56 protein-coding genes and 2 pseudogenes (1 of these 58 only partly in view) are annotated in these 55,794 nt (G+C 54.7%); 23 read left to right on the top strand and 35 right to left on the bottom strand.

Features of this window, described 5'->3' with window-relative positions:
• The 3 genes in view from AC2FNV_RS12100 to AC2FNV_RS12090 are tightly spaced (at most 35 nt apart) and all read right to left on the bottom strand, a layout consistent with a single transcriptional unit that may run on beyond the window.
• Positions 1-173: the 5' portion of an alpha/beta hydrolase fold domain-containing protein gene (locus tag AC2FNV_RS12100; RefSeq protein WP_170603609.1), read on the bottom strand. It extends 67 nt beyond the left edge of the window; 173 of the gene's 240 nt are visible here — the first part of the coding sequence; the start codon lies at positions 171-173; its stop codon lies off the left edge, out of view.
• Positions 170-358: a LacI family DNA-binding transcriptional regulator gene (locus tag AC2FNV_RS12095; protein ID WP_367648140.1), complete on the bottom strand. Its 189-nt coding sequence runs from the start codon at positions 356-358 to the stop codon at positions 170-172. Before AC2FNV_RS12095 ends, AC2FNV_RS12100 begins: the two co-directional genes overlap by 4 nt.
• A 35-nt stretch (positions 359-393) precedes the next feature.
• Positions 394-2,022 carry a dihydroxyacetone kinase subunit DhaK gene (locus AC2FNV_RS12090; protein WP_170603611.1) on the bottom strand — a complete coding sequence of 543 codons (1,629 nt, stop codon included), beginning with the start codon at positions 2,020-2,022 and terminating at the stop codon, positions 394-396.
• Positions 2,023-2,279: 257 nt separating this feature from the next.
• On the opposite strand from AC2FNV_RS12090, the gene AC2FNV_RS12085 reads away from it, so the two are divergent.
• Together AC2FNV_RS12085 and AC2FNV_RS12080 are read left to right on the top strand one after the other, a co-directional pair.
• The gene (locus tag AC2FNV_RS12085; protein ID WP_496773405.1) at positions 2,280-3,302 is read left to right on the top strand and encodes an aldo/keto reductase; all 1,023 of its coding nucleotides are present in this window, start codon (positions 2,280-2,282) and stop codon (positions 3,300-3,302) included.
• An 8-nt stretch (positions 3,303-3,310) separates the two neighbouring features.
• Complete coding sequence (locus AC2FNV_RS12080) at positions 3,311-4,153, top strand: amidohydrolase family protein (protein WP_496773403.1); 843 nt, start codon at positions 3,311-3,313, stop codon at positions 4,151-4,153.
• Positions 4,154-4,166: 13 nt separating this feature from the next.
• On the opposite strand, the gene AC2FNV_RS12075 is transcribed toward AC2FNV_RS12080, so the two are convergent.
• On the bottom strand, positions 4,167-4,907 hold the full coding sequence (locus tag AC2FNV_RS12075; RefSeq protein ID WP_170603615.1) for an SDR family NAD(P)-dependent oxidoreductase: 741 nt from the start codon (positions 4,905-4,907) through the stop codon (positions 4,167-4,169).
• Positions 4,904-5,752 (bottom strand): sugar phosphate isomerase/epimerase family protein, encoded by an 849-nt coding sequence (locus AC2FNV_RS12070; protein WP_170603617.1) that lies wholly within the window; start codon positions 5,750-5,752, stop codon positions 4,904-4,906. The genes AC2FNV_RS12075 and AC2FNV_RS12070 overlap by 4 nt, the downstream gene beginning before the upstream one ends.
• Positions 5,753-5,883: 131 nt before the next feature.
• Between AC2FNV_RS12070 and AC2FNV_RS12065 the strand changes: the two genes are divergently transcribed.
• Entirely contained in the window at positions 5,884-6,945 is a 1,062-nt protein-coding gene (locus tag AC2FNV_RS12065) for a TIM barrel protein (RefSeq protein ID WP_496773400.1), read from the top strand.
• A gap of 1 nt (position 6,946) precedes the next feature.
• On the top strand, positions 6,947-8,080 hold the full coding sequence (locus AC2FNV_RS12060; protein WP_170603619.1) for a Gfo/Idh/MocA family protein: 1,134 nt from the start codon (positions 6,947-6,949) through the stop codon (positions 8,078-8,080).
• Positions 8,081-8,096: 16 nt separating this feature from the next.
• Here the strand turns inward: AC2FNV_RS12060 and AC2FNV_RS12055 are convergent, their stop codons facing one another.
• The 11 genes from AC2FNV_RS12055 to AC2FNV_RS12005 all read right to left on the bottom strand — a co-directional run bounded on the left by AC2FNV_RS12055 (position 8,097) and on the right by AC2FNV_RS12005 (position 18,377).
• On the bottom strand, positions 8,097-8,495 hold the full coding sequence (locus AC2FNV_RS12055) for a cupin domain-containing protein (RefSeq protein ID WP_170481658.1): 399 nt from the start codon (positions 8,493-8,495) through the stop codon (positions 8,097-8,099).
• On the bottom strand, positions 8,492-9,325 hold the full coding sequence (locus AC2FNV_RS12050; protein WP_170481661.1) for a phosphoenolpyruvate hydrolase family protein: 834 nt from the start codon (positions 9,323-9,325) through the stop codon (positions 8,492-8,494). The genes AC2FNV_RS12055 and AC2FNV_RS12050 overlap by 4 nt, the downstream gene beginning before the upstream one ends.
• A complete protein-coding gene (locus AC2FNV_RS12045) occupies positions 9,325-10,509 on the bottom strand; it encodes a Tm-1-like ATP-binding domain-containing protein (protein ID WP_170481664.1) in 1,185 nt (394 codons plus the stop codon). Before AC2FNV_RS12045 ends, AC2FNV_RS12050 begins: the two co-directional genes overlap by 1 nt.
• On the bottom strand, positions 10,506-11,444 hold the full coding sequence (locus AC2FNV_RS12040) for a carbohydrate kinase family protein (RefSeq protein WP_170603621.1): 939 nt from the start codon (positions 11,442-11,444) through the stop codon (positions 10,506-10,508). The genes AC2FNV_RS12045 and AC2FNV_RS12040 overlap by 4 nt, the downstream gene beginning before the upstream one ends.
• Positions 11,441-11,728, bottom strand: coding sequence for a hypothetical protein (locus AC2FNV_RS12035; protein WP_170481670.1), 288 nt, complete (start codon positions 11,726-11,728; stop codon positions 11,441-11,443). The genes AC2FNV_RS12040 and AC2FNV_RS12035 overlap by 4 nt, the downstream gene beginning before the upstream one ends.
• A complete protein-coding gene (locus tag AC2FNV_RS12030) occupies positions 11,725-12,822 on the bottom strand; it encodes an ABC transporter ATP-binding protein (protein WP_170603623.1) in 1,098 nt (365 codons plus the stop codon). The genes AC2FNV_RS12035 and AC2FNV_RS12030 overlap by 4 nt, the downstream gene beginning before the upstream one ends.
• Positions 12,822-13,691 (bottom strand): carbohydrate ABC transporter permease, encoded by an 870-nt coding sequence (locus AC2FNV_RS12025; RefSeq protein WP_170603625.1) that lies wholly within the window; start codon positions 13,689-13,691, stop codon positions 12,822-12,824. Before AC2FNV_RS12025 ends, AC2FNV_RS12030 begins: the two co-directional genes overlap by 1 nt.
• The gene (locus AC2FNV_RS12020) at positions 13,691-14,608 is read right to left on the bottom strand and encodes a carbohydrate ABC transporter permease (RefSeq protein WP_170481679.1); all 918 of its coding nucleotides are present in this window, start codon (positions 14,606-14,608) and stop codon (positions 13,691-13,693) included. Before AC2FNV_RS12020 ends, AC2FNV_RS12025 begins: the two co-directional genes overlap by 1 nt.
• Positions 14,609-14,685: 77 nt before the next feature.
• A complete protein-coding gene (locus AC2FNV_RS12015) occupies positions 14,686-16,152 on the bottom strand; it encodes an ABC transporter substrate-binding protein (RefSeq protein WP_254442545.1) in 1,467 nt (488 codons plus the stop codon).
• Between the two features lie 59 nt (positions 16,153-16,211).
• Complete coding sequence (locus AC2FNV_RS12010) at positions 16,212-17,291, bottom strand: ABC transporter ATP-binding protein (protein ID WP_170603627.1); 1,080 nt, start codon at positions 17,289-17,291, stop codon at positions 16,212-16,214.
• 63 nt (positions 17,292-17,354) lie between these two features.
• The gene (locus AC2FNV_RS12005) at positions 17,355-18,377 is read right to left on the bottom strand and encodes a LacI family DNA-binding transcriptional regulator (protein ID WP_496773393.1); all 1,023 of its coding nucleotides are present in this window, start codon (positions 18,375-18,377) and stop codon (positions 17,355-17,357) included.
• Positions 18,378-18,467: 90 nt separating this feature from the next.
• On the opposite strand from AC2FNV_RS12005, the gene AC2FNV_RS12000 reads away from it, so the two are divergent.
• The 8 genes and pseudogenes from AC2FNV_RS12000 to terL all read left to right on the top strand — a co-directional run bounded on the left by AC2FNV_RS12000 (position 18,468) and on the right by terL (position 23,611).
• Positions 18,468-18,902: an RbsD/FucU family protein gene (locus AC2FNV_RS12000; RefSeq protein ID WP_170603631.1), complete on the top strand. Its 435-nt coding sequence runs from the start codon at positions 18,468-18,470 to the stop codon at positions 18,900-18,902.
• An 87-nt stretch (positions 18,903-18,989) separates the two neighbouring features.
• Positions 18,990-19,997: a dihydroxyacetone kinase subunit DhaK gene (locus AC2FNV_RS11995; RefSeq protein ID WP_170603633.1), complete on the top strand. Its 1,008-nt coding sequence runs from the start codon at positions 18,990-18,992 to the stop codon at positions 19,995-19,997.
• 3 nt (positions 19,998-20,000) lie between these two features.
• Complete coding sequence (gene dhaL / locus AC2FNV_RS11990) at positions 20,001-20,624, top strand: dihydroxyacetone kinase subunit DhaL (protein WP_496773390.1); 624 nt, start codon at positions 20,001-20,003, stop codon at positions 20,622-20,624.
• A 139-nt stretch (positions 20,625-20,763) separates the two neighbouring features.
• Positions 20,764-21,066 (top strand): hypothetical protein, encoded by a 303-nt coding sequence (locus AC2FNV_RS11985; protein WP_170603637.1) that lies wholly within the window; start codon positions 20,764-20,766, stop codon positions 21,064-21,066.
• A gap of 24 nt (positions 21,067-21,090) precedes the next feature.
• A complete protein-coding gene (locus AC2FNV_RS11980) occupies positions 21,091-21,858 on the top strand; it encodes a triose-phosphate isomerase (RefSeq protein WP_496773389.1) in 768 nt (255 codons plus the stop codon).
• Positions 21,859-21,877: 19 nt separating this feature from the next.
• Positions 21,878-22,339 carry a D-erythrulose-4-phosphate isomerase gene (gene derI, locus AC2FNV_RS11975; RefSeq protein WP_170603641.1) on the top strand — a complete coding sequence of 154 codons (462 nt, stop codon included), beginning with the start codon at positions 21,878-21,880 and terminating at the stop codon, positions 22,337-22,339.
• 178 nt (positions 22,340-22,517) lie between these two features.
• A pseudogene (locus AC2FNV_RS11970) lies at positions 22,518-23,032 on the top strand (IS6 family transposase); the annotation flags it as partial.
• Between the two features lie 126 nt (positions 23,033-23,158).
• Positions 23,159-23,611, top strand: a complete 453-nt coding sequence (terL, locus tag AC2FNV_RS11965; RefSeq protein ID WP_496773422.1) for a phage terminase large subunit — start codon at positions 23,159-23,161, stop codon at positions 23,609-23,611.
• Between the two features lie 70 nt (positions 23,612-23,681).
• Here the strand turns inward: terL and AC2FNV_RS11960 are convergent, their stop codons facing one another.
• The 3 genes from AC2FNV_RS11960 to AC2FNV_RS11950 form a co-directional block, all read right to left on the bottom strand.
• Complete coding sequence (locus AC2FNV_RS11960) at positions 23,682-24,617, bottom strand: FUSC family protein (protein ID WP_170611060.1); 936 nt, start codon at positions 24,615-24,617, stop codon at positions 23,682-23,684.
• Positions 24,618-24,934: 317 nt separating this feature from the next.
• Positions 24,935-25,957: a DUF1214 domain-containing protein gene (locus AC2FNV_RS11955; RefSeq protein ID WP_217362354.1), complete on the bottom strand. Its 1,023-nt coding sequence runs from the start codon at positions 25,955-25,957 to the stop codon at positions 24,935-24,937.
• A 212-nt stretch (positions 25,958-26,169) separates the two neighbouring features.
• On the bottom strand, positions 26,170-26,634 hold the full coding sequence (locus AC2FNV_RS11950; RefSeq protein WP_170603657.1) for an MAPEG family protein: 465 nt from the start codon (positions 26,632-26,634) through the stop codon (positions 26,170-26,172).
• 78 nt (positions 26,635-26,712) lie between these two features.
• Between AC2FNV_RS11950 and AC2FNV_RS11945 the strand changes: the two genes are divergently transcribed.
• Positions 26,713-27,294, top strand: coding sequence for a TetR/AcrR family transcriptional regulator (locus AC2FNV_RS11945; protein ID WP_170603659.1), 582 nt, complete (start codon positions 26,713-26,715; stop codon positions 27,292-27,294).
• Positions 27,295-28,172: 878 nt separating this feature from the next.
• Here the strand turns inward: AC2FNV_RS11945 and AC2FNV_RS11940 are convergent.
• Positions 28,173-28,427 (bottom strand): annotated as a pseudogene (locus AC2FNV_RS11940) (IS6 family transposase); the annotation flags it as partial.
• Positions 28,428-29,132: 705 nt separating this feature from the next.
• Between AC2FNV_RS11940 and AC2FNV_RS11935 the strand changes: the two are divergent.
• Complete coding sequence (locus tag AC2FNV_RS11935) at positions 29,133-29,303, top strand: Flp family type IVb pilin (RefSeq protein ID WP_217362408.1); 171 nt, start codon at positions 29,133-29,135, stop codon at positions 29,301-29,303.
• 458 nt (positions 29,304-29,761) lie between these two features.
• On the opposite strand, the gene AC2FNV_RS11930 is transcribed toward AC2FNV_RS11935, so the two are convergent.
• Positions 29,762-30,931, bottom strand: coding sequence for a 4Fe-4S double cluster binding domain-containing protein (locus tag AC2FNV_RS11930; RefSeq protein WP_170608721.1), 1,170 nt, complete (start codon positions 30,929-30,931; stop codon positions 29,762-29,764).
• Positions 30,932-31,210: 279 nt separating this feature from the next.
• Complete coding sequence (locus AC2FNV_RS11925) at positions 31,211-31,774, bottom strand: thermonuclease family protein (RefSeq protein ID WP_217362407.1); 564 nt, start codon at positions 31,772-31,774, stop codon at positions 31,211-31,213.
• Positions 31,775-32,839: 1,065 nt separating this feature from the next.
• Between AC2FNV_RS11925 and AC2FNV_RS11920 the strand changes: the two genes are divergently transcribed.
• Both AC2FNV_RS11920 and AC2FNV_RS11915 read left to right on the top strand, forming a co-directional pair.
• A complete protein-coding gene (locus tag AC2FNV_RS11920) occupies positions 32,840-33,109 on the top strand; it encodes an HlyU family transcriptional regulator (RefSeq protein WP_170608719.1) in 270 nt (89 codons plus the stop codon).
• 130 nt (positions 33,110-33,239) lie between these two features.
• Positions 33,240-33,986, top strand: a complete 747-nt coding sequence (locus AC2FNV_RS11915) for a hypothetical protein (protein ID WP_170608718.1) — start codon at positions 33,240-33,242, stop codon at positions 33,984-33,986.
• A gap of 329 nt (positions 33,987-34,315) precedes the next feature.
• On the opposite strand, the gene htpG is transcribed toward AC2FNV_RS11915, so the two are convergent.
• Positions 34,316-36,181: a molecular chaperone HtpG gene (htpG, locus tag AC2FNV_RS11910; protein WP_496773384.1), complete on the bottom strand. Its 1,866-nt coding sequence runs from the start codon at positions 36,179-36,181 to the stop codon at positions 34,316-34,318.
• A gap of 134 nt (positions 36,182-36,315) precedes the next feature.
• Between htpG and AC2FNV_RS11905 the strand changes: the two genes are divergently transcribed.
• Together AC2FNV_RS11905 and AC2FNV_RS11900 are read left to right on the top strand one after the other, a co-directional pair.
• Complete coding sequence (locus AC2FNV_RS11905) at positions 36,316-36,765, top strand: methyltransferase domain-containing protein (RefSeq protein ID WP_170608716.1); 450 nt, start codon at positions 36,316-36,318, stop codon at positions 36,763-36,765.
• A gap of 204 nt (positions 36,766-36,969) precedes the next feature.
• On the top strand, positions 36,970-37,791 hold the full coding sequence (locus tag AC2FNV_RS11900; RefSeq protein WP_170608715.1) for a methyltransferase domain-containing protein: 822 nt from the start codon (positions 36,970-36,972) through the stop codon (positions 37,789-37,791).
• Between the two features lie 324 nt (positions 37,792-38,115).
• On the opposite strand, the gene AC2FNV_RS11895 is transcribed toward AC2FNV_RS11900, so the two are convergent.
• A complete protein-coding gene (locus AC2FNV_RS11895) occupies positions 38,116-38,403 on the bottom strand; it encodes a hypothetical protein (protein ID WP_170482477.1) in 288 nt (95 codons plus the stop codon).
• Positions 38,404-38,810: 407 nt separating this feature from the next.
• On the opposite strand from AC2FNV_RS11895, the gene AC2FNV_RS11890 reads away from it, so the two are divergent.
• Entirely contained in the window at positions 38,811-39,170 is a 360-nt protein-coding gene (locus tag AC2FNV_RS11890) for a hypothetical protein (protein WP_170608595.1), read from the top strand.
• 205 nt (positions 39,171-39,375) lie between these two features.
• Here the strand turns inward: AC2FNV_RS11890 and AC2FNV_RS11885 are convergent, their stop codons facing one another.
• From AC2FNV_RS11885 to AC2FNV_RS11865, 5 genes are all read right to left on the bottom strand, one after another.
• The gene (locus AC2FNV_RS11885) at positions 39,376-39,915 is read right to left on the bottom strand and encodes a vWA domain-containing protein (protein ID WP_496773420.1); all 540 of its coding nucleotides are present in this window, start codon (positions 39,913-39,915) and stop codon (positions 39,376-39,378) included.
• Positions 39,916-40,245: 330 nt separating this feature from the next.
• Entirely contained in the window at positions 40,246-41,610 is a 1,365-nt protein-coding gene (locus AC2FNV_RS11880) for an alpha/beta fold hydrolase (protein WP_170608999.1), read from the bottom strand.
• A gap of 255 nt (positions 41,611-41,865) precedes the next feature.
• Positions 41,866-42,090: a hypothetical protein gene (locus tag AC2FNV_RS11875; RefSeq protein ID WP_170481604.1), complete on the bottom strand. Its 225-nt coding sequence runs from the start codon at positions 42,088-42,090 to the stop codon at positions 41,866-41,868.
• 352 nt (positions 42,091-42,442) lie between these two features.
• On the bottom strand, positions 42,443-42,757 hold the full coding sequence (locus tag AC2FNV_RS11870; RefSeq protein ID WP_496773380.1) for a hypothetical protein: 315 nt from the start codon (positions 42,755-42,757) through the stop codon (positions 42,443-42,445).
• Between the two features lie 247 nt (positions 42,758-43,004).
• A complete protein-coding gene (locus tag AC2FNV_RS11865; RefSeq protein ID WP_170610641.1) occupies positions 43,005-43,766 on the bottom strand; it encodes a helix-turn-helix domain-containing protein in 762 nt (253 codons plus the stop codon).
• Positions 43,767-43,909: 143 nt separating this feature from the next.
• Between AC2FNV_RS11865 and AC2FNV_RS11860 the strand changes: the two genes are divergently transcribed.
• Positions 43,910-44,617, top strand: a complete 708-nt coding sequence (locus AC2FNV_RS11860; protein WP_496773378.1) for an IS6 family transposase — start codon at positions 43,910-43,912, stop codon at positions 44,615-44,617.
• 17 nt (positions 44,618-44,634) lie between these two features.
• Here AC2FNV_RS11860 and AC2FNV_RS11855 read toward each other — a convergent pair whose 3' ends face one another.
• Complete coding sequence (locus AC2FNV_RS11855) at positions 44,635-45,129, bottom strand: Crp/Fnr family transcriptional regulator (RefSeq protein WP_170611204.1); 495 nt, start codon at positions 45,127-45,129, stop codon at positions 44,635-44,637.
• 68 nt (positions 45,130-45,197) lie between these two features.
• Here AC2FNV_RS11855 and AC2FNV_RS11850 point away from each other — a divergent pair, with 68 nt between their 5' ends.
• Entirely contained in the window at positions 45,198-45,779 is a 582-nt protein-coding gene (locus tag AC2FNV_RS11850) for a hypothetical protein (RefSeq protein WP_170611201.1), read from the top strand.
• 181 nt (positions 45,780-45,960) lie between these two features.
• Here AC2FNV_RS11850 and AC2FNV_RS11845 read toward each other — a convergent pair whose 3' ends face one another.
• From AC2FNV_RS11845 to AC2FNV_RS11825, 5 genes are all read right to left on the bottom strand, one after another.
• Positions 45,961-46,731, bottom strand: coding sequence for an SDR family oxidoreductase (locus AC2FNV_RS11845; RefSeq protein ID WP_170611198.1), 771 nt, complete (start codon positions 46,729-46,731; stop codon positions 45,961-45,963).
• 378 nt (positions 46,732-47,109) lie between these two features.
• Positions 47,110-49,773 (bottom strand): adenylate/guanylate cyclase domain-containing protein, encoded by a 2,664-nt coding sequence (locus AC2FNV_RS11840; protein WP_170608995.1) that lies wholly within the window; start codon positions 49,771-49,773, stop codon positions 47,110-47,112.
• A gap of 119 nt (positions 49,774-49,892) precedes the next feature.
• The gene (locus AC2FNV_RS11835) at positions 49,893-51,008 is read right to left on the bottom strand and encodes a TfuA-like protein (protein ID WP_170608993.1); all 1,116 of its coding nucleotides are present in this window, start codon (positions 51,006-51,008) and stop codon (positions 49,893-49,895) included.
• A complete protein-coding gene (locus tag AC2FNV_RS11830; protein ID WP_496773374.1) occupies positions 50,996-52,237 on the bottom strand; it encodes a YcaO-like family protein in 1,242 nt (413 codons plus the stop codon). The genes AC2FNV_RS11835 and AC2FNV_RS11830 overlap by 13 nt, the downstream gene beginning before the upstream one ends.
• Positions 52,238-52,240: 3 nt before the next feature.
• On the bottom strand, positions 52,241-52,453 hold the full coding sequence (locus AC2FNV_RS11825) for a hypothetical protein (protein WP_170608990.1): 213 nt from the start codon (positions 52,451-52,453) through the stop codon (positions 52,241-52,243).
• A gap of 156 nt (positions 52,454-52,609) precedes the next feature.
• Between AC2FNV_RS11825 and AC2FNV_RS11820 the strand changes: the two genes are divergently transcribed.
• Together AC2FNV_RS11820 and AC2FNV_RS11815 are read left to right on the top strand one after the other, a co-directional pair.
• Complete coding sequence (locus AC2FNV_RS11820; protein ID WP_170608988.1) at positions 52,610-53,320, top strand: iron-containing redox enzyme family protein; 711 nt, start codon at positions 52,610-52,612, stop codon at positions 53,318-53,320.
• A 56-nt stretch (positions 53,321-53,376) separates the two neighbouring features.
• Entirely contained in the window at positions 53,377-55,563 is a 2,187-nt protein-coding gene (locus AC2FNV_RS11815; RefSeq protein WP_170608987.1) for a S41 family peptidase, read from the top strand.
• Positions 55,564-55,794 lie beyond the last annotated feature (231 nt).

Here is a 55,794-nt window from a genome sequence, read left to right as displayed (position 1 = left end):
TCATCACCTGACAAACCTTCCTCGGCCAATGCCTTGAAGACTGTAACCACTTCGTCGGTGATCTGTGTCCACTTCACATGTGAAGCTGGCGTGTAGTCGAAGGATATCACTTGGAGACCGGTTATCGCGGCGATGGACATTGGTCCCGGCAACAAAGCCTTTGCGGAGTTCATTGCGTAGCCGCAGCCGTGCGTGTACACGCCAATCTTGTCTTGCGAGGTGTGCCCCTGATATAGCCAAGCTCTGCGATCGCCTTGTTGACTTTCTCGATAGTGAAGCCGCGTACGCCGGGCCTCGCATTCAATACGCGGTCAACGGTCGCAAGCGACGCTCCAGCGACGCGGGCAATGTCATTCACGGTGGGTTTCTGAATAATAGTGAGGCCGTCTTCTATCAGTTTGCGCTCTCCAGCGCTTTAATCAGACCTTCGAACAGAAGCGCAACAGCCTCCGCGCCCGGATCGTTGTTTCCTATGAGGTTCTCGGATGGCACATAAGCTGCGCGTCCGGCCTTGGCCTTGTGGATCGATGCCGTGCTATCTGCACCCGTACGGGCCGCAGCGGCGGCAGCGGCCAAGCCACCCGACATTGCATCAAGCGCCGGGGCCAGCGCGTCGACCATGGTACGATCCCCAATCTGTGCACCACCCACTTCAGAGACTCGTTTCAGCCCTTCTTTGAGGGCTTTCTGGACCGATGCGCCGCGCGCGCAGGCATCACCTGCCGCGTTGAAATAGATCGCGAGGATCACGCCAGAAGAGCCGCCCATGGTCTGGCTGAGCTCATTGCCAAGCGCCGGGAAGAACTGCGTCAGGTCGGCAAGCGGCATCTTGTCGAGATTGCCTTTCAACGCCCGCGCTGCGGTGGCGAGCGTACTGCCAGTGTCGCCGTCACCAGACTTTGCATCGAGCGTGTTTAGGGTCGCTTCCGCGCCGATCAGGAGATCGGCAACTGCCTCGATGACCGCGCGGGTCTTCGGGCTTGCCGAAGGGATTGGCGCGGTCGGGAGGAGTCCGTCGGGTATGGGCGCGACGGCCACAGGTCCGATTTCCGCCAGTCCCGGCCAAGCGGGCATCGGGACAGGGGCGGCGAGTGCGGCCAGATCTTCAGCCGATGCGGGCAGGACCGAGACGGAAAAGCCGTGCATGTCGAGCGAGGTCATCATCGGGGCGGGGCCGATCATGTGGGTGGCCACCCCGGCCTCAGACAGCGCGTGACAGAGCACCGACATCTCGAGCGGCGTAGTCGAGCCGAGGTTGTTCATCAGGGCGACGCAAGGCCCGTCCTTCATGTGAGGGACGAGCTTGTCGAGAATGATCTGCATCGCGTCGGCGGCGCCAGCGAAATCAACCTGCTCAACGCCCGGTTCGCCATGGATGCCGAGGCCAAGCTCGGCCTTGCCGGTCGGGATGCGATCCTCCTTCGGGGAGCCCGGGATGGTGCAGGTATCGAGGCTCTTTCCGATGGAGGCGACATTGGCGATGATGCGTTTTGCGGCGGCGGTGATGTCCGCGAGGGATGCACCGGCCTCGGCCATGGCACCAGTGATCTTGTGGACGAACAGCGTTCCGGCCACGCCGCGAGGTTGCGGCAGGTCAGGGAGGGCCACGTCATCGTCCACGACCACCATCTCGACCTGGTGGCCAAGCGAACGGGCGCGCTCTGCGGCCAGGCCGAAGTTCAGACGATCGCCGGTGTAGTTCTTGACTATTAGCAAACAGCCCGCGTCGCCGGTGACCGCGAGAATGCCCGCCAGCACGGCTTCGACCGAGGGCGAGGCGAAGACCTCGCCACACACCGCAGCGGTTAGCATGCCGGGGCCGACAAAACCGGCGTGGGCCGGTTCATGGCCTGAGCCACCGCCCGAGATCAGGGCCACCTTGGAGCGATCCCAATCGGTGCGGTGAACGACCTTAATATGCGGATAACCATCGAGCCGCGCCAGGGCCCCACCCGAACATGCAAGCAGCCCATCGATGGCTTCCTTGACCATGTCGTCCTTGGCGTTGACGAATTGTGCCATACTGTCCTCCCCCAAGCTGCCGGTGTGCTGGCAGTGCGCAATCTGCCCACCTCTGATAGGATGAATAGCGATTAAGCTTGAGTATATGAGGTACGCACCTCAAGTCCAGATGTTTATGGCTACCCCGCGCCGAGCGGACGCTTGCATAATGTCCAAAGCCCCGCATACTGCGGGATTAACGGAATGTTGGACGTATTGCAGCCCGGTACCAGCCAACGCATCGCAAGGGATCGGTCACTCGGGCAGGGAGGCCAACTTTGAAAACGCGCCATTTCGATCGCATTGGCGACTGCGGTGTCGCCTTGACGGAGATTGGCTTTGGAACAGCACCCATGGCCAATCTCTATCGGCCCGTCGACGTACAGGACGCCCGGAGCATCTTGGAATTGGCCGGGGAGAAAGGTTTTCGCTATTTCGACATTGCGCCGCTTTACTGTCTGAGTCTGACGGAGAACCGCTTGAAAGGCTTTTTCCGCGGCAAGCCGCGCGATGTAATAGTCGTCTCGACCAAGGTGGGGCAACTTCTGGACGAGTGCGGCGTGGAAGACCGGGCCGGAATCCGAAAGTGGTTCGACGGACCCTGCCGCCGCGAGTTCTACGTCTACAGTTATGACGGTGTGATGCGTTCGGTCGAGACCTCGCTTGAGCGGATGGGGCTGGATCGGATTGCCATTCTCTATGGCCACGATATCGACACCTATACCGACGGATTGCAGGATTCCATGGAACAACACCTTCGCGCCGTTCTTGGTGGCGGCCAAAAGGCTCTCGTGGAGTTGAGAGAGCAGTGGGTCACTGCCGGGTTTGGGGCACGGACTGAAGGAATGGTGACCTGCCGAATGGCTGGTCGATCATGGCGACCGGGACATCATCCTTCTTGCCGGGCGTTTCACCCTGCTCGAGCAAGAGGCGTTGACGCCCTTCCTTCCCAAATGTGTAGAACGCGGCGTCGGGATTGTCATCAGCCGCCCCTTCAACTCGGGCATTTGGCGACCGGTCCGCGCGAAGGGGGCGCATTACAATTACGATCCCGAGCCGGCCTAGATCCTCGACCCGGTGCACTGGATCGACCCGGTGTGTCAGCACCATGGTGTGCGCCTCGTCAACGCTGCGTTTCAGTTTCCGGCGTGCCACCCGCCGTTTTTTCGGAGATCCCGGGCAGGAAGGCACTGACCAAGATGACCTCGAACCTTGAACCCGCCAACGCAGTCATGCCGACCGCACTTTGGGCCGACCTGATGTCGGACGGCCTATTGCTGACAAATGCGCCAACCCCGTGAGACCTGCCATGCCCCTTGTCGATGCACACCAACACTACTGGAACCCCGCGCGAGGGGATTACAGTTGGATGCCGCCGGATCACCCGATCCTGACCCGGGTCTACGGCCCCGGGGATTTGCAGCATTCTCGCGAAGCGGTCGGTATTGACCACACCGTGCTCGTCCAGGCCGCAGAAAGCATCGAGGAGACCGAGTACATGCTCGGGATCGCCGACGCGACGCCCAGTGTCGCCGGTGTCGTGGGTTGGATAGATTTCGAGAACAAGGACCACCGGGCGCAGCTTGAGCGGCTTGCACGACACCCCAAGTTCAAGGGCGTGCGGCCGATGATCCAGGACATACCCAATGTCGACTGGATGCTTCGGGACGATGTGCAGTGGGCCTATGATGCGGTGACTGATCTGGACCTTGCCTTCGATGCCTTGGGCTTTCCGCAACACCTCGACAATTTCCTGACGGTCTTTTCCCGCTATCCCAAGATGCGGGTGGTCGTGGACCATTGCATGAAGCCCCAGATCGGCGCGCACACCGAGGCGCGCTTTGCGCATTGGGCTGAGCGGATGACGCGCATCGCCGTGGAGACCGGCGCGTTCTGCAAGCTCTCAGGGATCATTACGGAGGCTAGCGAAGACTGGTCGGCGGATACCTTGCGCCCTTATACAGACCACGTTTTACAAGCCTTTGGGCTCAATCGCGTCATGTGGGGGTCTGACTGGCCAGTCTGTAGGTTGCGCGGTGAATACGATGCGTGGCACACTGCGGCACAGGCCCTCACCGCGCATTTGTCCGTGGCGGATAAAGCGAAGGTGTTCGGTGAAACCGCCGTCGCATTCTATCGCCTGGACATCTGAAACTGCGGATCGATCAATAGGTTGCCCGTCCCCCTGACAGATCGAAAACGCCTGATGTCGTGAACGAGTTCTCTTTCGAGCAGAGCCAGACAATCATCGCAGCGGCTTCATCGACTTCGAGAAAGCGCCCACGGGGGATCTTCGAGAGCATGTAGTCGATGTGTTCCTGTTTCATCTGATCGAAGATGCGGGTGCGGGCGGCGGCGGGTGTGACGCAGTTCACGGCAATGTCCATGTCGGCAAGCTCTTTTCCCAGCGATTTGGTAAAGCCGATCACGGCAGCCTTCGACGCAGAGTAAGCGCTGGCGTTGGGATTGCCTTCCTTGCCGGCCACCGACGCGATATTCACGATCCTTCCATAGTTTTGCGCGCGCATTGTTGGAACCACGGCCTTGTTAACATGGAAAGTGCCCAACATGTTGATCCGCATTATGTCGGCGAAAACGTCGACAGGGTAGTTCTCGACAGTTGCGTTCGGTCCGGCGACGCCCGCAGAATTGACAACAACATCGATTCGCCCAGTTGCCTCCAACGTCCTCGCGCAGGCCGCGCCAACACTGTCCCAATCGCTGATGTCCACGTTGATGGCTAGAGTGTCGCCGCTAAGTTCCCTGGCTTTTTCTTCTGCCAGCGCAATATCCGTGTCCCATATCACGAGGCGTGCGCCACGGCTCCGCAACTCGGTTGCGACCGCCCCTCCGATTCCCTGAGCGCCGCCAGTAACGATTGCCGTATGTCCATCGAAGTTACTCATGCCGCGTCCCATCCGTTTCGAATGCAGTCATATCCGTCGCGATAATAGGCTTCTGGCGATTCCGCAAAATCCCGCCAGACCCGTGTGGCTGCGGCCAACTCGGGCAGTCCCCGTCCAAAGGCCTCAATCGTAAGCCAACGGTCATAGCCACTGGCTTTGATGGCCTTGAATGTCTCAGCCCAAGGAACATGGCCGCGCCCTGGCACGCCGCGATCATTTTCGGAGATGTGGATATGAACAACGTCCCTGGCATTGCGGGCGAAGGCATCCACAGGGTCCTGCTCCTCAAGGTTTGCGTGGAACGTGTCGTACATTGTCTTGATGGCCGGATGATTGAGGCTGCGTGTGTAGGCGCAAAGATCACCCATCGTGTTGGCGAAGTAGGTTTCAAACCGGTTCACCGCTTCAAGAGCGATCACTTGCCCATTGGCTGCCGCGTGATCACCGACAATACGGTGTACTTCCCGTGCGCGCTCGAATTCCGCTTCGCTGGGGCCTTCACCAGAGAAGTGTCCGAGTGTCTGGTGCAAGGGACCTCCGATACCTTCCGCCCCAAGAGCCGCTGCGCAATCGACCAGCCATTTCAGATAATCCTCGCCGCGTTTGCGGTCGGCCTTATCCTCGCTGAGGATATTCATGTCCGGCGTAGGAATGACCGAGATTGCCGTCCGGCCGAGGTCCAGGGCATCCAGCATCGCGCCGGTTCTGGCATAATCATCCGGCGTCCCGGCAAAGATCGGAACCTCGACACCGTCGTAGCCAGTCGCCTTTATATCCTCCAGGAGCCTCTTGTGTTCTTCCCCCAGGGAGGTCGTCCAAAGGAGCATGCAGAATCCGATTTTCATAAGAGTGTCCCCCGTTGCCGATGGAGAGCAGCATAGACCTCGATTTAACATCGTGAAAGCAAGATCTGAGGGGCGTACGTCAAAAAAAGATTGCTTTTGCGGCCTCAACCCGAAAGCATGACGTTGAAATAATGCAACAGCGGGAGGATGCAATGGACGGGAACGCTTTCCCAAAACTACACAATGCGATGTGGCCGGGGCTTGTCGGCAAGGGCGAAGAAGAACCTCCGATTGCGCTCGACAAGATGCTGGATATGACTGCGGCTGCCGAGGTTGACGGCACCAAGTTTGACGGCGTGGATCTGTTTTTGGCTGACCCGCATACATCGATCGATGTCGACGATGACGGGATCAAGGCGCTGGCTGACAATGTGGGCGGTCGCGGGCTCTCGATTGGGTCCGCGGTCGCGCCGGTCTGGCCGCCCGTTGGCGGCGGTTCTGCTATGGACGAGGGTGAGGGGCGCACCGCATTTCTGGCAGCCGTCGAGAAAGCCTGCAAGATCATGGGGCGGCTCCGCGACCTAGGTGTGCGGCAAGGCGGTGTTGTGCGTATCGACACGGCGACCGGTGTCAGCGAATGGGCCGAGGACCCGGCGGGCAATACCGCCAAGATGGCAGAGACGTTCCGCCAGGCCTGCGACATTGCCGCGGATCACGGCGAACGGCTGGCCGCCGAAGGCGAGATATGCTGGGGTGGTATGCATTCCTGGAAGCACATGGTGGAGTTGTTCGAAGCAGTGGATCGACCGGACGTTCTGGGCTTCCAAGCGGACCTGGCCCACACCATGCTTTACGCTATGGGGTACAACGCGCCTGAGCACGCACTGATTTCCGCCGACCAACTTGACGACCAAGCGGCCCTTGACGATGCGCTCGGTACAATAACCGACGCGCTTCGCCCTTGGACCATCGATTTCCACGTCGCGCAAAATGACGGCACGGTTCATGGAAGCGGCAGCCACGACAAGACCGGCCGGCATTGCATGGCAACCGATCCGAACGGGAAGCTCGATGTAGTCAAGCATTCCGGCTTCTGGCTGAACAATGCGGACGGCACGCCCACGAAAGCGATGCGGCATATCTGCTGGGACGGCTGCATGTTCCCCAACGCGGTGCTGGAGGATCAGCAGACCTGGAACGATATCCTCGCCACCATGATCAAGGTGCGAGACGCCCATGGGTGGAGTGAATGAGATGAGCAAGAAAAAGCTAAGGGTCGGCATGGTCGGCTATGGGTTCATGGGGCGCACGCATTCGAACGCATTCACTCAAGCGCCTCGTTTCTTTGATCTCGGCTATGAGCCGGAACTTACGGCGGTCTGCGCGCGCAACAAGGAACGGGCTCAGGCGTTTGCGGATCAGTGGGGCTACGGCAGTGTCGAGACCGATTGGCAAGCGCTGGTTGCGCGAGACGACATCGACCTGATCGATATCGCCGCGCCAAACGACATGCATCACGACATCGCCATCGCTGCGGCTGAAGCGGGCAAGATGGTGATGTGTGAGAAACCGCTTGGGCGGACTGCTGTGGAGTCGGCCGAGATGGTGGCGGCGGTGGAAAAGGCAGGTGTGCCCAATATGGTCTGGTACAATTACCGGCGCATTCCGGCGGTAACTCACGCCAAGAACCTGATTGAATCCGGCAGACTGGGGCGGATCTTCCACTACCGAGCGCAGTTCCTTCAGGACTGGACGATTGCAGACGACTTGCCGCAAGGCGGCGAAGCGCTCTGGCGTCTGGACAAGGCGGTGGCGGGATCGGGGGTCACTGGCGATCTGCTGGCGCATTGCATCGATACTGCGATGTGGCTGAACGGCAGTATCGAAAAGGTTACTGCCATGACAGAGACTTTCATCAAAGAGCGGCGGCACAACCTCACCGGCAAGATTGAGGCGGTCGGCATCGACGACGCAAGTGCCTTCATGGCCCGGTTCGGCAATGGTTCGATGGCGCTCTTCGAGGCGACTCGCTATGCGCGGGGTCACAAGGCCCTTTATACGCTCGAGATCAATGGTGAGAACGGCTCGATCATCTGGGACCTGCATGATCTTCACCGGCTCCAGTATTTCGATCATAGCGACGAAGGCACGGAACGCGGTTGGCGCTCTATACATGTCACGGACGGCGACCACCCCTATATGGGCAATTGGTGGGTGCCGGGGCTTTCAATTGGTTATGCGGAGAGCTTTGTGCATCAGGCGGCGGACTTCATCGCCGGTCTCGACGGCACTCCAGCGGCGCCGACATTTGCCGATGCACACAAAACCGATCTGGTGACGGATGCGGTTCTGAAGTCGGCAGAAACGGGGCAGTGGGAAGCGCCGTAGCTTGAGCCAGAATTGGTTAGCGAAGGTCCTTCCAGGGCGCTTCGCTGGCCACGTCGACCAACTCGTATCCCTGATCGCCGACGCAGGGCCCGAGAATGGCAAGAAGCTTGGCGTCGTTGTAACCGACGTTGAAACTGGCATGGACGACGCCGGCGCCGATGAAAACGCTGTCACCGGGGCCGAGAATCCGCATTTCCTGATCTAGCCATTGTTCGACCTTGCCCGAGATGCAGTAAATGACCTCTTCCTGATCGGGGTGTTTGTGGAAATCGTGCCCATTGCCGGGCGTGATGTTCACTTCGATCACGGTGAGCTGCCCGGCACCCGTGGAGGGCGGGTGCGACATCCACCGGAGCTTGCCCCAGTCGAGCTCTTCAGGCGGGGTGTCGGCAGACATCATGAAAGTTCCTGTCATTTCTTCTCTCCGATTTCGGTGAAGGCGCGCGTTTGTGCGACCAGAGCGGTTTCCGAGGGCAGACGCTCCATCGAGCTGGCACCGTAGAAGCCCTGACAGTCCTTCGCTTTCTCCAGCACATAACTGGCGTCGCCCGGCATCGCGATCGGGCCACCGTGGCAAAGAACGATGACGTCCGGGCTGGCGTCGCGCGCCGCTTCGGCCATCGCGTCGATTTCCCTCACACATTGATCGAGGTTGAGCGCGGTCTCGGCTCCGATATCACCGCCAGTGGTGAGGCCCATATGCGCGACGACAATGTCAGCTCCGGCGGCGGCCATCGCGTGCGCCTCGTTCGGGGTGAATGCGTAGGGCGTTGTCAAAAGGTCTTTTTCCCGCGCGGCGCCGACCAGATCGATTTCCAGGCCGTACCCCATACCGGTTTCTTCGAGATTGGTGCGGAAGGTGCCGTCGATCAGCCCGACGGTGGGGAAGTTCTGGATGCCAGAGAACCCGAGCGCGATCAGATCGTCGAGGAACTTGTCCCGGATCATGAATGGGTCAGTGCCATTGACGCCCGCCAGAACCGGTGTGTTCCTTACGACTGGCAGAACCTCCTTCGCCATGTCCACCACAATATCGTTCGCGTTGCCGAAAGCGAGCAGGCCGGCCAGCGACCCGCGCCCGGCCATCCTGTAGCGTCCGGAGTTGTAGATCACGATCAAGTCGATACCGCCCGCTTCCTCGCATCGTGCGGAAAGGCCCGTACCGGCTCCACCGCCGATGATCGGGCGACCCTCGGCGATCTTGGAGCGAAGGCGCGAGAGGATTTCGGAGCGGGGAATAGGCATCAGATGATCTCTTTCAGGGCGGTCAAAGCGGCGTCGGCGAACGCGGTCGTGTTGAGGTTGTGTGGCACAGATACCAGACGGCGGCTCTCCGTCGGGATCACGTCGGCCTGCAATCGGTGGGTCAGGGCGGCCAGCGCCTCGGGGTCGTGGAACGGCTGCCCCTGTGCGTCAATGGCAGAGACGCCGCCTTCGGGGATCAGGAAGCGCACAGGGCCGGTCATCGCGTTCAACCGCTCTGCGATCCAAGCGGCGAACTTGTCATTCTCTTCCGGTGTCGTACGCATCAGCGTCACTTGCGGATTGTGGACATGGAACGTCCGGTCCGCGAATTTCTCTGGGACGGTCTCGCGCGCGCCGAAATTCACCATATCAAGCGCGCCGACGGAGCCAACGTAAGGGATGCCTGTCCGGATCACTGCGCCGAACCGGTCCTCCGTCGCCGGGAAAACGCCGCCCACCAGCATGTCAGCCACTTCGGTCGTCGTCAGATCGAGCACGGCTCCGATCAGGCCGCTGTCGACGAGCTTTTCCATCGAGCGACCGCCGGTCCCGGTGGCGTGGAACACGAGCGGATCGAAATCGACTGCAAGCGCGTCCGCGACATGGCTGACCGCTGTCGTCGTGACGCCGAACATAGTCAGGCCGATGGCGGGCTTCGCATCAACAGCCGGCACCTCGTTCAGCATCATGCCGACAAGCGCATGGGCTGCGTTGCCCAGGACGCGCGCTGAGATGCGGTTCAGCCCCTGCACGTCGGTGACAGAGTACATCATCGCAATGTCGCTTGGACCGACATAGGAACCGACATTGCCGCTGGCGACCGTCGAGACCAGAACCTTGGGTGTGCCGACGGGCAGGGCGCGCATGGCAGGGGCCAGAAGTGCGGTGCCGCCGGAGCCGCCCGCGCCGATCAGGCCGCCGATCCAGTCGGCTTCGCGCACATAGGTCTCAAAGGCCAAAGCCATTGCGCCGACAGCGACCCCCCGATCCGTTTGGGTTAGCACTGCCTCGGCCCCATCAGGGTGGTAGGCGGCAACGGTCTCGGCCGAGATGGTGGCGCTTCCCTGACCGGTGGTTCCAAGATCGATGGTGCGAACCTCCAACCCGGCCGCGCGGATCAGCTGGGCAATGTATGAGAGCTCCTTGCCCTTGGTGTCGAACGTGCCTGCTACCCCGGCAATCATTGGCGCCAGCGGGCCATCTCGGCTTCGACCTGTGCGCGATCCACGATCCCGGCATCCGAACCCAAACCGCTGGCGACAAGCGATGCTGATGCCGTGCCCAGATGTGCGGCCTCCGTCAAGCTGCGGTCGTCGGCGAGCCCGGCGATGAAGCCTGCCGTAAAGGCATCCCCGCAGCCGGTCGTATCGACAACCTTGATGTCATAGGCGGGGACGTGAATGCGGTCTTCGCCATCCGCGATGATTGAGCCTTCGCTGCCCATGGTCAGAACGGGGCATTTCACGCCGCGCGATTGGAAGAATCTGATGTTTTGTTCCACGCCTGAGATGCCGCTCAGAATCTCCGCTTCTTCGATGGATGGAATGAAGTAGTCGATATGCTGCAGGAGTGGTTCGACGAACTGCCATGTGTCCGGCCCCGCCCCCACGAGGTCCCAAGTGGTCACACAGCCTGCCTCCTGCGCGGCCTTGAGAAGTCGCGCGCTGGGTGCGCCATCGAGCTTAGCCAGAAGGCCGGTGCCGCCAAGGTGGAAGAAGCGGCAGTCGAGAACCTTGCGCAGCATGTCGTCAGACACGTCGAAGTGATCCGAAGCGCCGCGGCAGTGGAGCGCTGGGCGCTCGCCATTCGGGCGGACATTGAGGATTGTGGCCGAGGTCTCGACACCTTCGAGCCGCCGCATGAGGTGGCAGTCGATGCCAAGGCGGGCCATGTGGTCAAGGACGAAATCGGCCTTCTCGTCGTCGCCCACGGCTCCAACCGCCTGACAGTTCAGTCCGAGTTTCGCCAGATCGACAATCGTGCCCCCCGCCGTGCCCGCAACCGTTAGCCGGATCTCGTCGATGAAATCGACATTACCGCCTTCAGGGATCGCCACGACCGGACGCCCCAAAATGTCGAGAATATAGAGCCCTACAACGGACACATCGAAGCCACTCATCTCAGGGTTTCCAGGTATTCAACGTAGAGAAATGCGGTCCCCACGCCGAGCGCGGCGGCGACACCAAGGATAACCAGCACGATGATAACAGCTTTCCGAAGGGCACTGAAAGGCACGCCTTCCCGGCAAAGCGGCACAAGGTTGAAGGCCAGTGCGCCGATCACCACCGTCACGCAGCCAATCGAGAAGAGCTGCAACGAAAACGGCTGGAAGATGAAGATGATCGAGATGACGCAAAGTCCGATGATGCACCGTTCAATCAGTTTCGCCTGTGCTGCGGTCATGGCGCGCTCCTTAAAACCTGTTCGTCTTCCGTGAAGATATGGGTTGTGTCCGGCGGGAACCGTGTGTGCATAAGGTCGCCTTCGGACAATGGCACACGCCAATCTGTCACAAGTCGCAGATCGTGATAGCCGTCATGCATGTGGGCGAGGGTCTCGGCTCCCATCGGTTCGACCATGTCGATCTTTGTCGACAGGCTGTCTTCGGTGGGCTCAACGCTCATCTCGAGGTTTCGTGGCCGAATGCCGAGTGTGACTTTCGCGCCTGGCGAGAGTTTGGATACCGCCGGATCGACCTTGATCTTCAGTGACTGCTCGCCCTCGAACGCGAAATCCGCCAGGCCGTCGCCGTTTGATCCCTTGAGGGTCGCCGGTATCAGGTTCATCTGCGGGGTGCCGATGAAGCCCGCAACGAAGAGGTTGGACGGGGTTTGGAAGACGTTGTGCGGCGTGTCGACCTGTTCGATCCGTCCATCCCGCATGACGGCAATCCGGTCGGCCATCGTCAGCGCCTCCAGTTGGTCGTGGGTCACAATGACGGTGGGGCGGGACAGGTCTTGCAGGACCTCCTTGATCTCGCCACGCATTTCCTCCCGCAGTTGCACATCGAGACGTGAGAGGGGTTCGTCGAAGAGGAAGCACTGCGGGTCTCGGATGATCGAGCGGCCGACGGCAACCCGCTGTTTCTCACCCTCGGCGAGTTGGCTTGGCGTGCGCTTCAGGATGCTCTCGAGTTGCAGGGTCTTCGCGACCTGCGCCACGCGCTTTTCTATCTCGGCGCCCGAAAGCTTCTCGGCATGGAGCGGGTAGGCAAGGTTATCGGCCACCGAAAGCGACGGATAAAGCGCGTAGAACTGAAACGACATGGCCACGTTACGTTGCCGCGGCGCCAGTTCGTTTACCCGTTTACCGCCGAGCATGACGTCGCCTTCCGTGGCCGCTTCAAGCCCCGCGACCATTCGCAGGGTGGTTGTTTTCCCGCAGCCCGACGGACCGAGCAGACAGAGCACTTCGCCGTCGCCCACGTCCAGGTCAATGGCATCGACGGCGGTCAGCGACCCGAAACGTTTGGTGAGTTTATTGAGTTTGATCGTCATTATTTCTTGACCGTTCCGAAAGTGACACCGCGCAGAAGCTGGTTCTGCAGAAGGAATGTGACGAAGAAGATCGGGATAAGGAACAAGGTCACGATCGCCGCCAGCAGGCCGTAATCCACGCCCACTTCTCCACCAAGCGTGCGCGCCATTGCGACGGGCACGGTCCGCGTCTCAACCCCGGTAAGGAGGAGGGCAAAAAGGAACTCGTTCCAAGTCAGGATCAGCCCGAATACGAAGGTGGCCGACAGGCCCGCAAGGACTTGCGGGATGCAGAAGTTAAAGAAAACCCGCCGTTCGGTCGCGCCGTCCATTCGGGCGGCATCCTCAATTTCGGGGTTCAATTCATCAAAGAAGGATTTCACCAACCAAACCGAGAACGGAATGTTGAAGGCGGTGTAGAGCAGGATGATGCCCCAATAGCTGCCCGCCAGACCGCTGAGGCGGAACATCAGAAAGATCGGAATAATCACGACGATCGGGGGCATCATCCGGGTAGTGAGGATGATGAAGAGATAGGTGTCGTTGCCTCTCAGCGGATATCGCGAGAAAGCATAGGCCGCTATTGTGCCGACGATCAGGGCCAGCCCCACCGAAGTGAAGGCGATGAAGATCGAGTTGAAGAAGTATAGGCCCATATCGGTAGCTTGACTGTTGCCCGTGGTGATCGAAGCGCGATAGAAGACGCTGGTGAAATTCTCGAAGGTGGGCGTGAAGAACAGTTTCGGCGGCACGGCCAAAGCGTCCGTTCGGGTCTTGAAGGCAGTCAGGATGATCCAAAGCACAGGGAAGAAGTATATGAGTCCGACAACCGAGGCGACCGCTGTGTAACCCCATCCGGCCTTGCCGATTTCGCGATGTTTTCGAGCCATCAATTCACCTCCTCGGCGCGCCGGTTGACGGAATAAAGATAGAGGTTGGTCAGCACGATCACGATGAAGAGCACGAAATAGGCGAGTGCTGAGGATTGACTGGTTTTGAAGAACTGGAAGGCGGTTCTATAGAGATATACCGCGATCGTTTCGGTCGACGACCCGGGTCCGCCTTCCGTGATGATGTAGACGATATCGAAAAGCTTGAATGTCTCGATGGTACGAAAGAGCACGGCAAGCAACAGGAGGGATTTGATATAAGGAAAGGTTATAGTCCGGAACGTGCGCCACTTGCTTGCGCGGTCGATCTCTGCTGCCTCATAAAGGTATTTCGGAACCGACACGAGCCCGGCCAAAACCAGAAGCATCACAAAGGGCGACCACATCCATGCATCAGCAATCACGATCCCGATAATTGCACCTTGTGGCGAACCGAGCATGACGAACGGCTCCGAGGTGAACATGTTCAACACGTAACTCACGACTCCGAAAGTCGGCTCGTAGAACAGCTTGAAGAACACGCCGACCGAGACGAATGACAACATCATCGGCGTCAGTACCAGCATCAACACGATACGGCGCATGGGAAAGGCCTTTGCAAACAGCAAGGCCAGCAGAAAGCCGACAATCAATTGCAAGAGAACTGAGGAGCTAACGATGATTGCGGTTGTCTGGAACCGTTCCCACACCTTTTCGTCGGTCAAGACGTCGCCGTAATTGTCCAGCCCTTTGAAGCGCGGAACACGTTGACTAGACGCCTTGTAATTAAAGAAGCTCAAGCCAAAAGACCAAAGAAGCGGGAAAATATTCATCACGAAAAGGATCAGTATTGCCGGCGTGACCAGCAGCGCCCCCCGCCGTTTCGGATCGAGTAGCCAAGCGCCAAAACCGCCTTTGGTAGATGCAGTGTCCGCCATATGAAGGGCCGCCCTCGTTAGGAGAAATCTGGGAAATCAGGGTCCGACCGAAGCCGGACCCCGCGTAGAGTAACCGCTTACTCGATGAAACCGATGTCTTCGAGAAGCTCCTGCTGGAACGCTGCGACGTTATCCAAGGCTTCCTTGGCCGATTGCTGGCCGGTGATCGCCTTGTCGAACTCTTCCTGTTGCTGGGTTAGCATTTCGAAGAATTCAGGGATGTGCCACACGTCCTTCTGCCAATCGATCATCTCGACATGTGCGCGGTTCCACGGGCGTAGATCGTTGTATTCCGGCATGGCCATTACGCTCATAAGACCGGACTGACCACCATTCGCCACGGCAGCGAGCTGGGTCTCGGGGTTTAGCCACCACTTCACGACATTGAGAGCCTCGTTCACGACCTCGTCCGAGTTCCAGGTGGTCAGAACGAAGGGCTGTCCGCCGATATTGCCGGTTCGGTCGATCGAACCGTCCGCCTGGCGTGTGCCCGGGGCGGGGCCGAAGGCCGACTTGTCGTGCACGGTCGACGCACTCGGATCGAGCACAGGTTCGCCCAGACCCACCCAGTCGATGATCGCCCCGACCTTGCCCTGCATGTAGAGGTCCTGGATCACGAAGATGTCCATCTGACCGGTCTGCGCGACAGGCGGCATGTACTGGAGATAGCTGAGGTACTCATCAAAGGCCGCAACGGACACATCCGAGTTCACCACGCCTTCGGCTTGAGCCTCGGGAGCTTTCGATTCATCCCAGATGTCGCCGCCTTGCTGCCAGATGAAGGCGTTGACCTGCATGGTCGAGAAGTCATAGCCCTTACCGGCCTGGTAGGCGATGCCGTAGAACGGCTCGGTCAGTTCTTCGCCCGCAAGCATCTCGCCGGCATCACGCTGGAAGAACTCGCCGATCTGCCCCCATTTCGTCCAGTCCGTGTCCTGCCAGTCTTCATAGGTACACGGCAGATTGGTTCCGTACTGCTCCTGGAACGCCGCCATTTCACCTTCGTTGCAGAAGATGTCCTCGCGGTAGAAGGTGACATAGGTGTCCGGGAACTGCGGGAAACCGTAGTAGTTCACACCGGGTGCCGGCACCTCGCCAGCTTCTTCAAGCTGTGCGCGGGTCCGGTGCGGGTATGTCGAATAGGCTGAAACCAGTGCCGGATGCAGGTCCTGCATGATCGCCGTCAGTTCGGGGTCTTGGTTGATCTTGTCGGTCAGGTTCATGTAGTACCCGCCTTCGACAAATGCTCCCAGCCACTGGCTGTCGGTCACAATCATCTGGTATTTCTGTTCGCCCGATGTCAGCGAGGCCGCGACGCGTTCGTAGAAGCTGGGCCACGGGATAAAGTCCATATCAAGCGTCGTGGTGTGACCGTCCGGCGAGGTATATGTCTGGTCGAAATGCTCCTTCATGAAGCGTGTCGGCGGCCAGTCCGGGGCCGCCATTGTGATCGTGACGTCGGCCGACATGGCGGGCGAACCGCTCAGTCCTGCCCCAAGAATTGTAGCACCCATCAGGGTGCTCATAAGATTGATTCTTTTCATAGTCTCCTCCACTAGTTGGCTTTCTTGTTTAGGCTTTTTCTTGCTGCTCTCCCGCAAAGCTATGTGGCGGCGTGCGCGGCACGCGCGCCGGTTGATGGATCGAAGAAATGCAAGTTCCTCGGGTCGAATTTGACGGCGATCTCGTCGCCCACTCTGAACCTGGCCGCGACCTCTTCACGAAGAACCATCTTCATGTCGGTGTCGCGGGTTCGAATATCGATGATCGTGACATCGCCCAGTGGTTCGGTAAGGTGGATCTTGGCCGGGATGCCACCTTCCTCTCCGTTGGCCAGCGCAATGTCATGCGGCCGAAGCCCGACGACCAGCGGCTGCCCGCTGGAGACACCCGGAGCCTCGACGGGCTGATCGAGGAAGGGCAACGCGATCTCACCGTCGCTTGGAGCGGTCGCCGTCACGAAGTTGATAGGCGGCGAGCCGATCATGCCAGCCACATAGGTGTTTGTCGGCGCACCGTAGAGATCGCGTGGTGTTCCGATGGCGACAACCTTGCCTTCCCGGATCACGCCTACCCGGTCGCCCATGGTCAGCGCCTCGATCTGATCCGGCGTTGCATAGAGCATAGTCATACCAAGCTCTCTGTGTAACCTTTTGAATTCAGTTCGCATCTCGTCGCGAAGCTTGGCATCGAGATTAGTCAGAGGCTCGTCCAGCAGTAACAGCTTCGGGCGTCCCACGATGGCGCGCCCGATGGCCACCCGTTGCTGCTCGCCGCCCGAGAGCGTTGTCGGCTTGCGCTTTAGGGTGTGTGTCACCCGCAAAAGCTCGGCCACCTCGCCGACGCGCTTTTTAATGTCCGACGCGCTTTCACCCGAACGGCGCAGGGGATGCGCCAGATTTGCTTCCACTGACAGGTGAGGGTAGAGCGCGAAGGTCTGGAAAATCATCGAGATGCCGCGACCCTGCACCGCGCTTTCGGTGACATCGCGACCTGCGAAGTGTACCGAACCGTGTTCAAGCTCTTCAAGCCCCGATATAGCGCGCAGGGTGGTTGTCTTGCCGGAAGACGAGGGGCCAAGAAGGCAAAAGAACTCGCCATCGGCCACGTCGAACGACATCCCGTCAAGCGCCAGGATCTTGCCGTATGTGCGCCGCAGGTTATTGACCTTCAACTCCGACATATGTTCTCGCCCCTCATACCCATGTCTCTCCCCTACGGTGCTTCATGCACGATTTGTTCAGCCTCAATGCAGATTGTCGCGCACGAAGACTTCGATCCGAATCCGCTCCTGTTTCTCATTCACCGGCGTGCCGTCGGTGAGGTGCTTCAGTACGCGGATGGCGCTGCGAACCTCATGGCTCGGGTCCTGCACCAAGACCGCGTCGACCGTACCGTTGATCAATGCGGCGCGAGTGTGCTCCGAAAGCTCTGTAGTCACCACGCACATGTCCTGCTTCGCAGTTTCGATCGCGTCGATGACGCCCCTTGTTCCGCCCCCTAGACTATAGATCCCAACCACGTTGGGGTTTTCTGACAGCAGATTTGAAAGCTTTTCTTCGACCAGCCCCGCCAGTTCCTCACCCTCGATCCAGGGAAGAACGTTCAGTTCAGGGCATTCGGCGCGCATCACCTGTTCAAAGCCCATGCGGCGCTCCACATGGTCCCGCAGCGTGCCGGAACCTGCGACGACTGCCACATCTCCGGATCGGGGCGAGACAAAGCGTTTCAGCAAACTGGCGGCAACCCGTCCGGCAGCAACGTTATCGATGCCGACAAATCGTTCACGCTCCGAATTCGGGATGTCGGAGATAAACGAGATCACATGCACGCCGCGCTTGCGAAGCGCCGCAATCGCATCACGCACGATTTGGCTTTCTACCGCGACTATTGCGACCCCGTCGCCGATTTCCTCGCCCATGTCGTCAATTGCGTCGACGATCGCACGCGGATCGAGCGGCGGAATGGCGATGGAATTGATCCGGATGCGTTCCTTGGAGGCCTGATGTTTTGCTGTCTCGATCTCAGCGCGGACGTCATTGAAGAAGGCGGTTTCACCTGCAGAAACAATGAAGGTGAACGTATAGGACCGGCCCCTCGCAAGATTGGCGGCCGTCTGGTCGCGCACGAAGTTTAATCGGTCCATCGCATCGACCACACGTTGGATCGTTGCCTCACGCACGCCCTTGCGTTTGTTGAGCACGCGATCCACCGTCGCAAGGCTTACTCCAGCCTCTTTGGCTACGTCCTGCGCAGTCACACGTGTCATTGATCCTCCCTATTGAAAAATCTTGAGGTATGTCGTGATGTACGTCAATCAAATTCGTAGCTGAAGTTGAATGGCGAAGGGAGGGGACAGATGCTGATTGGAATTCCCAACTTGTTGACACCCGATTTGTTAAGACATCTCAAGGCGATGGGTCACGGTGATGAATTGGTAATCGCAGATGCGAATTTTCCGGCAGAAACTTGTGCCGCGCGAATCGAGCGTCTCGCGGGTGCCAGCGCAACTGAGGTTTTGAGGGCAATCCTGACGATTATGCCTCTTGATTCCTACGTCGATCACCCGGCCCGCACGATGCAGGTTGTCGGCGACCCTGACACCGTTCCCGACATCGTAGCCGATTTCCAGAAGATCATCGATGAGACGGCGGATCATCCCGCCAAGATCAGGGGCGTGGAACGGCACGAGTTCTATGTCGAGGCCCGCAAGACCTATTGCATCGTACAAACGGCCGAGACACGTCTCTATGGCAATATCATCCTGCAGAAGGGCGTTGTGCCGCCAAGCTGATCGACGGTGAACGGCTACGGCAATTGGACTTGCAAACTGCGGTGCAAAGCGGGCTAGATGTGGGTTGCGTAAGAGGAGATTCACGCGATGCAAACAAAGAAGATCATCAACGACGGAGACGACGCGGTCGATGAAATGCTCGACGGGATACTTCTGGCGCATGGCGACACATTGCGCACCTCCGCAGACTCGGGCCGGGCGATCATTGCGCGAAACGGGCCACGTGAGGGCAAGGTCGGTTTGGTCATCGGGGGCGGGTCCGGGCACGAGCCGACCTTCGTCGGATTTGTGGGGCAGGGGCTGGCTGACGCGGCGGCGATTGGAAACGTCTTTGCCTCGCCCCCGCCCGATCCCGCGCTAGCATGCGTCAAGGAGGTCTCCGGCGGCACAGGCGTGCTCTTCATGTACGGGAACTATGCAGGCGACGTTATGAATTTCGACATGGCGGCCGAGATGGCGGCGATGGACGATATCGAGGTGCGCACCGTGCTGACCACAGATGACGTGGCCTCGGCCCCGCGCGACGAGATCGAAAAACGGCGCGGTGTGGCGGGCAACTTCTTCATCTTCAAGGCGGCGGGAGCTGCGGCAGATGAGATGATGAGCCTCGACGAAGTCGAACGCGTGGCGCGGCACGCGAATGCGCGGACTTACACCATGGGCGTCGCGCTGAGTCCGTGTTCGCTGCCGCAGACCCGGCGGTGGAATTTCGATCTGCCTGAAGGCGAGATGGAAATCGGCATGGGCATTCACGGCGAGCCGGGGATCGAACGCGGACCGATCAAGCAGGCCGACCAGATCGTAGACGAAATGATGGACCGGATCTTCGATGAGATGGGCGCGGCAAGCGGCGATCGGGTCGCCGTTTTGGTCAACGGTCTGGGAGCAACACCGCTGATGGAGCTTTATATCATGAACAGGCGGGTGCAGGCGCGCCTTGAGGCGGCCGGTCTTTCGACCCATGCCACCTGGGTCGGGAACTATTGCACCTCGCTGGAAATGGCTGGCGCCTCGGTCACGCTCATGCATCTCGATGATGAGTTGCAGCGCCTGATCGACCGGCCTTGCCATTGCGCCATGTTCCGGGTGGTCTGAGTGATGGACGGCAATGATGTGAAAGCAATGCTGCTGGCCGCCGCCGACGCGATGGACGCTGCGCGCGATGAGCTCTGTGCGCTTGACGGTGAGATCGGGGATGCCGATCATGGCGTCGCCATGGCCGGCGGTTTCGGCGCCATCCGAACCGCTCTGGTGGAGCTAGACGGTGTAGCGCCAACCGAGGTATTGAATGCCGCGGCGAAGGCGTTCCTGAATGCCGTCGGCGCCTCCTCAGGTCCTCTCTATGCGACCGCTTTCATGCGCGCCGGCGCGGCGGTGAAGGGCAAGGACGTGCTCGGCGACGGGGACGCTCCGGGGCTGATAGTTGCGATGGCCGAGGGGATTGCGCATCGAGGCAAAGCCGAGCGCGGCGACAAAACCATGCTGGATGCTTGGGGGCCTGCCTCGGACGCAGCGACGGCGTCCGCGGGTAAACTTGCCGCCACCGTTTTCCATGCCGCGGCGGACGCGGCTGAAGCCGGGGCGGAGGCCACCGTCGAGATGCAAGCGAGACTGGGCCGCGCCGCACGCCTCGGGGCTCGCTCGCTGGGGCACAAGGATCCCGGAGCGGCGTCAGCCGCGGTGCTTCTCCGTGCCATGGCAAGAACCCTCGAAGAGAGCTGATCGGCGCGTTCGCGTCAGGTCCGCCGTTGGCCACCGGCGAAATGCCATTTGCCCGAATCGGGCTAACGCGCCCACTCTTGTAAAAAGAATATCAGCCACCGCCGACCAAACGACGGTGGCGCAAAACGGGAGTAAAGAATTGGATATTGCATCGCCCATGGGGCGCGTTTCAGCTTGGTTCGAAAACTTCAGAAAGGCCCTCGAAAACGTTGTTGCCAAAGCGTTGAAATCACTTGTCGTGGAAGAGTTCTATTGGCGTGATCTCGTCTCTTTCACATGGAATACTAAGACTATGGAAAGTCGGAATGCGATCGCCGATATGGTATTGGCCATGCTGGGCGATGCGCATCCGAAGAACTGTAAGATCGATGACCGGTCTGCCGGTTGCACGAAATGCATCACCTCTCCGGAGGGACGGCCTGGTGAAACCGGCTCGATCTGATTTCCAGTAAGGCGCGAGTGTAAAATGACGGTGGCAGATTTCTGGATCGGCACAAGTTGGAAGATGAACAAGACGCTCGTTGAAGCCGAGAGCTTCGCGAGGGCGCTTGCGGCGGCCGACGCCGATTGCGACGATCGCATCCAGCGGTTTGTGATTCCGCCCTTCACGGTCGTGCGCGAGGTTGCGCGGATTCTCGACCAGACTTCGGTTCTGGTGGGCGCACAGAACATGCATTGGGCCGATGCGGGTGCTTGGACCGGCGAGATCTCCCCAGTCATGCTGGCCGATTGCGGACTGGACGTTGTCGAACTCGGCCATTCCGAGCGCCGCGCCCATTTCGGTGAGACCGACGAGACGGTCGCCTTGAAGGCCGAGGCGGCGGTGCGCCATAGACTTATTCCGCTTATTTGCATCGGCGAGACGCTAGACGAACGGGAGAGTGGGCGCGCCACCGAAGTGCTGGGGGCTCAGGTGCGCGCCGCACTAGGTGGACTTCGCGGTGACCAGAAAGCGGCGCCGGTGATCATGGCCTATGAGCCAGTTTGGGCCATTGGCGACGGCGGCATTCCCGCGACCTCGGATTATGCAGATGCGCGTCATGCCGAGATCATCGCTTTCGCAACCGACATTCTGGGCCGCCCCGCGCCTTGCCTCTACGGTGGGTCGGTCAACCCTGAGAATTGCCAAGACCTCATCGTCTGCCCGCATATAGACGGGCTTTTTATCGGTCGGTCGGCCTGGAATGTCGACGGGTATCTCGGCATCCTTACTGCCTGCGCGGATGTCATCTGACGTATCGAAAGGACACTTCATGAAGATTGCGATTGCCGGAGACAGTGCGGGCGAGGGGTTGGCAAAAACACTGGCCATGCACCTCGCCAAGACCCACGACGTCGCGGACGTGTCGCGAACCGAGGATGGGCCGGACGCCTTCTACGCAAACCTGTCCGATCGCGTCGCTTCGGCGGTGATCGCGGGCGAGTACGACCGGGCGATCCTGGTCTGCGGGACGGGCATCGGTGTCGCGATCTCGGCCAACAAGGTCCCAGGCATCCGAGCGGCGCAATGCCACGACACCTACTCAGCTGAGCGCGCCGCGTTGTCAAACAATGCACAGATTATTACTATGGGCGCTCGCGTAATTGGCCCGGAGCTCGCGAAAACCATTGCCGAGGCCTTTCTGGCCAACACGCAAGATTTTGACGAGAACGGCCGTTCCGCTGGAAACGTCAACGCGATCCGCGACGTCGACGCGAAGTACAACAAGGCTTGAGATTCGAGTGCGGCTAAGTAAGTACAACGATCAAAAATCAACCGCTTCGGCAGCTGGACAACAATTCCGAGGACCTAATCTCGGAAATAATCCAATGCATGGTCTCGGCCTGTCCTGACCTTACCGGGGTCATGTCGGAAGAACTTGGGTTGAGGCGGGCAGGGTGGTTGGGTGGATTTTGCCCACGACCAGACCTTCCTCTTTCAAGTATTTCAAAACCAGTCCTGGGATCATCCGCCTGGCGGTGATGCTGTATATCCGATTTCCGCTGTCACTCCGCAATGTTGAAGACCTACTGCACGAACGCGGGATCGATGTCAGCCATGAAACCGTCCGCTACTGGTGGAGCAGGTTCGGCCCAATGTATGCATCAGAGATCCGAAGGAAACGGTTTCAGTAACTCCGAGCCTTTTCAAAATGGAAATGGCACGTGGACGAGGTTTTTGTGAAGGTGATTGGCCAGCGACACTATCTGTGGCGGGACGTAGATCATGAGTGCGAAGTGCTGGAAGCCGTCGTCACAAAGCGCAGAAACAAAGCTGCAGCATTGAAAATCCTCAAGAAATTGGTGAAGCGGCACGGAAAAGCGAAGCCGTCGTTACAGATCGCTTTGCTTGCTACAAGACTGCGCTCAGAGTTTTGGGTGTAATCGAAAAACAAACGACGGGAAGGTGGCTCAACATCCGCCGGGAGCTTGGGACGGCCACATTCGAGGCCCAGTATCAGCAGTCGCCTGTTCTGCCAGGGGGAAATCTAGTAAAAACAGAGTGGTTTAGGTCTTATGACGGACCGCCGCGCCCCAGCCAATACGAAGCGGTTGTGCAGAGCTGGGACACGGCTTCAGTCCCGGGCATCAACAACGACTATTCCGTCTGCACGACATGGGGGCTAATCAACAATCACGTTGATCTGCTTGACGTGCACAGGGAGCAGTATGACTATCCGGATCTGGTACGCGCGGCCCGCGCGCAACGTCAGAAATTCAAGCCCAGGCTGATCGTTGTCGAGAAAGCTGGCGTCGGCTTTGCGCTCGGGACCGATCTGCTGCGGGACGGTTTGCGAGACGTTCAGGGACTGGACGTCAAGGGCGACAAAGTAGAGCGCATGTCAGTTCAATGCGCAAAGATTGAGGCTGGATTCGTCCGTCTTCCGAAATCGTCGCCTTGGCTTGAAACTTATCTAAAGGAGATGGGGGAGTTCCCACAAGGCCGCTACGATGATCAGGTCGACAGTACGTCTCAAATTCTCAGGACGCTGGACATGCGGCCGTGAGCGATCCTATGACTGCCTTATGTCGACGAGGGCTCATTAGACCAATTCCTCATTGGAGGATTAATCTGGCCTAGGTCTGATCGCCCGGCGCTTCCTCTTTTGATGCAAAAAAACTGACGGAACCTGCGAGCAGCATCAAAACCAAAACACTGACCACTTCAGCCAATAGTCTTGAAGCGGCGGCATCGGGTTCAACAGAAATCAGCATAAGGACAATTGCTGCGGTCATGCAGGCACGGCTAAGTATTGGAAATGCCAAAATGATCCTCATCGCCAAGACAAAACCAATCATCGCGAGTCCGAATTCGAACCAGCGTGGAGGCTCGAACCATGAGAGTAAAAGGACACCCGCAACACCCAAAACAACGCCAATCATCCTCGACAAAGACATGCTCAAGCCGTTCGTGCCGTTTGCTATGAGTACGCTCAAAAAAACGAAGGGAACCCAATAGGAACGTTCTATTGGCAGAAACATCGCTAGTACCAGCGAAGCCAAGAAGCCAATGACTATCGCACATCTTACAGCGAAAGGTGGGAGCCCCAAGTCCGGGCCTTTGGGTGCCATTAGTGCCTCTATTCCCACCAGCCTAGCAGAGGTTACACCCCAAAGCGCTCCGATAACATAATACGTCATAGTTGACGCATCCGGATGCGTTGTTTCAGAGAAAACTAGATAGGACCAGCCGAACGCAGCATAGCCAAGAGCTCTGGCCCCAGCTTGACGCAATGCCAGCATACTTCCGATCGCCAGAAGAGCGCCTACGAAAAAAACACCCGTAGTTCCTGCGAAAGCCGCAACCGGATATGCCACCGCCGTTAACGCGACAGAAATCAAACCCCATTTTCGGTTGCTGAAAACGGTAGCCAGCAGCCCAGCGGCGAAAGCAATCACTCCAACTGCGTGCGGCAGCTCGAGCAAAACAGAAAGCAAAAAAACTGGCGTTCCAAGTGCCACTAATTGCGCTATCTGCGCCCAGGGAACAAACGGCTTTTGTAGCGAATTCATTACTTAAGTAGGCGTGACATCGGGAGCGTTTGCAAGTGACCACTTTGGGCTCAACGCAGTCACCTGACTGATTTACTCAGATGACCGGTTAGCGGTTTTGAGGGGACGTTCACCCCCGAAACTCGGAGTTTCGAACAGGAACGACCGCTTTCACCAAAAGCGGTCGCTCTCCCAAATCTTGGCTACGACCGGCTTGCGGACAAAGCCGCAGATGGAGAGTGCTCGCTGGAAGGACTACTCGTGACCCAATGCAGACGTCTGATAAATGACAAGCTTTTACGCTAAAACTACTCCCCAACGGTTTATTTGGTGGAAAGCTACTCCACCGAAACGGCTAGCGGGAACGTCCACTTCCCGCTCAGAATTTCGTTGCGCGGTTGATACAGCCGGACGACGTAATTCCATCCATCAGTGATCGGAAGGCAGTTCACGCGACCATCTGCACAGCCACCAAAATGTACCGTTACTACTCCATCATCCTCCCTCTCAGCAGTGACGTTGTTAACGGAATACGCATCCAAATCGTTGGCTTCCAGATAGCCGTCCTCATTGTAAACGGTCACGGACCAAAACCCATCCACGGGCACGTCCTTGACGGTCAAAGTATGGGGTGTGACGCCATTGTTCTGGGCCGCAACTTGGTTCAAGTAAACCGCGGCGTGGGGCGGATTCCCACCCCATCCACCGCCTGTCGCAATGAAGTGAAGGATCGGGTCGACTTCTCCTCTCGCGCCGAAAGCGCCTGTGAAATCATCAATGTCAGCAAGCAGGGAATTTAGAAGACCGCGGGTGCGATCAAGAGAGACCCGATCCCAATCCGGAACCTCGAAGGAGCCGATGTCCGCTTGCTCGAAAGTGATGTCGTCCATCAGACGATTGGCCTCAGCGATGTCTTCCGGGTCTGAGGGGTCCATGAACGTTCGAATTACAACTACAATGTACTTGGAGCCAGCCTCGTCTTCAGTAAAGGTATACGCGCCGCCCTCATGCTGCACGTCGACCACGTAATGATCCTGATTGATGATCAGCATCGACTGAAAGCGGCCTTCGTTGTCGGGCATCTTGATGGTGACCGGGCTGGTCAGATCGAAGACAGCGCCACTGTAAAGGGTGTCGCGGTTCTGCCGAATGACGTTTTGCTCGGCAATAGGTGTAGGAGCGCGGGTGTGTACGAAATTCGCGAAATAGCCCTGAGCGGCAAAGAGTGCCATGTAGCTGTCAGTCTCGGCGCGCACAAAGTTTAGTGCGTTGACGGGAACATTTTCTTCGGAAAACGCTGGCGCGGCTGCGCCTACAAGTAGAACAGCTAAAAAACGAGAAAGCATTCCGACCGTCATCATAAGGCTCCCCCAAATAGCCGCTAACAAAGTTTACGACCTAAGGATTGTTCTGCATTGAGATGGATCAAGCGAGCCACTTAGTAGCCTGCCAAAGCGCAAAACGGTCGGCTTCTCGGTCGGATCTGCGCGTCTGCTTCGGGCTCAACGCGGTCATTCCGTGAAATCTGCTCAAAGTCTGCTTTGCGGACTTAGCTGCCACCCAAGTTTTCCGACTAGACCAACGCCGACCAAAGCGTGTGCACGGCCATGTAGATCACGATTACGGAACCAACAGTATAAAACGTCGCTCGAACTTCGTGGGATTGTTCGGTCGCATAGGCAACAAAATGTGCGAGACGAGCGGCGACGAATCCGTAGAAGAGCGCCTTCGCTAAAAGCAACACCGGATCGGCCAAAACGAAAAGCAACCCCGCGACCCAGAATGCTGGAACGTTCTCCAGATCGTTGCGATGCATTCGCCGGGAACGGTCAACGTAGTCATTGACGTCGAGTTGGGACGGATCGGGGTTCTTGTTGATAAGACCCTTTCTGAGGTCTTCCGGGCTGGCCCATCCCCCACCGACTTTCAACATTCGGTGTACCGTCATCCAACCTTGCCCCATGACTTTCAGCACCATCAGGGAGGCCGCAATCACATACACCGTAAACACAGGGTTTTCAAAGTTCAGTAGATCCATGTTAATAATCTCTTTTCCAATTGCCTACCGTCGGTAGGCTAGATAAACTACCAACGGTAGGCAATCAAGAGGCAATTTATGAGCGAACTCAAAACTGACCAGAAGATCATACTTGCCGCGCAAGGGCTGCTCACGAATAGCGGCCTCGGTGCTGTCTCATTTGACACAATCGCGCGAGAGCTTGGCATCGCAAAACAGTCGGTGCTCTATTGGTTTCCATCCAAGAGCGACTTGCTTGCGGCTATGTTCGTTGACTGGTTGGATGCAGAGGCCATGGAGGCCGAAGATAGCCTAGCTTCTGTCTTAACCCCGAATGAGGCCATCGACGTTTTCGTTCGATCAATCCTACGTTTCCATACAGATAACCTTGACCGTTTCAGAATGATGTACCTCGCCCCTCAGACGCTGAAGGCAGGCATGCAAGAGGTGCGGAATGGCGATGTTCTCGCTAAGATACATGCTACCACGTCACAATTGTACGGCGCCCTGGCGGCACGGCTTGATGAATCACCTGACCAAGCTCGCCAGACGGCATTTGCGATCCATTCCGCGGCCTTGGGATTAGTTCTGATGCTCGGTCTCGCTGAAGGAATTGGCGATCCGCTCGCGCATTCCCAGGACGATATCTTGACTGCTCTGATTGCCAAACTTTCATCATAGGTAGAGAGATTCTTGGAGGCCGGCGCGAAGCCTCTCTCGGAAAAAGAATGAGTTCGACGCGCACCTTATTTGAGGGGTCTTGGGAATGCTCTGCAAATATGCCTGGAGAAGTTGTCAACCGACGCACTGTTTATGGGTTCACCCCTTCATTGGTGTCCAATTTGCAACAGATATACGAAACGGGATAAAATTTTTTATTGTAATTTCAGTTAGTTAAAAATTTGCCTAATTTTTAGGCAGCTTCACCTAAGCCACTCATATAAATAGACCTTCTTACTAAGAAGCCTTAGGCTTCCACCGAGATATCCACACAACTTGTGGAGTGAAAGCGCTTGTATTTTTTTTTCTAGGATCCACTAAGCACCCGAATCTACTTGCACTATATAAGCGCGATAAGTCGTTGGTCGAATTCACCCTTTCACCCGTCCTCCGGAATAGGACCATCGGGGGAAATATGTTGGTGTTCCCGTTCCGGGTAAGCGAGGTGTGTTGTTCCGGGGTCTTGGCGTTAAAATCAAAATGCTGGCGTACCGAGGCCGCTAGCCGATTGGATTAGAAGAGGACCAAAAGTATCTCTCATAATCAGTTAAATTCCGAAAATTATTAATGATGCCGAAGCTCTCAGCGCTTTACTCTTGGTTGTCGCCTTTGGGCGTTGCTGCAACGTTCATTGGAGTCGCAAGCATTTCTTTTGCAAGCCTGTCTCCGCCGGGGAGCGCTGGTGATCCGGGAAGTGCTGACAAAGCGATGCATATCATTGCATACGCGATTATTGTGCTTCCTTTAGCATTAGTCAGAAGCCGCACGAGGATTTGGAGCGCCGTCGGCATTTTGATTTGGAGCGGATGCATTGAACTCTTGCAGCCGCTTTTTGGACGCTCATCAAGCGTTAGTGATGTTATCGCCAATGCACGAAGTTGCTGGACCCGTTTGCGTCTAATCTCAGAAGCAAACATTGGGCCGAACCTGTTCCACCAGTATCGGACGGTTTCATCGCTGACATCGATCCCGCGCTCGTGCAGCAGATCTTCGACATTCCGAAGCGAGAGTGGAAACCGAATATACAGCATCACCGCAAGACGGATGATCTCGGGACTGGTCTTAAAGTACTTGAAGAAGGCAGGTTTGGTCATTCCCAAACGCTACGCATACCCCCTGCCCCGCTCAAGCAAAGTTCTTCTGACAAGACCATCGTGTTGGAATACAAGTTGCACATCGCGTTCAGGTCCAATGCAGTAAGGAAACTAGCCTCGAACATAATCCTTTTGTGCGTCGAAAAACGAAAACTTTTAGAGCGGCAGTCAGATCGTGAACTTGAAGCGTCAGTGTCAGGGCCGGTGCGCTCACGCTTCTTACTCGTTCTATTTCCAACATTCTGGGAAAATTGACAAAAAAAATGGGCGTCAATCGGATGCGACCCAAGGGATTGGTCAAATCGCTGGATTGAACTAAATGACGTAGGTCACAATCCCCATGTGACATTTCCCATGCCGTTTTCGGCGGTACTGTCAACTTGAACCCGCGTTTGACCGTCCCTCGGCAGCGCGGGCTTTTTTTCTGATCCAGCCGACCTACGTCTTTGTTTACTACCGCAGACAGCCCGTGTTGCCTTGTCCCCTGTAAAATTGGCAGCACGGTTTTCTGTAGTATCCCGAGGCGCACCACAGTGAAGTTGCTAATTCTTTCACCTTATACGTGTGCTTTTCCACAGTTTGGATGATGCACGCCCTGTTCCAAGGGGCGTATGTTTGATGAAGGCTCCCTCTTTAAGGGGGGTGTTAGCGCCGTCAGTTTGTACGGCATCGGTGTGTATCTAGTGAGTTAACTAGGAGAGTAAAATGTTGAAGCTCTATGTAATGATGAAAACACTGGCACGTGACGAGCGCGGTGCGACCATCGTCGAGTACGGTGTTGCCCTGACCATTATCACGGCAATTGCAGTTGCGACCCTCACAGCTTTGGGCGGCGACGTTAACGGCCAGTTCACCGTGGCAGAAGGCCTATTGTAATCACCTGCTTGCAATTCAAGTCGTAAGGGATGGTGAGGGCTTTGACGGGACGAAATGCGGTCACGGGAACTGCACACATTAGGTGTGGCGAAAGAGCGGTTCTAAAATCATTTTGTTTCCATTTAAGAAACAATGTAAAGAGATTGTTTACGGATCGTGGACGTTTCTGTTTTCACGGGTAAAACTAGGAAGTTCCAATTCCGATGACCCCCACGAGAGGGGCTGAACAGCTACCCGTTCAGCCCCTCGACAGTGCGGACTTTTTTTCCGGTCGAACCGGCCTATTTGTTTGATTGCTACCGCAGAAAGCCCGCGTTGTCTCGTCCCCTTTTAAATTGGCAGCGCGGGCTTATTGTTTTCGGCCAACAAAACGCAACTCCACTTCAAAAATGGCGATTACCCTTTAGCACGGGCTTGTTGGGTCGATAGACCGTGATCTCGCTTGGTTCCACTTTGCTCTACTCGTTCCACCATGCGCTTGGTTTCACTCGTCCGCCTCTTTTGCGGTCAAGCCACAATGCCAGCTTTCGCAAAGGTGATAGAGCCAGCTTTAACCATGCTCGATGTTTCCATTTTCGAAAGTCCCGATTGAAAGGACAAACGCGCAAGCAGATTGCACAGTCAGTCGATGTCTTCGCCCAGAAGCCGAAACACTTCTCTGCATCTGAGGTCCATTTACGCACGCCCTTTATGGCAGAGACATTGTTGCCCCCAACCTCGGGCGGACCAAACGGTAGTGCCTTTACAGGACACGCATCCGCACATTTGGTGCATATGTCGCAAAAGGCCCGAACCCCCTTCGGTTTGGGGGCATCATGTGCCAAAGGCAAGTTTGTGAAGATCTTGGAGAAACGCAGTCTTGGCCCGAATTCAGGCGTGATAACCATCTGATTTCTTGCGTATTCCCCCAAACCCGCCTTGATCGCATAGGGGATTACGAGACCTGTGTCGTTCATCGATGCAACCGCATCGTAGCCCAGGTTTCGAATATAGGCGGCGAGTTGCATCACGATTGAGGCCTCGTGCGAATACTCTCGTCCGGTGGCCGCGCCGGCCAAAGCGGAGGGGTAGGTGGCCACAAGTTTGGGGTCCATTTCATGTCCCAGCACGATAACTGAAGTCATGCCTTCAGGGAGATCATTCGGCACTTCTGAGAAATCACGGGTATCGATGCGGCTAGCGTAAAGCCACCTGCTGTCCATGTCCGCCACTCCGCACAAGTCGGCTCCGAAGAAATTCGCAACTCGCTTTATCTCTGCGGACATTTTCGCTGGGTCGGCGACTTCGACCAGCTTTGGTGCGACTGGGGTGTCATAGCTGATAGAAGCTTGAAAACCTTCTCGCCGTCCTTGATCCGCATAGCGGTCCGTCATCACATCCGAGATGAGCCAGGCCGCGTTCCGCAGCGCGAAGTCACGTTGTGTGAAACCGTCCCCCCGCCGCGGTGACGCTGCCATTCGGTAAGACGCAAAGAAGCCATCGGTCGCTTTCGTTCTTACTGTTTCGTCCCAAAATGCGCGGGTGAATACGTCGTTGCGCTGAGAAAACTGTTCAAAATCCTGCGTAATCTCGATACCCGCTTCACTGTCACCGTCTTGTGGTTCAAATTGATTACGTGGATAGGTCATGCAAACAGGTTAACGCTTCGAAGTCTGTTCGGGCAACTAGGTATGGCTGAGCTTGCGTACCGCGTTTTCCTAATCTTTCGACCAGCGCTTTCCGGGATCGCGTCTTGGTTCGGGGCGAAGCGGGTCAACCAGACTGACACGCAGATGTAAGCTCGTGGATATGCCAAAGTTTACAAGTCACACCGCTGCCGTCTGAGCTTTCCCAAAAGGAAAGAACCGGTTAATGATTTACCGACGCTATTACCAATGCTTTGTTTGGCTATATGGAGGTTGGCGCAATTAAGGACATTCGTGGTCGCGCCAGTACTTGTCCCACTTCTTCACCCATCCTGCCTGCGCCATCGCGCAACTAATATCGCCGCTTTTTGGAGAAACGCACCACGCTGCAGTTCGTTTGCCTCCAGCGTGACCAACCGAGCGACACCGCATTGTAGGTCCAGTCACCATTATATGGCCGTAATGGTCAATACCTGTTTTTTCACCAACCATTGCTACAAGGGCGTCTCTCGCTTCGACTGCGTTAGCGTTTGGGCATGGTTTGTTAAAGCCACAAGTTCCGTCTAGCTCCCGCGCGTTCACGCCTGACAGTCGTACACGTGGACCTTCCTCGCACCAGATAGGACCGTCTCCATCCCAGACGTGAGTGGGTGTGCAAAGAAATTCATGTCCATCAGGAACAATTGGAGTATCTGCCAACGAAGGGGTGTTGAGAGCGAAAATAAATGCCAAAAGGATCGCGCATAAATTAACTAAGAGTATTCTGCTCAGGCGTTTTGCAAAGTACTCCGATGACACTTGAGGGCGTGCGAATGTAAGCATTTTGTCAAGAAAGACCACTTTCATGCTCCCCGTCATTTGCGAGCGGGTATGCAAAGATAAGAACAACCAAGGCGACGATTGGAAAAATCAAGCCAAATAATAGCCAAACCCACACGCGACGGTTTTTTGCTCGCGCTAGGGTAACCAATATTGTGATGTAAACGGCTACAGCCGTAATAACCAAAAAATATTCCATATCTTTTACCCTCTCAGTTGCCTGAACTTCCTAAGAGTGGAACTTATTCTGTGAACTGATCTGCATAGTTCTAACCAAGTTAATGCTCGCCTTTTTTCAAAGGTAAGCTAGTTGGCGGGCTTCGCATTGACTTCGATCAACAGACGTTCCAGCGAAGTACAATGTTCAGAAGCGCGGTCGGCAGTTTTTCATCCCAATTTGAATACCATCTCTAAGGAACAATCCACCTTGTCCCCTGTAAAATTGGCAGCGCGGGTTTCTATGTATGCCCAGGCGGCCCATCCAACTCTGGTTCCCGAGGCAATGGATGCACAGGCGCTTCCACACCGTGTGTCTCTAACCACCCAAGCACCGTCGCCCACTGGTCCTGCAAACTAGGTTTGGAGCGATATTCCTGCTGCTGTTCCAGCTTGCATTTTAGGTCGTATGGGATTGTGCGTGGCCATTTGCGCATAGCAAATGTTCTACTATTGTTCGCACACAGGTCAACGCTGAAAATAAAAACCCCACGCCTGTGCTTGGGTGAGACAGGAGGCGTGGGGCTGTTTGAAGAGTGTCGTTTGCCAAACTCGAACGCCCGACACTCGGTCAAAACACAAAACTAATTACAACGTTTCCAGGTTAAATTAACGCTTGTTCAAAATGGTGGAAGACGAAATTGGGGTTTTGTCGAATTTGCTGTGTTTCGTGGATCGTTTTGGCGGACAATGACTCTCTCTATGTTTTCACTGTTAACCCTAGCGAAACAGTTCCACGCGATAAATTCGGACAGAAACCGGACAAACATGGATGTTCAAATCTCGAGTGGATTAAACTAAGGATCACAACGCGCTTCTCCTCGGCCCTGAGCAGCGCTAATCTCCAATCCGAGCCACGCTGAAAGGAGCCGCCCCATGTCCCTCTTCTCAAAACTCTTTGGTGGCGGAAAAAAGTCAGAGCCGGAGCCGGTCGCGTACAAAGGGTTCGACATCTTCCCCGATCTGATGGCGGAGGGTGGCAAGTACCGACTGTCGGCCCGTATCGAAAAAACAATCGACGGAGATCGTAAGACCTATGCGGTGATCCGGGCGGATGTCTTTGAAAGCCGAGATCAGGCCGAAAGCTTCAGCATCGCGAAGGCGAAGCAAGTGATTGACGAGCAAGGCGAACGTATTTTCATTTAAGGAAACCGCTAGATGTGTGAAAAAAAAGACCGTTTTGGGCTCAACCCGAACCCTAACTCAAAACAATTGGGCGACTGCTCTTCGGGCTACATCGACCTTTTTTCTGAAGGAAGTTCCAAAGAGACGAAAAGTGAAAAGTTTTAGATCTCGAATAACCAATACCGCCTGCATTCTGGCCGTCGCCTTTGCACAAACAGCGGCAGCTGCCGAAAACGCCTCTAACCCACTTTCAAAAGGTCGGAACACAGATTTCAGAATACAGCATACTGACGGAAATAGCGGTGAAAAAACAGACTATTTCATTGATGGCGCATTCATGGCGCTCGACAATTTAAAGATCAAATACGAGCTTCACTACAACGATGTATCAGCAAATGGTGTATCTTCCAGCGACTGGGAAAAGGCGCTTCTTAAATTAATATATTTTCCAACAGAGGGCTTGCTGAACGAGACTTGGGGGTATCGCGCGGCGGTGGGCCTTGACTGGATAGTCGAGTTTGGCAACGAAGACCAAGGTATCGGGACAGGCTCAGATCAGCTCGGACCGTTCGTCGGGGTCGCCTTTGGAAACCAAGATACTGGTCTTTCACTTATCCCCTTGGTCCAGTATTTTTTTGACTACACTGGCGATACCGATATCAGCCAGACGGCGCTAAGGCTAATAGCGCTACAACCCTTCGCAAACGACTACTGGGCAAAATTAGATTTGAAAGTCCCATATGACTGGGAAGAAGATGCATGGTCAGGCTCTGCGGAAGTCCAGATCGGATACAACATCAACGAAGGCGTCGCAGTCTACGGCGAAGCGCTTCTGGGAATTGGTGGTAACCGGTCTTTCGACGAAGGATTTGGTGTAGGCCTTCGCTTCCGATATTGAACCGAATTACCTATCTCAAATTGTAGCAAAAGGACCTGTCTGTTTGTGACCGCTTTGTGCTCGGTGCGGTCGTTCGAGCATTTTTCTCAGGTGACTGGTTAAACACGCTTAGCCGATATTCACGGCAAAATTCTTTAAATTCGGCAGTGAACGACCGCTTTCATCAAAAACAGACGTTGACGAAAAATAGGGCAATGACCGCTACGCGGACAATCCCGCCGTTCACATGCCAGGATCCGAGGCTTACTTTGACCGAGTTCATAACGCGGTTATGCCAAACATTTTTTTGCAGGTTGCGCATCGGAGCTGAGAATTTCCCGGCGCCTCCTCTAACTAGAGAAAGCGCGTGTCATGACTGTTCCCAGTCGCTTTGCGAACTCGGATGGGTCGCTTGGGGTTTCGCCTTCGACGATTCGCGCCTGATCCAGAAGGAGGTGAGCTGCGTCCCTCAGAAGGCCATCGTCGCCGGCAGCCTCTGCCTTCGCCCGTTCTGCCAAGGTGGTGATAATCGGGTGGTTTGGGTTTAGCTCGAGTACCCGAGGCATACCATGCTCCAGTTGACCATGACGTTTGAGCAGGCGTTCCAGATTGACATCCATGTCACCTTCATCAGCGATGAGGCAGACCGGGCTGTCTGTCAGGCGTTTCGACGGGCGCACGTCTTTGACTGTCTCGCCCAGTTCCACTTTGATCGCGGCGATCAAGGCAGCGAGATCCGCGTCCTTCGTCTTATCTTCGTCTGGATTTGCCTCTTCGGTTTTGACATTATCCAGGTCTGCTGCGCCACGAGTGATTGACTTGAGCGGTTTGCCATCGAACTCGGTAATGTGCTGCAGCCAAAACTCGTCTACGTGGTCGGACAGAAGCAGCACCTCGACGCCCTTAGCCGTGAAGCCCTCCAAATGGGGTGATTGCGCGAGCTTGGCGGCGTTCTCTCCTGCGATGTAGAAAATTGCTTCCTGCCCTTCTTTCATTCGAGAAACGTAGTCAACGAAGCTAGTGAGAGCATCCTCCCCCGTGGAGGCGAAACGGCAGACCTCAAGAATGCGGTCGCGCAAGCTAGGATCTTCAACCAGACCCTCTTTCAACACTGCGCCAAAATTACCCCAAAACTTCGCGTAGTCTTCCGGCGCCTTGGTAGCCTTTTTCTTCAACTCACTGAGGACTTTCTTTGTGACCTGGGACTTGATCTTGGCTAGCTTCGGGTCGGTTTGAAGCATCTCGCGGGAGACGTTTAGAGAGAGGTCTTGGCTATCTACGATACCGCGCAAGAAACGGAGGTATGCTGGGACAAGGTCCTTTGTCGTTTCGGAGATGAAGACGCGGTTTACATAAAGCTTCACGTGGCTTTTTTGCTCGGCGTCGAAAAGATCAAAAGGTTGGGTGGAGGGCACAAAAAGCAAGCTGGTGTGATTGAGCGTCCCCTCCACCTTATTGTGGATCACATGCCAGGGGGCGTCGTAGGCATGTGAGCTGTGGCGATAGAATTCGGTATACTGCTCTTCTGATATGTCTTTAGCCGGACGCGTCCAGAGCGCTTCCGCAGCGTTGAGCGTTTCCTCCCCCAGCTTCACAGGAAAACTGATATGCTCGGAATATGTCTTGATAATATGTCTAATGCGGGCTTCTTCAGCGAATTCTTTGGCGTCTTTTTTGAGGTGCAAGGTGACCGTGGTTCCGTTGGTGTCGCGCTGCGCCGCCTCGATCGTGAAAGACCCTTTGCCGTCGGACGACCAGAGCCAGGCCTCATCCTCGTCGGCCCTACGGGTCAGCACTTCAACTTTGGCGGCGACCATGAAGGCCGAGTAGAAACCAACACCAAACTGACCGATTAGACCTGGGGCATCTTTTTCTTCAGCCTTTAGCGCCTCGATGAAAGCACCAGTGCCGGACTTGGCTATGGTTCCTAGTGTTTCCAACAAGTCAGCATGGTTCATGCCAATCCCGTTGTCAGAGATAGACAACGTCTTGGCTTTTGTGTCGAACTCAAGCGTTATTTCGAAGTCCTGTGATGGCGCCAGCTTCGCATCCGTCAGGGCTGCGTAGCGCAGCTTGTCACAAGCATCAGAGGCGTTAGAGACGAGCTCCCGTAGAAACACTTCGCGGTTGGAATAAAGCGAGCCCGCAACAATTTCCAAAAGTTGACCGACTTCTGTCTGAAAAGAAAACGTTTCTTTCTCGATGGTCCCTGCCATTTGAACCTCCTCATTCTACACGCGACGCTGATGTAGGTGACTCGCGCGTTGGTTTCAACGCAACAGATGCAAAGAAAACCCGACACTCCAGTTAAGGTGGAGCAAAAGAGCGACGCAAGTAGCCTAAGTACTATGTGCCCAGCTTGGTAACCGCGCGCAACACGATGATGTATGTCGACGACCCAGTCCAAACTCTGAAAGAGTTTCGTAGGGTACTTCGACCAGGTGGCCTTGCACACGCGGTTGACGGAGACTGGTACATGATGGTCGCTGAGCCGGTTGAGCACGATGCTTGGCGTGCTTTCGTGAAAGCAGCATCGCATGCCTGCCGAACCTCGGACATGGGCAGGAAGCTATACAGCACGTTTCTGGAAGCAGGCTATCAGAACGTCCAAATTTCAATCTTTGCGAATGCAGATGTGGACGGTCGTCTCTTGGGAGTGGTCCGCAACATGGCAAAGTATGCTCACGAAAGCGGAACGCTTACTGCATCAAAAATCGATGAAATTGTAGAACAGGTTGAGCAAGCACTGGTTTGCGGCAGCTACATGCTCGTATCACCGCAATTCGTTGTGACAGGATAAAATCCAGCTTAGAAATGGACCATACTTACCAATCTTCGCCTTCGTGGGCGAAGCTGCCCCACGATATCGTCGAGCGTTTGCTGTGCCGGCAAAGTTGCCTTCTGTGAAATCGTCAAATGTTTCACGTCGGCAACGCCAAACGGAAGATTAGATTTTGAGTTTTTCTGATGTTAGCGTCTCCCTCGATGGCGACTGGAGATTGAAATGGAAAATTTTGCTGAGTTCGGCAAAGCCGAGTTAAAGGGCTGGTCAGAGCCACAAACGGCAAATGCCTATGCAGAGGGGTTTGCCTCGGCGGCAGAACAATGCGTCGCTGACATTGTGGAAACCTCACTTGTAACGAACGGTTCCGTTGCGCTTGATGTTTGTTGTGGCCAGGGAATTGTTGCAAAGGGGCTCGCAACTGCCGGGGCTGAAGTTATCGGTTTAGATTTCTCTCCAGCAATGCTCAAAATTGCACGTCGGGAAGTGCCGATGGTGGATTTTGTAGAAGGTGATGCAACCACTTTGCCTTTCGCAGACAATTCGTTCGATGCTGTCACAATGGGGTTCGGCATTCTTCACATCCCAAATGCTGAAGCAGCAATAAAGGAGGCGAAACGAGTACTGAAACCAGGTGGCCGCTTTGTTTACTCAGTTTGGGAATCACCCGAGACATCAGCCGCATTCCGGATAGTTTTTGGAGCCATTGAAAGATTTGGGAGTAAAGACGTTTCTTTGCCTCCTGGGCCACCTCTTCATGCTTTCGCAAACCCTGAATACGCATATCCGATTTTGATAGCAGCCGGATTTACTGAACCTCATATGCGATCTTCAAGTAGCGTTTGGGAAGTTTCAGACCCCGCCACTCCCTTTGACTATTTTCACGATGGCACCGTAAGAGGTGCGCTTTTGCTTAGATCACAGCCTGCCGAAAACGCTTCTGCGATTAGGGCAGCGATAGCCAGGGCAGTGCAGGCAGAGTTCGGTTCAGTTGCTCCCTGGAGAGTGCCAATACCTGCTGCCATAGTTTCAGCTACGGCGTAATTTAATCAAATAAGTGTTCTGCGCACAGCAACGGGGTGGGTTAAGCTTATATTTGGGCTTGTGATGTCTGTTTCGGGCTCGGAACGGTCATCTGAGTTATTTGGTCAGATGTCCGCTAATGGACGGATAGCAGACCCAACGTTGCAAAACGCCAACGTCTGTTTTGCGGGCGAAGCCGTCTTCCATACGTTAGGCTGATGGGCCCCAATCTCGGCTAAAACAAAACCCCGGCAGCGTAGGTCTACCGGGGTTTTGTCAGAGGGGGTTAAGTCAAAGTGAGTGTATTAATCAATCCGGCTCAGTGCTGTCGCCGGAACAAAACAGCTAGCCCATCATATCCCAATCTGTGTGGGCTCCATGATGAAACTCACCAATGTCCAACGTTGCAACGGCTGAGAAATCATCCTGAGCCGAACCCTGTGTGGGTTTATGATTTGATTTGCCAGCAGGCGCATCGCCAAAATTGTGTCGATCCGCGGCAGTATCGCCAGGATTGTTGTTGGCCTGATGCCCACTTCCGTGTCCGTGCCACTTAGTCGTGAAACCTGCTGGTCCACCTGCATCCGGGGGTGCCATTAAGGGGGCGGCTGAAAACCTCATTAAGCTTTTCATTTCTTCTCCTCTTAGCTGCGCATGCAACCCCCACGGCTGGTTATCGTGAGGAAGATTGGGTCAGAATTGTGGCAGGTTGTGAGAGTAAGTCTAAACTTGGCAATAAACCGCCCAACGATTGCACTATCATTGCAGAGCACATTTGCTTGCACGATGGCATGGCGCGGACGCTTTGGCGGGCGCCGGGTTCAGTGCATTTAATAACTGACCCCACGCCTTTAATTGCCACAAATTCTGACTGCTAAAAACACATTTCATGAGAAAACTGTTCCAGAGGCCTTCAATTTCAGACCTACATGAACATAGGCTCGGGCATGATCGTTGCTTGATTCAAAAAATGAAGTCTCAAAAGCAAATGTAACATATACATCAACAGTATGAGTTCAGTGAAATTGAGGGGACACCGCGTGAAGATCTATTCTGTATTCGTTTGGATGCTTGCTCTAGCCTTGACGGTTGGCGTCATCGATGTGGCTTCTGCCAAAGAGAAGGGCGGAAAGTCAAAAGACAAGAAAGTTCAGTTGGACAGCAAACCAGGCAAAGGGCAGAAAGCCGTACCGCCAGGGCAAATAAAGCGATATACAAGGGGGGCAAAACTTCCCGCCGACTTGGACTACTCGGACATCGGCGACCTTGCTGACTGGAAATTGAAACCTCCAGGAAAGGGAAATCGTTACATACGCGTCAACGATGAAATTTTGGAAGTTTCGGATGATCTGTCTACTGTCGTGGATGCCGTTGGTATCGTTGGTGACCTTGCTAAGTAAAACGACTGATACATAACTCTTTGGCTCGACTCGGTCATCTGAGTTATTTGGTCAGATGTCCGCTAATGGACGGATAGCAGACCCAACATTGCGAAACGCCAACGTCTGCCTTGCGGACGAAGCGGACATTGAGGGTTTCTGGAAACGTCTGCCAGCCGAAAAAGTCGGTTTCTTGGCCCCAGGCTGGCTGGCATCGTCGAATGTGTTAGCCGACAAAATCGCAGCCCAATGTGCTGAGCAGGGCATCGGTGAGTTCTTCTATGGTCTCGGTAGTGACATACTTGCCACCGGTTCTATCAGATAGACATTTGGCCACAGATATTCCATCGGGAAACAGCCTCACGTCCGGACTGTCCCAAGCGAACCGGTCTGTGGCGACACGGAACCCGATCACATGCACGGTCAGGTCTGCGGCCGTAGACGCCAACTCGGCGCCCAAAGCACAAGGCGCGCCTCCGCAAGTTTCATTGCCGTCCGTAACCAGCACCACGATGCCTGGATCTGTGCGGAAATTCAGCACCTCGGACGCCATGCGAACCGCTTCTGTAAGAGGGGTCAAACCGTTTGGATCCAGCAATGCAATAGCGTCCGTTACACGCTGTGCTGCATTTTCTATAGGTTCGAACTTCAGGTTGATACCTTCACAGGAATTCTCGGGGCCCGGACCATATGTGATTAATCCTATACGACGGATAGGGGCAATAAGGGGCATTGCATCCTGCACGGCCACCCGGGCATCATCAATGCGTCAGGGCTCATCTAGCTGCAAACCAAGTTCTGCCATAGACGCCGAACTATCAAACACGAGCATCGCATCGCGCGTACAATCCTGAGCATAAACGAACGATACATGGGGCAGAACACCAGCGAGGAAAGCGACGCAAGTTGTCATCGGACGGTTCATGCTTGGATAGAATACAACCACCCTCTCTCGGTCAACTCATAAAGTAAATAAGGGACTGGTTTGAAGGGTGGTCTAGCCCCGAGCGTTCATCCAAAGGTCAGAATCCAAGCGTCTGCAACACGTATAAATAATATTGTCTTTAAAAACGGAGCGAATGAAAACGCCAACAGATCAAAGTGAACTCATAAAACGCTCAATTTCCTGCAGGGCTTTGGGCCAAGCGGGATCGTATTCTGGCATCGTATTGTTCGCTGTCTCAATACCAATGAAGCGCGCATTCTCGATACCGGAGGCGAATATTCTACCTTGCTCTACATCGTGCATCCTGTCGCGATTAGCGTGCAGAACCAATGTTGGGCAGGAGATTCGCGGAAGTAGATCGGTTATGTTGACACTTGCGACCAGTGGCCCAATTTTGAGCCAATCTTGATGGTCCATTGCCACTCTCATAAACTCTGCATAAGTGCTTTGATCGTGAGGGCTAGCCGTCGGGGCAAATGACTGAGCCATCAAATCTCTTGCAGAAGGATATTCATCGTTCCAGCCTTCAAGGCTCATGTCCATCATTGCTTGTCCAAGCGCGGCGATCCCTGGCTGCGAACGCACCGCTAGACCTTGTGCAAACCCACCAAACAAAACCAAACCCGAGACGCGATCAGGATGGTACGCGGCAAAGGCCGCGGCTATCGTTGCTCCAAAAGATACACCGAACAGTGGAATTTTTTCGATCTGGGCCGCGTCCATAACAGCCTCAACATCTTCCACTATCCGATTTAGCGATACATCCTGAACGCCCCTTTCGGACAAGCCATTGTTTCGGCCATCAAATCGATAGAGGCAGTAGATTTCAGATAACAATGGCAACCATCCGGCAATTGAATTCATTGTCCAATCGTATTCCAGATGTCTTAGCCAATTTGGTGTAACCAGTAGCTTGGTTCCGCTTCCAGATGATGTCCACGCAAGAGTTGTACCGTCTTTCGATTTTGCAAAGCGAATGTCCTGAGAAGTGGCTAGAAGCTTGTTCTTGGCGCGTCTTTTGTCTCCAGCTAAATCAATGGAATAGGCTTCCACCGGATTTGGAATACCCTTGAGCCGAATTGAGTTTTCTGGTCGCAACGAAACCGCAAGCGAGGTTCCGGCTACTTCGACGGCTGTCTTACTTACAAGACAACTTCCGCTCTGCGCGCTAGACTGAAGACGAGACGCAATGTTTACAGCCTCTCCGAACAAGTCTGTGTCATTTGGCATTACATCGCCAACATGAACACCCGCTCGAAGTGAAAGGTCTTCGTTCCGCATTTGATAAAAAATTTGGCTGGCGGCATTGATTGCGTCTGTGGCAGCGGCAAACTCGACCAAAGCACCGTCTCCCATCAACTTAAATATTCGTCCCGTATTTTCGTTTACCAAGGGTTTGATTACTTCGCCCAAGATGCGTTGTAGTGCATTGAGCGTTTTCTCAGCATCCTCCGACATGCGTTTTGTGTAGTCGACGACATCGAGGCTCAGGATCGCAGCAATTTTACGCTTCATAAATCGATGTGATCCTCTTCAAAATATTCAGTTCTTAAGACTTAAAACTAACAGAAGTATGGAGTTTTGGGACCAATACTTGCTCTTGGACGTTGGGCTCGGCACTCTAAATCCAAATTTACATTTATTTACAATAACTTAAACAATGGACTGTCAGACGAATTCGAACTCGTCTCCGGCAGGCCAATTAGCCGTGAAAGTTACCCTCAGCCTTGGGCTCGAAGCGGACACTCGGCGATTTTGGCTTGATGGCCGCTATTCGGAAATTGGCCCGTCTACAGTGGCTTTATCAATTTCGAACAGGTCGGCATTTTCGAGAAGAGTGGTTACCATCCAACTCCCTTCGCTTTCGCGCAGGCCATAGCCATAGCCGCGCAGGCGAAAATGCCACTCACGTTCGCTCAGACTTTTGCCGCGCTCAGCGAGCACAAAGTCCTGAACCTGAGCAATCTCTGCCGAACTAAGGTACGTATGGATCATCCAGACCACTCCAAAATTGTTCCGTTCTCACAGCTCAATAATGAAAGGCATTTTTGCTCAGATTTTTGCATTAATACGACAAAATTTAGGTGTTTGTTGTCGATACTGAATTTTGGCAACAACGTTCGTCCGTTTCTGCAGTTACAAACTGCATTCTTAGAACGTTGTAAGCTTTGGGCTCTTAGCGGACGCCGGTATTAGTTCTAGTGCGCAGGTCCCAAGTTCCATCTCTATTTCGCGGCTAGCAGAAGCAAAACGAGAGCCAGTACACCCCAGCCTGCGATCGCGGGTAAGACCAACCAATATTGCTCCTCCTTGGGCAAGTCCCAGCCCTCAGCGCCCCGAGCCGCTCTTACGGTCCAGAGACACGCGACGGGCCAGTAAACGGTAATCCCCAAGGCTGCACCGAGCACCGCCGCGGCCCACGAAGCGGCCATCGCGTGCGCCACGAGCCCGAGGCCAAGTAAAGGTACATAGAAACCAAATCGGCGCCCGCATATCCCTTGAAGAAGGCGACGCCGACTTCCGTTATCAGTTTGGCAGGCTCTTGGGTCCCCATCTTGACGCCCACAGCGTAACTCACCGCCGCGGTACATTGCGCTATCACCAGATAAATAAAGAGTAGCCAGCCTGGGACTTGGATAACCCAAAAAGCGACGTCGGACATGGGTACCTCCATAGCTTGTGACCCAACTCTAACATGCGGTGTCGCCAGCGTCCCTTTTGGACTCGAAGCAGTCATTCGCAGGGCTAGCTTCATTGTCCGCTCTGCGGACCAAGCAGACTTTCATCCTTACCGACGAGCCAATCTATACTGCGTCGAAGTGGTTGCCCAGGCAATTTGATTAGAAGCTCCAAGAAAATATTGATTGCTTAGCCAATTGACGCCAAAACCGCGGGCGGCCTGATCACAGTTAAGACTTGTCGGCCAAGGTCTTTTTCAACGTCTCAGACGGCAACTCTCTGAACATCTTTTGGTATTCCTTCGCAAAATGGCCACCCGACAAGAAACCATGCATGAGCGCCGTGTCCTTTACTGATCTTGGTGGTGATTCAACGTCTAGGAGATGCTCTCTGACGGAGGTCAAGCGCCGTTTCAGTACATATTGCCAGGGCGATTCACCAAAAATATCGACAAAGCTGTCGTGAAGTTGGCTGCGCCCGACGCCTGCCACTCGACACAGAGTTGAGATCGTTAGTTCGTCCGGAGAGATACGAGTGATTGCGTCCCTCGCCAACCTAACACTTTTAAACGCTGCCTTGTCCAGAACATGTGTACTTTTGGATAATAGGTCCAAAGACAACATCCAGTCCGCGATCTGAGCAAAGAATGCGCTTTCCACTATGCGGTTCATGGCAAACCGTCGGCCGCTTTGATCAAAAGGCGTGGCATTTAGGAAAGCTCGGTCAGCGATCTTGGATAGCTTCTCGGCTGTTACCAGACCAACTTTCAACTTATTGTGCCCTTTGGGCAGCTCATCGTGGGTACGCCTGCTTAACGAGGCGATTTCCCTTGTCATTCGATGGCGTTCGAAAGCAATGAATAGCACTTTCCGATCTTGACCTACGTTGCAGTACTCGTACTGCCCGTCTAGAAGATAGACATCGCCAGGATTGGAATACCAACCATTTACGCGGTAATCACCATACCAAGAAAGTGGCAACATTAGTGCCATCAAATCCTGCCGGCCGAGCACTGTCCAAGAGGACCGGGCTTTACTGGAGGCAGTATTCACGAAACTGTTTTCTCCGTAGATCCAACGGTCTTGTCAGAAGAACTTCGCTTGAGCGGGGCAGGGCGGTTGCATAGATTTTGCCCATGACCAAACCTGCCTCATTCAAGTACTTTAAAACCAGTCCCGAGATCATCCGCCTGGCCGTGATGCTTTATGTCCGATTTCCGCTTTCGCTTCGAAATGTCGAAGACTTACTTCACGAACGCGGGATCGATGTCAGCCATGAAACCGTCCGCTATTGGTGGAATAGGTTTGGCCCGATGTTCGCATCAGAGATCCGAAGAAAGCGTGTTCAGCAACTTCGTGCATACTCGAAATGGAAGTGGCATGTGGACGAGGTCTTTGTGAAGGTGAATGGCAAACGTCACTACCTTTGGCGGGCTGTGGATCAGGAAGGTGAGGTGCTGGAAGCCGTTGTCACCAAACGTCGAAACAAGGCTGCAGCACTTAAATTCCTTAGGAAATTGATGAAACGGCACGGCAAAGCTGAAGAAGTCGTCACAGATCGCTTCGCGTCCTACAAAGCAGCGCTCAGAGAATTGGGTGCGCTGGACAAACAAACGACGGGCAGGTGGCTCAACAACCGCGTTGAGAATTCTCATCTGCCGTTCCGACGAAGAGAACGCGCCATGCAGCGTTTCAGGCGTATGCGAAGTTTGCAGAAATTCGCTTCCGTCCATTCCTCTGTCTATAACCACTTCAACCAGGAAAGATCGCTCGCCAGCCGAGACACCTTCAAGCTGACACGCACCGCCGCTCTTGCCGATTGGCGCGAACTTGGCGCGGGATAAAGGACAGCGTCACTGGCCTAACAGAGACGAGTTCGAATTCGTCTGACAGCACCGGCGACACGCTTCCAATGGCCAACGGCCGGTTCGCCATGTAGCTCTAGCCACGCGTCCAGCCGGTCAGCCACACGTTGCAGTCTTAGGATTTCGACGCGCGCTCTTTGACTTTGCAGTTCGTGAGATTGTGCTTTGATCAAATCGAGCGCAGCGTCTGGCTGATCTGCCAAACTTCTCAGGAGAACCTCTCGCTGCAAACAGGCAACGACGGTGTGCTCTTTTGCAATGGCATCGCAATGGTACTTCTCGGCAAACAGAGAGGCTTCAGCGATGATCGTTCCTTCAGAAGCTGTGTGAAGCGTCAACGCAGTGCCGTCCGCCAACGGTCTTTCCAATGCTACGGTCCCAACCCGGACCAAGAATATCGAGCGGATCGCCTCGTCGCGCCTGAACAATACACCGTCCGGTTCGATGGTTCGTTCTCGCGCGTCACCAAATATGGACTGCAATGCTGACATGATAGGTATCATACAGAACTGAGTAATATTCTGGTAAGGTGTTTCCAGAAACAACTCGGGAGCTTCCTATGCGAACTACGATACCGATTGCCATAATGATGCTCGCCGCAAGTACAATGATAAGCGTTGCAGAAACCAATCGCGACACCAGTTCGAAGAAACACAAAATGCACATGCACGCGCAAATGCACGGCGATGCCGGACTGAAGGAGCCGGGCCAAGGCGCATTTGCTGCCTTGTCAGAGGTTGTGCGTGTTCTTGAGACGGACCCGGAAACAGATTGGTCAAAAGTCGATTTGTCAGGGTTGCGCGAACACCTCGTTGACATGGACAGGCTTGTTACCGGATCGATCGTAAACGAGACCCCACTGCCAGACGGGCTTCGTGCATTCGCCACAGGCGATGCCGACACGCTGGCCTCGTTGAAACGGATGGTACCAGAGCATGCCGGTCAGTTGGCGCGCGATGATCACTGGACCGTATCGGTTCAGGAAAGCGACGAGGGCGTTGAGCTGACAGTTACCAGCGAGGATGACGCCGTCGTAGCGCGGATCAAGGGTCTCGGTTTTTTCGGCTTGATGGCGAGCCAGGATCACCACCGCGAACACCATCTATTGATGGCACGTGGCGAGGATGCGCACGCGCATTAATCACCAAGAGATGTGCGGCATCGTTGTTGCTTGCAATCAATCGTATGGGGCGCGTAACCCACCCACCGATAGAGACCGCAGATGCGTACGATGTCTGCTTTCAACAAGACCGGACGTTCGGCAAAATTGGGCCAACTTCCGCTATGCGGACGAAGCAGTTGTAGCCGGTTTTGGAAAAACCTCACTTGTAGGGTGATCGTTGCGGGCGGATCACAATTTCGGTCGGGCATGCGGTTGGAGCGGATTGCAGGATATAGCTGACTGCGTTGGAGATATCTTTCGGCTGTATCATCAATTCGGAATGAAGCCTTGGCGACGCCGACATAGATGTGGCGACGAAGCCGGGATGTATCACGCTGACTTTTGTTCCGAACTCACGCACATCTTCGAAGAGGGTCTCGCACAATCCGGCAAGAGCCCGTTTGGCCGCAAGGTTCATACCCGCACCGGCGAAGGCGGACGTGATCGAACCTATTGCTATGACCGCGCCGTGCCCGGATGAATTGATGGGATCAATACACGATCGGACGAGATGCGCGAATGATCGAAAATTCACATCCAGGATGTGATCCCAGCTTTGAAGGTCCGCGTCCGTCGCTCCAGCTCTTGCATGTACGCCGGCGCAAAAGATCAGAGTGTCGAGGCCACCCATCAATTCGACGGTCTCATCAATGCATTGTGCGCAGGCCTCCATATCGGCCAGATCAACAGTAAGGATGCCCGGTTCCTCGTATTCTTCGCCGATCTCTTGGGCGACGTTCAACAGCTTCGAACGGTCCCGCCCGACCAGAGCAAGGACATCTCCTTGACGTGCGCGTTCTTGGGCCACAGCATGTCCCATGCCGCCGGTCGCCCCAACGACCAAGGTTTTCCTTTTTGTGTCACCACTCATGAGGCCATATTCACATTTTTCATCCGTGCCTGCATGTTTTATCCGCTCGGTGCCATTCATGATCAAAGGCTCGGATACCGGACGAGCGCGCTATCGAGGTCGTTGGGTGGCTGCCCCGGCATTGATTAAGGCCGCCATTCCACCGTCGACAAAGCGGACGTGTTTGAAACCCATTACAGTTAAGACATTCGCCGCAGCGACGCCACGATAGCTTGGAGGGTCTTGTCAGAAGAACTTTTCTTGAGCGGGGGAGGGGGTTTGCGTAGCGTTTGGGAATGACCAAACCTGTCTCCTTCAAGTACTTCAAAACCAGTCCCGAGATTATCCGCCTGGCGGTGAACTGGCCGATTAGCTCCATTACAATCGCCTAAACACCTCATCGTTCGCAAAAGATTGTGACGGACCCAGGTACTCCTCTTGTCGGATCAAACACTCGAACTATCCGGTACCAGCTGTTGCGCGTGCCTCAGATTGGATGGCGATCCAGTCAGCCGTTGCTCCAGCCTCTGCGTACTCCTTGTATTTCTCTGGCCCCAAAGCAGCTTTGGCGGCATCAACATATGTTGCAATATCAGCTTTGTCGGTTGGTTCGAAATCGACGCCAATCTTACTAATGTTGTGATCGACTGCACCAAGAAAACGCGCTGCCCTGGATGGGTCACCTTGTGCTATAGCGAGCCCGCCAAAACCTGCGACACATAGATTGACGACGATCCGATAGTCGAACTTCTGACCCAGATCAAAAGCCTCGGCTAATAGCGTCGCGGCGTCTTCCGGTTTTCCTTCGGACAGTCGAAAATGAGCCAGGTTTTGTTTCAGCAAACCGGGCCAGAAGCTGTTCTTTTCGATTGACAGCACATCAAGTGCCTGCAAATAGCATTCTTCTGCAGCGTCCCGCATATTCTCCATACGCGCGCCTTCGCCCATGATGATCAATCCAAGCGCAGTAAAGTAGTTGTCGCCTTTGCTTTGCATCTGAGCGATGCACTCGGTCACAATGTCGGTAGGATCGTCAATTGCGCCGGTCGCTGCGCCACAAATTGCATGGATCATTCCCGATTTCTTGGAAGCGTGCTCGTGGCCAAGCTCGGTAAAGATTTGTTCTGCCGCTTTGCCGTGCTCATAAGCCCCGGGATAATCCCCGGCCATTGCTTTCGTGTAAGCAGCAGCCATTTGGATCGTCGCACCGGCTTCACTGTTTCCAAGTTCCTCGAAAAGAGCGTCAGCCTTGGCAATCCACTGAAGACTTTCGGTGAATTGTCCTTGGGAAATCCAGTACCAATAAAGGCCATCAATGATGCGCGCCACCGAGTCTATGTCTTTAAGCTCTAGTGCAATAGTGAGCGCGTGACGAATATTGTCGGTTTCTTGGATAATCGCCGAAACAATTGCGCTTTGGTCCTCTCCTAAGGCATTGAGGCCGCAGCTTTCAGCGAAACTCTTGAAGTGCTCTAGAAACACTCGTTGCGTTTCATCTTTTTCGCCGTTTCGCACGAGTTCGTCCAAAGCATACTCGCGCACCATATCAAACATCCCAAAACGAGGCGCTCCGTTTACTGTACGGCGGTATATCAGGTTCTGGGTATCAAGCGAAGCGACCGCATCAAGAATGTCAGCGTCTATACCCGGGAGGCGCAACAGGGTGTTTTCGGCAGTTTCGATGGAGAATCCGCCAGCGAAAACTGATAGACGCAGAAAAACGTCCCGTTGCTCCTCGTCCAACAGGCTGTCACTCCATCGAATTGCGGTTCGCAGCGTTCGGTGACGGCCTGAATCTCGTTTAGAGCTGCGCAAAAGCCCAAGCTGCGATTCCAAACGCTGATGTAGTTGGTCAAGCGGCAGCAAGGCTGTTCGCGCTGCAGCGAGAGTGATCGCCAGAGGGATGCCTTCGAGGCGTGTCACAATTGCGGCAACAGTTGCGCGGTTGCCAGCCGTTACTACAAAATCAGGTGTTTTCTCCTGAACCGCTTGCACGAAGAGGCGCATAGCACCGCTGTCTTCTGGAGTAATGTCCGCTGGATCAGGTAGCCCAAGCGGTTCAATTGGGTATAGCTGTTCGCTTCCTACACCTAACTCAGACCGGCTCGTGGCAAGTACACGTAGATTCGGGCAGTCGTTTAGCAGATCCCCAACCAGAACTGCGGCAGCCGCAACATGTTCAAATGTGTCAAGAACAAGCAGCATTTTTTCATCGCCAATAAAGGCAGCAATATCAAGCTCGACGGGACGACCGGGATAGTCTCGTACCCCCAGCGCCTGAGCGATGCTAGATCCAACAAGCCCTGCACCATCAAGTCCACTCAGATCGACAAAATAGGTTCCGTCGTCGGTGTCTTGAAGCCATTGCTCGGCGATATACTGTGCGATAGAAGTCTTTCCGGTCCCGCCCATGCCCGTCAGCGTCACCAGCCTTCTTTCACCAATGGACAAGATACCCTGAATGTCAGCGACCTCTCGGTCCCTACCAATAATCGGTCCGCGCGATTGCGTGATATTCGTTTTGCGAGTTTGAGCGGTTCTGATCGGTCGCGACTCATTTCCGGTTTGTGGGTCAACGACTTCAAAAATCGACTCCGGATAGCGAATGGCTTTAAGGCGGTGCGGGCCCAAAGCGCACACAACAACGCCCCATTTTTGGAAATCCGCTTCGGCAAGGGCCGAGTGTGCATTTCGTGAAAGTAGAATTTGTCCACCATTTGCTGCATCAGCAACCCGGGCGGCGAGATGTAGGTCATATCCCACCAGTTGGCCGCGGTATTCCTCAACAGTCCCTTCGTGTATGCCGATCCGAACACGCAAATCGATGCCCAATGGCCATTCTTCATCCTTAAGGCGGCGTTGAATATTGACTGCAGTATCCAACGCTTCCACAACGGTATCGAACATGACTAGAAAAGAGTCGCCCTGAGTGCCGTCCTCTGTTCCGCTATATTGATTGAAGCATTCTCTAATGATCTCGTGATGGCGAACCAGAACCGCTTTGTAGTGTTCTCCTAGTTGCTGCAAAAGCAGTGTCGAGCCTTCAATATCCGTGAACATTAAGGTCTTGGTCATAGCGCGGGTAGACCTTTCCGCTAACTCGTCCACGACACCCTCATCCATCTGTATCTCCAAGTCCAACAATCATACGCATCGGAATATCATTTCTGAGGGCCGTGCCATTCACTGCATCACTTTTCAGCAAGTCGACTGGTAGTCCCCAATTTTGTGCTTTGGCACCGCTACCTACCTATCCCCATGGGCCCGCCAATCTTGGACGGCAGGCCAATAATTCCCGTTCTTCTCATTCGTTCAGCCACAGCTTTCAGACGATAAAACTCAGGTATACTTTCATCAGAATCGTTCATTTGGTCAATGACTGAAGCCAGAATTCTCTTGGCCAGAATTGTGTCACTGCATCCAAGGTCTTCCCAGGTCAGATAGTCCAAGCGCTGATGCCAGTCGTTCGACAAGTCAAATGACAACTTTTTCATTCCATCTTTCACGTCATCCGCAGCTCTTTTGAGATATCGTTCCAAGCGATTTGACTGAAGCAACCAAAGCAGCATTCCTGGTTTTGATGCTTCAAACTTTGGGCCCAACTCCACTAAGGAAGATCGAGACCGCGTTTGGTCGGGATCTGTAAACGGCAGACGAGTGGCACGTGGACGTCGTGTCAATTCAGGATCGGAAGCAATACGACTTGAGACTTGTTTCAGAAGGTGGCGTGCATCTTCTGCTTTGGGATCTTGCTCGTTCAACCAACTTCGCAATTTCTTGTTCGGCATTAGACAACCTGCAGAAGAGAAAATCGCATCCCATGTGCGTTCCTGAAAGTGCAGCTTTTGCCCGGCGTGAATTAATTGGATCGCATGTTCTCGCGGCATTCTATTTTGCCTGACTGCTCGATTGAGGGTCAATCGCACGGCTGCCATAGCTAACGTTAGGGCAGGAAAAGGTCGCTCTGGAATAAAGGTTACCGCCACTTCGTCTTCGCGGTCCAGTACCCCGCGACGAAATAGCCGATAGATACTTCCTGTTCCGATGGCGCCAACCGGTGCACAATCGACGGCTCTTAAGGCACCCATGCTGGCGGCTCCGAACACAAGCGCGCCGTCTTGCAGGACATCAACAACCTCGCGAGGGGATATAGCGTCGGTCTGCGCAAAAACCCCGTCAATTATGACAAAAACCGAATATCTCAGCATTCGGGCCATGTGTAAGTCGTAGCGTCTTATCGGTGGTCGTAGTTCTGCCCCTGGTAAAAGTTGATGAACTTCTTTCGCAGGCAGTGATGGCCCCACAAACACCAATGGAGGGGTATCAACTGGCTGAGCAATATGCGCTAGATCAGGCATTGTAAATCCCGCCAAGACACCCGGCCTTGATCTACGAAAAAGACGCTTAGTCCCGGCACGATGACGCGTACAACCGGGACGTCAATGCACGGATGTGTCAGGTCGACATGCAATACCTGATCCAATCCCGCAGCATTTAGCATATCCAAAAGGTAGGTCAGATCCTCGCGCATATCCAAACTGTCAAAACTTGGCACATCGGCCCATGAAATCTCGGATGGATCGCGCGCTGGAGGTGGGCTTGTGAGTTTGCGGCGCGGAAAATAGTTGTAACTGTCCCGCGCACCCTGAATCACAGCAAGTCGGGATTGGGCCGCTTCAGTGATGGCGCGCATTAGTGCAGTTTCAGCATTTAGATCACAACCGAGGCCTGGAAAGCGGCGCATCTGCGGGCCATTCACTGTCGGAAAGCGGGGGTCGATCAGTTCGACCCTACACACCGGTATCTGAATATCTTGGGTGAGGAGTTCGACCTCAACGCTCAACCCATGCGTATTGATTTCTTCGATGAGTTTTAGCGCGGTTTCGGGAACACCAGACGCAAGGTTAAGCCGCTGACTTACCGGCACCTCATCTCCGTCCTTCGAGTAAAGGTCCGCAAATAGAAGACGTCCTGCTGCATCTCGCTCGATGACCTCGCATAACCCGTGCAAAACAGCCTCAAGTTGGGTATTACCTGCTGCCAAACCATTTGTATTGGGATACCTAAGAACTCCGTCTTGCGAGGGTGAGATTACCAAGTCTGCAGGTACATAGATCGGGGCGCCACTTGTTAACTCTGTCGCAAGCGCCCAATCGATTGGAAGCGTATCTGTGAACTCTGTATCAGCCGGCAAGGCCAGCTTCTGTGGATCGATAACGTTCGCCTCAAGCGCCCGCATCTGCTCATACGTTTTGCAAGTTGGCTTTTCCGGTAGCTTTTCCGCGCAGATGCGTTCACACGCCTCCATCAATGCGCTGGCTTTGGCCGCTGACTTGTCCCGCCCTTTACCCAGGTGGGTTGTTAAGTCAGCGGCAAGAGGTGTGACCGCGCAATACACAGGTATACCTAACCGATCCAAGGATGTCAGATCAGCCAATCTCGATATCGACAACGCCTTCATCAGACGGCTGGAGCGCGCCAGCGTCTCCTCCGCGCCCAGTGTTCTCGGTAGTGCCAGCGATTGTTTCGCAGAGTTTTCTTGCGAAAAGAGTGTCTTGGCTGCGGCTCCGTAGCCAAGCGCTATCATCCCTTACAACGCGGCCATTCCTGAAGTTTCAGAATCATCACCGCCAGGATTGGAGGCAAACGCAGTACCAGTCACTTTGTTTTTGAGTTTGATGATTGCTTTGATTTCTTCTTCTGTAAATTCTTCATTTAGAATTCTCTTGTGCGCGTCAGAGATATGACTCTCATCCAAAACAGCGCCCTCATCAATCAATTTATCCAGATTAGTCTCAGCCATTCTTCCCTCCCCATTTTTTTCAAGCGTTACAACGCGCCGTTCGGCAAGCGTGCATCCTAGTGCACAATCTAAGGGGGAGGTCTGTCAATGAAAATTGTTTGGAAAATTAACCTTTGCGCTTAGGATACTCGGAAGCATCAGAAAAGGCAGTACAAAATGAACGTTGTTGCGGCAAAGACTGGGCAAATGTCCAACAGTCAGATAATTAGGGCGAAGATGCAATTGACCTGTCATGCCGCGAATGAGGCATTTGCGCAGTTTTGGGCCAGACCCGATCTGGCCGAATTGATCCCCGGTTTCTTGGTGACGCTGCAGCAAGTAATGCGTGCGACTGTGCCGCTCATGGAGGCCGCGAGAGACGAAGCGGCGCAAATGGCAACGAAAGATCCGCTATGTCGGCATCTTCGGGATTATTATGGCAAGCATGTTGGCGAAGAACTGGATCACGACCTTTGGGCGCTCGAAGACCTAGATGAAGCTGGCTACGCCCGGAATGATGTGCTGGATATGCTTCCTCTGGGCGATGTCGCATCCATGATGGGGGCACAGTACTATTGGATACACCATTTCCACCCAGTCATGATGCTAGGATGTATTGCGGTGCTTGAAGGAGGACCACCTAGCGAAGCGTTAATCGACAAACTGGAACGCGAAAGCAATCTTCCTAGTGCAGCTTTCCGCACTTACAGGTTCCATGGCAGCGTAGATCCGCATCACCGCGACGATCTTGACAATGCGCTCGATCAGATGCCGTTGACGCGCCGTCATATCGGGCTAATCGGTATTAGTGCAACACACACTGCAAATACACTTGCAGACATTGTGAGCAGAATAAGCTCCACAGACGCACCACCAAGACATGTCTGAATCCAAAGACAGGACCAAAGTCTTCCGCTCGATCTTAAAAAAGGAAGGAATAAGCTGTGCGCAAATTGCGTGAACGAAACCCGATGGTCCTGCGCGGCAGCCCCTACGATGATGACGCCGAAGATCGTGAGGTGACTGTCTCCATCCCTGCTCTTTCCAAGTCACTTGACGCTTTGGGAGAGACGTTTTCAATTATGGAGGCGTGTGCAAAGCCCGAAAACCGCCCTCTGACGACCGAACAGCGACGCAAGATACTTGATCAGGCTATTTTGGTGCTGGGAGAGCTTTACGTACACCGTGACCTGAAACGCACGCGTCATGCGGTCGATCCGGTTACTGCGTTACGTCAGCTTAAGCGCCGATGTGATGAACTTACGGGCTTCGATTTCCACCTTCAGGTTATGAAAATCTTCAAAGGCCTGCGAGATATTCATACCGCTTACATCATGCCGAAACCCTATTCCGACATGGTGGCATTCCTCCCTTTTCTATTGGCCGCGCACACCATCAAAGAAACGGCCGCTCAGCAGGGACAGGTGCTCGGTGAAGAAGAAATGAGCGAGGATACCTTTGATCCCGATAACGAACGCCGCGTAATCGTGACCGGGCTGTTAGATAAATTTACTCACCCACATTTCAAACCGGGCGTTGAGATACTCAGTTGGAACGGTATGCCAATCCACGAAGCAATACGCAGAATTGGTGAAGAAGAACAAGGTTCTAACATCTATGCGCAGTTTGAACTGGGGCTGCGCCTGATGACCGTCCGATGGTTCGGCGGGTCATTACCCCCCAGCGAATATTTCGTCACCGTCGTGTACCGCGATGACAAAGAGATACGTGAAATTCGGTTTCCCTGGCGTGTCATGTTGGACAACAGCAGCAAGGGGCGCGTGGCGTCGGTGCAAGCAATGTGGACGCTAAAGAAGAAATACGAAAACAATTCCTCCGAAGACCCATCAGTGGAACCTCGATCGCTATTTGAAACCACTGTACGCGACCAACTTTATTCTGTGCCTGAAGAAATTGAGTTTGAAAAGAAAGTCACCAAGATTTCGCCCAAGATTGATGGGTTGCCACCTGGGGTCTTTGATGTGCACTACGTCAAAATCAATCACGGACCGGATGCTTTCAAGTTTGGCCTGGTGAAGATTGAGAACTTTGTTTGCGGACGCAAAGCCTTTGTTGAAGGGTTCATGAAGATCCTGCATGCGGTCCCACAAACGGGCCTCGTGATTGACATACGTTCAAACCCGGGCGGTCTCGTTAGCGCAGCAGAGAGTATCCTGCAACTCCTGTCTCCAAGGAGGATTACGCCGCTTCCATTCCAATTCCTGGCTACAACTCTTGCAGAAGATATTGTTCGTTCCGATAAAACAGCCGCTAGAATAAAACTTAACACTTGGGCCGACAAGGTGACGCCGGCTGTAAACATCGGCAATCAGTTTTCACGCAACGGTTCACTTACGCGCAAGGAACGCGCCAATGAGATTGGTCAGCGGTATTATGGACCTATCACTTTGATTACCAACGCTGTCACGTACAGTTCAGGCGATATTTTTGCCGCCAGCTTTCAGGATCACGAGATCGGCCCGGTGATCGGAACCGACCCCAGTACAGGAGGCGGCGGCGCCAATATGTGGACGCATCGCGACTGCGTCGACATGGCAATGCCTGATCAGTTACTAGAACAACTACCTGGTGGTGCAAGACATGGGCCCAAACTGCATTACGCTGTTCGTCGCTGCGTTCGCGTAGGACGCAATCAGGGGATGCCCATCGAAGAAGAGGGCGTCCGTCGTGATTGCGTTTATAACCTAACGCGTGATGATTTGCTTAGCGGTGACGTTGATTTGCTTCGTTTCGCTGGAAAAGTGCTGCAAGAGCAAAACAAAAAGCAGTTCAAAGTCGTAATCAAGATTGACGGTCAACCTGTCTCTCTGAGTGAGTCTGTGATCAAAGTGCCTGCGAAAGGTAAGACTGCCCGCGTTGATATCAATATCGACCTTGGTCGGTCGACCAGCAAGATTGAGCACATTATCTCGGTCGGGGGAAAGTTCCATAAGGCCGTGAACATTGTCGACGGTCACGCCAGCTTCGACCTCAATCTTGATACGTCAAAACCTTCAATAGTCCGCGTCGAGACACATGATGTTGATCCGGACAGCGGCTTCAGCAAAACGCTTTTCGCCACATTCGTGCGCGAAGTGCGATTTGAGGCACAAGGTCAGACGGACCTTTAATCACCGTAGAGTCCGCTAACCTGTTAAACAAAGACCTTTGGGCACATGCTGTTTGGGATTGCAAGGCTCCAACAAAGTTTCAATCTGCCGAATCTGATTTCAATACGGTCTTGTCAGAAAAACTTTGCTTGAGCGGGGCTGGGCGGTTGCATAGCCTTCGGACATGACCAAACCAGCCTCATTCAAATACTTTAAGACTAGTCCCGAGATCATCCGCCTGGCGGTGATGCT

The organism is Ruegeria sp. BHSA163 (genome assembly GCF_059613365.1).
The sequence above is the reverse complement of the archived record's forward strand: the minus strand, read 5'-3'. Positions and strand labels throughout refer to the sequence as shown.

What these genes read in the sequence shown, in the direction of transcription:
- AC2FNV_RS12015 (WP_254442545.1), bottom strand. Translation starts at nt 16,152, where the DNA reads ATGAAAAGAATCAATCTTATGAGCACCCTGATGGGTGCTACAATTCTT.
- AC2FNV_RS12040 (WP_170603621.1), bottom strand. Translation starts at nt 11,444, where the DNA reads ATGAGTGGCTTCGATGTGTCCGTTGTAGGGCTCTATATTCTCGACATT.
- AC2FNV_RS11900 (WP_170608715.1), top strand. Translation starts at nt 36,970, where the DNA reads ATGGAAAATTTTGCTGAGTTCGGCAAAGCCGAGTTAAAGGGCTGGTCA.
- AC2FNV_RS12055 (WP_170481658.1), bottom strand. Translation starts at nt 8,495, where the DNA reads ATGACAGGAACTTTCATGATGTCTGCCGACACCCCGCCTGAAGAGCTC.
- AC2FNV_RS11875 (WP_170481604.1), bottom strand. Translation starts at nt 42,090, where the DNA reads ATGATCCATACGTACCTTAGTTCGGCAGAGATTGCTCAGGTTCAGGAC.
- AC2FNV_RS11840 (WP_170608995.1), bottom strand. Translation starts at nt 49,773, where the DNA reads ATGGATGAGGGTGTCGTGGACGAGTTAGCGGAAAGGTCTACCCGCGCT.
- AC2FNV_RS11845 (WP_170611198.1), bottom strand. Translation starts at nt 46,731, where the DNA reads ATGAATGGCACCGAGCGGATAAAACATGCAGGCACGGATGAAAAATGT.
- AC2FNV_RS11895 (WP_170482477.1), bottom strand. Translation starts at nt 38,403, where the DNA reads ATGAAAAGCTTAATGAGGTTTTCAGCCGCCCCCTTAATGGCACCCCCG.
- AC2FNV_RS12035 (WP_170481670.1), bottom strand. Translation starts at nt 11,728, where the DNA reads ATGACCGCAGCACAGGCGAAACTGATTGAACGGTGCATCATCGGACTT.
- AC2FNV_RS11825 (WP_170608990.1), bottom strand. Translation starts at nt 52,453, where the DNA reads ATGGCTGAGACTAATCTGGATAAATTGATTGATGAGGGCGCTGTTTTG.
- AC2FNV_RS12000 (WP_170603631.1), top strand. Translation starts at nt 18,468, where the DNA reads ATGCTGATTGGAATTCCCAACTTGTTGACACCCGATTTGTTAAGACAT.
- AC2FNV_RS11935 (WP_217362408.1), top strand. Translation starts at nt 29,133, where the DNA reads ATGTTGAAGCTCTATGTAATGATGAAAACACTGGCACGTGACGAGCGC.
- AC2FNV_RS11955 (WP_217362354.1), bottom strand. Translation starts at nt 25,957, where the DNA reads ATGATGACGGTCGGAATGCTTTCTCGTTTTTTAGCTGTTCTACTTGTA.
- AC2FNV_RS11830 (WP_496773374.1), bottom strand. Translation starts at nt 52,237, where the DNA reads ATGATAGCGCTTGGCTACGGAGCCGCAGCCAAGACACTCTTTTCGCAA.
- AC2FNV_RS11925 (WP_217362407.1), bottom strand. Translation starts at nt 31,774, where the DNA reads ATGAAAGTGGTCTTTCTTGACAAAATGCTTACATTCGCACGCCCTCAA.
- AC2FNV_RS12005 (WP_496773393.1), bottom strand. Translation starts at nt 18,377, where the DNA reads ATGACACGTGTGACTGCGCAGGACGTAGCCAAAGAGGCTGGAGTAAGC.
- AC2FNV_RS12010 (WP_170603627.1), bottom strand. Translation starts at nt 17,291, where the DNA reads ATGTCGGAGTTGAAGGTCAATAACCTGCGGCGCACATACGGCAAGATC.
- htpG (WP_496773384.1), bottom strand. Translation starts at nt 36,181, where the DNA reads ATGGCAGGGACCATCGAGAAAGAAACGTTTTCTTTTCAGACAGAAGTC.
- AC2FNV_RS11855 (WP_170611204.1), bottom strand. Translation starts at nt 45,129, where the DNA reads ATGTCAGCATTGCAGTCCATATTTGGTGACGCGCGAGAACGAACCATC.
- derI (WP_170603641.1), top strand. Translation starts at nt 21,878, where the DNA reads ATGAAGATTGCGATTGCCGGAGACAGTGCGGGCGAGGGGTTGGCAAAA.
- dhaL (WP_496773390.1), top strand. Translation starts at nt 20,001, where the DNA reads ATGGACGGCAATGATGTGAAAGCAATGCTGCTGGCCGCCGCCGACGCG.
- AC2FNV_RS11850 (WP_170611201.1), top strand. Translation starts at nt 45,198, where the DNA reads ATGCGAACTACGATACCGATTGCCATAATGATGCTCGCCGCAAGTACA.
- AC2FNV_RS12070 (WP_170603617.1), bottom strand. Translation starts at nt 5,752, where the DNA reads ATGAAAATCGGATTCTGCATGCTCCTTTGGACGACCTCCCTGGGGGAA.
- AC2FNV_RS12075 (WP_170603615.1), bottom strand. Translation starts at nt 4,907, where the DNA reads ATGAGTAACTTCGATGGACATACGGCAATCGTTACTGGCGGCGCTCAG.
- AC2FNV_RS11870 (WP_496773380.1), bottom strand. Translation starts at nt 42,757, where the DNA reads ATGTCCGACGTCGCTTTTTGGGTTATCCAAGTCCCAGGCTGGCTACTC.
- AC2FNV_RS12045 (WP_170481664.1), bottom strand. Translation starts at nt 10,509, where the DNA reads ATGATTGCCGGGGTAGCAGGCACGTTCGACACCAAGGGCAAGGAGCTC.
- AC2FNV_RS12080 (WP_496773403.1), top strand. Translation starts at nt 3,311, where the DNA reads ATGCCCCTTGTCGATGCACACCAACACTACTGGAACCCCGCGCGAGGG.
- AC2FNV_RS12090 (WP_170603611.1), bottom strand. Translation starts at nt 2,022, where the DNA reads ATGGCACAATTCGTCAACGCCAAGGACGACATGGTCAAGGAAGCCATC.
- AC2FNV_RS11820 (WP_170608988.1), top strand. Translation starts at nt 52,610, where the DNA reads ATGAACGTTGTTGCGGCAAAGACTGGGCAAATGTCCAACAGTCAGATA.
- AC2FNV_RS12050 (WP_170481661.1), bottom strand. Translation starts at nt 9,325, where the DNA reads ATGCCTATTCCCCGCTCCGAAATCCTCTCGCGCCTTCGCTCCAAGATC.
- AC2FNV_RS12020 (WP_170481679.1), bottom strand. Translation starts at nt 14,608, where the DNA reads ATGGCGGACACTGCATCTACCAAAGGCGGTTTTGGCGCTTGGCTACTC.
- AC2FNV_RS11860 (WP_496773378.1), top strand. Translation starts at nt 43,910, where the DNA reads ATGACCAAACCTGCCTCATTCAAGTACTTTAAAACCAGTCCCGAGATC.
- AC2FNV_RS11945 (WP_170603659.1), top strand. Translation starts at nt 26,713, where the DNA reads ATGAGCGAACTCAAAACTGACCAGAAGATCATACTTGCCGCGCAAGGG.
- AC2FNV_RS12025 (WP_170603625.1), bottom strand. Translation starts at nt 13,691, where the DNA reads ATGGCTCGAAAACATCGCGAAATCGGCAAGGCCGGATGGGGTTACACA.
- AC2FNV_RS11960 (WP_170611060.1), bottom strand. Translation starts at nt 24,617, where the DNA reads ATGAATTCGCTACAAAAGCCGTTTGTTCCCTGGGCGCAGATAGCGCAA.
- AC2FNV_RS11880 (WP_170608999.1), bottom strand. Translation starts at nt 41,610, where the DNA reads ATGAAGCGTAAAATTGCTGCGATCCTGAGCCTCGATGTCGTCGACTAC.
- AC2FNV_RS11930 (WP_170608721.1), bottom strand. Translation starts at nt 30,931, where the DNA reads ATGACCTATCCACGTAATCAATTTGAACCACAAGACGGTGACAGTGAA.
- AC2FNV_RS12030 (WP_170603623.1), bottom strand. Translation starts at nt 12,822, where the DNA reads ATGACGATCAAACTCAATAAACTCACCAAACGTTTCGGGTCGCTGACC.
- AC2FNV_RS11835 (WP_170608993.1), bottom strand. Translation starts at nt 51,008, where the DNA reads ATGCCTGATCTAGCGCATATTGCTCAGCCAGTTGATACCCCTCCATTG.
- AC2FNV_RS11995 (WP_170603633.1), top strand. Translation starts at nt 18,990, where the DNA reads ATGCAAACAAAGAAGATCATCAACGACGGAGACGACGCGGTCGATGAA.
- AC2FNV_RS12060 (WP_170603619.1), top strand. Translation starts at nt 6,947, where the DNA reads ATGAGCAAGAAAAAGCTAAGGGTCGGCATGGTCGGCTATGGGTTCATG.
- AC2FNV_RS12065 (WP_496773400.1), top strand. Translation starts at nt 5,884, where the DNA reads ATGCAACAGCGGGAGGATGCAATGGACGGGAACGCTTTCCCAAAACTA.
- AC2FNV_RS11980 (WP_496773389.1), top strand. Translation starts at nt 21,091, where the DNA reads ATGACGGTGGCAGATTTCTGGATCGGCACAAGTTGGAAGATGAACAAG.
- AC2FNV_RS11950 (WP_170603657.1), bottom strand. Translation starts at nt 26,634, where the DNA reads ATGGATCTACTGAACTTTGAAAACCCTGTGTTTACGGTGTATGTGATT.
- AC2FNV_RS11865 (WP_170610641.1), bottom strand. Translation starts at nt 43,766, where the DNA reads ATGGCACTAATGTTGCCACTTTCTTGGTATGGTGATTACCGCGTAAAT.
- AC2FNV_RS11920 (WP_170608719.1), top strand. Translation starts at nt 32,840, where the DNA reads ATGTCCCTCTTCTCAAAACTCTTTGGTGGCGGAAAAAAGTCAGAGCCG.